This window comes from Amycolatopsis decaplanina DSM 44594, from assembly GCF_000342005.1.
GTDB classification, from domain to species: domain Bacteria; phylum Actinomycetota; class Actinomycetes; order Mycobacteriales; family Pseudonocardiaceae; genus Amycolatopsis; species Amycolatopsis decaplanina.
Map to the genome: position 1 here is coordinate 1 of NZ_AOHO01000065.1, position 57671 is coordinate 57671.

Genomic DNA, 57671 nt, shown 5'->3' on the forward strand with positions numbered 1-57671 from the left:
AGCCGAGCGCCTGCGTAATCTACTGACGACCACATAGGCCATCAGGTGTTGCGAAGACCCCGAGAATCCGCCGGTGCGCTGCCGGGGCCCCTCGACGTCCAGCTGGTCGTGGCGGGGCTGGCTCGATGAAGGCCAATTCCTCTAAGCTTGTCGTTTAACTCCAAGCTGTCGGCGTACTGAGCGAAGCGCTCAAGCGCGTACAACTGAACGTGCTCCTCAGCCATTGGTCCCGTTCGATTGGGTGTTCGGTGGCTTCGAGGTTCGATGCTGCCCAGGGTGTTGTCCGAGTACGACATCCGCCGTCCCCTGACCTCGACGGGAACCAACCTTCTCGGCATGGTCAAGCACCTGACGCTGTCGGAGGCCCGCTACTTCGGTGACCCGTATTCAGGTTGTGCGCCACTGATAGTTGGGGTTTTCTCTCGAGCAGCCAAAAATCTCAACTCCAGCTCCGTTCAGCCTGTTCGCCTCGACAATGGCCAGACACCTGTTGCCACCTGGGTCTATCCGGCTCTTCAGCAGATTGCCATCCCAATACCACTTCTGCCCAAGCCAGTCAGAATGGCAGTCGAACATGTCCACGGACGCGGCGTCACCGGTATTGCCGGCGACGATGTCAAGACACTTGCCAGTCTGGTCGCTGCGAATCCACTCACCGTCCCAGAACCATCGCTCGTTACTCCCACCGTGACAGTCCCACATGGTAACCAACGCCCCGTTGAGGGAGTTTGCGGCCCGGACCTCCAGGCAACGGTTATTCAGGTTCGAGGAGAGCATGAAACCGACCTGCTTGGCCTTGTGAACTACGGCTGTCTTCTCGACTGAGGCAGGTGATGATATTGCGTTCGCCGATGCCGACCCAGTGAAAAACACGCTACTGACCAGGAGTGCGATGACCCCCGTCAGCGTTGCCAATCGATGCGACTTAGTCATAGTTTCCCTCGAAAGTAGTTACCGCAGTTGAATGCGATCTGATTCGATATTGCTCGATCATCTCTGGGCTGCAGTGCGCAAGCTCCTTCCCGTGGGTGAAGTCATGGTCGAATGCCGCCGGGCTTGTGGTCGCCCAGCCATCCGCGCAGGCGGTGACAGCTTCCAGTGGCCCCGCGCACCCACCCAACACGGCTCACTCCTGGCTCTGGTTACGCAGTGGCCGGGCGGCCACGCCGCCGTCGAAGCCGATCGCGCGCAGCACGTCCTGGGTGAACTCGCGCAGGTAGCGATCGGAGGCCGCCGGCATTCCCAGGTCCCCGTGATCGCGGGGAATCGTCTCGGCGCGGGCGGCGCGCAACCTCGCCATCCCGATTCCCTCCCGCGGCAGCGTGCCGACCTGTTCATCGGAGATCGCCGGGTCGCAGGCGATGGTCAGAATCTCTTCCAGCACGTCCACTGCGGACTGCGCGAGCAGGGTGAGCAGGATCGGGTACCGCCGCTCGGGTTCGCGGCGGGTCAGGGCCTGCGCAGTCAGCCGCCGCTCCAGCCCGGCCAGAAACCGGCGCCGTTCGGTGGGCGGCATCGACAGGTCCAGGGTCGTCGGACACGAACCCCAGCCAGGGCAACGTGCACAGCTGCACGGCCACACCGAACACGTTCGCCAGGCCACGGTGGGGTCGGGCGAACAGCTCGTCGGCGTCGGTGAGCGTGAAAAACCGGATCAGCTCGTCCCGGCTGATCTCGGGAAACCGGCGCAGCCGGTCCAGTTCCTCCTCGGAGAACACACGGGTGGCCATCCTGAGCACCTCCGACCGCGCCCATGCTAGGACGGGACTCCCCCGCAGGTCAGCAGCCAAGACAGGCCACCTCAGGCCACCGGCACTTACGCGCCAGCCTCGGCAGCTCAGCCAATCGTTGGTCTTTCCGCCGTTACTACGGGGAGCCCGATTACCGCCTTACCCCTGGCGTCGGCTCCAGCGCTTCGGTCTCATCGGGCTCGTTGCCCTCGGCATGGGCGTTCGGGTTCCGAATGGCGGAGTAAACGCCGCGCGCGAAGTTTCCTGCGCCATCCTGCAGGCTCTTGAAAGAGTCGCTGCCGTCGTCCGCGACGATACGGAGGCGAGGGTGCCCCTGGAATTCATCGACATCGCCCCCCAGGACGAGGAATGACATGCGGATCACCGCAGCTCAACGCACCGCCTTCTACGGCAACCGGCCCTACGCCCACCTGCGCGTCGAGTTCGAACGGCGCCTGCGAACCCTCCAGCAGGCTGGAGAACAGCCCGACCCCCGTGACGCTTGGATCACCCGCCTCAAGAACGAAATCACCGCGCTGAAACACCGACTCACCGAGTCAACCAGCACGATCAACGAACTCGCCGACTTCCAGACCCAAGCTCTCGCTCAACTCGCGGCACAACATGAGGAGATCACGCGACTGCGCGCCACCGTGACCGCTGCCAGCTTCAGTGCAGCACGTGCTCACCGCGAGCGGTCACGATCCCTGCGGCCGCAAGGCGTGGCTCACCGCCAACCATCCGCAGCGGCACATCGACCTCGCCCACCCACTGCCGCAAACAGGACTCGTCGCCGCCGACCTCCAGATACGTCACTCGGCCAGGCGCACAGTCATGTGCTGCCTTGGCATAAGCGCGTTGCCATCCCTCGACACGACCGGCACGAGCAATGTCGTATTCGATGAAGAACGGCCGGCCCCGTTCAACTTCGCCAAGCAAACGCCACCGCCCGGTGTCTCCACCGCCGCACAACGGCTCGATCCCCAAACCTGCCGCGCGAGTGTCGAGATCATCCGGCTCAATCGCCCAGGTGAACAGGCGGTCCCTCTCCGCGGTCACGGCCGCCAAACGCGCCGCAGCCTCACTTGCGCCGGCGTCGGTGGCGGTGACGAGTTCCAGATAAACCGGCGGCTCGAGAGGAATCACCGCGTTGGCCACCCCCGGAACGGGCGATCCGCCAGACACAGTTCCCAGGCCCCACTCGCGACGAAACCGGTCCTTCGCGGCCTCAAGATCGCGCACTCCCAGAAGAACATGATCAAGAAAGTTCATCCTGCAAACAGTAACCAGTCGGCCCTGCACGCCACCACGCGCGCAGTGGGCATCGTCACACCAGGTTGCGCGCAATCCAACACGCCCGAACAAGACAGGCGAAAAACGTCCCTCGCGCAACACACCTGCTCAATGACCACACGAACCGAACCGCACACGGCGATTGCGGAGAGATGGCGGATCTTTGTCATCGATGCCATTCTGAGCGGCCTGCCACCGCATATCGCGCAAGTCATTTTCGATTACAAGTCGATGCGAGCTGCTGGCCAGCACCGAGATGCACGAACCCCGCGAGGAAGAACTTGCCCAGCTCATACGCGACTTCGCCACCCTCTGGACAAGGTGACCAATCAGGAGGACAAGACCGTCCTGACCCGCTACGCGCGCTGGCATCTGATGCCACTGGCCCCACCAAAACGCCGAACGCGACTCCCGGTTCACCATCTACCGGCGTGAACCCTGCGCCGGAAACTGGAGGCCGCCCGCCTATTGCTGGGCTACCTCCGCGGCCGCGACGTCAGCCTGGCCGCCCTCACTCAACCCGTGGTCGACCGATGACTAATCCGCAACCAGCCTCGCCAGGCATACGCCCGCCTGTTGCTGCTGTGGGCGGCCAGCGTCGGCCTTTCCCCGGCCCATGTCGCGATCGGCACCTCGGCCAAGACCGGCGACCGGGAGATCATGAGCGACACTGACCGCGCCCTGCTCGCAGTCAACCTAGAGACCGAGGAGTCGCTCCCGCTCGCCGACCGCGTACCTGGTCCTGCTATACGGGCAAAGCTGCTGGCGCCTGGTGAACCTGAGCACCGATCACGTTCTCGTGCACCCCGACGACCCCGGGATTCTGGGACTGCGCCTGGGCCGTGACCCGCTCTGGTTACGGCCGCGGCGGTCGGCGCTGCTGCAGCGGCTCGCTCGGTTCACTGGAAGATTCTCGCCGACCTCCTCGGCGTCGCCGATACCACCGCCTGCGTCTGGCACCGGGAAACGGCGGCGACCGCGCAAGCTACGTCGCCAGCCGTCTCCGCCGGGCGCATGCCACGAGCATCGAATGAAGCCACCGCTGCGGCCGATCTTCCACCGGCTCGACCGCCGCATTCACACGTACAGATTGATTTGGTCGCTGATCCTGCTGCATCGGGTATTCAGGAGCAGGTGGAATGATAAGGCAGTTCGGGCATGAGCTGCTCCCATTGGACTTTGGTGACAGTCCCAATTAGTTGGCAGTCGCGGGCAGTGACCCGAGCCGGGTCTGGATCCCAGAATCGTATTGTACCGTCGCTGCTGGCGGTGGCCAGGGTCTGGCCGTCGGGACTGAACGCCACCGCAAGGATGTAGCCGGTGTGGCCGGTGAGGATGGCGATCGAATTGTGGCTCGCGACGTCCCACAGTCGTACGGTTTTGTCGTCGCTGCCCGTGGCCAGGGTGCGGCCGTCAGGGCTGAACGTCACCGCGAAGACCCGGCCGGTGTGGCCGGTGAGGGTGGCGATCGGGTTGCGGCTGGCGACGTCCCACAGTCGTACGGTTTTGTCATCACTGGCCGTGGCCAAGGTGCGGCCGTCAGGACTGAACGCCAGCCCAATGATGGGGCCGGTGTGGCCGGTGAGGATGGCGATCGAATTGTGGCTCGCGACATCCCACAGCCGCGCCGTGCTGTCACCACCGGCGGTGGCCAGGGTGCGGCTGTCAGGACTGAACGCCACCCTGGAGACTTCGCTGGTGTGGCCGGTCAGGATGGCGATCAAGTTGTGGCTCGCGACATCCCACAGTCGTACGGTTTTGTCGTCGCTGCCCGTGGCCAGGGTCCGGCCGTCAGGACTGAACGTCACCGCAAAGACGAAACTGGTTTGGCCGGTCAGGATGGCGATCAAGCTGTGGCTCGCGACATCCCACAGCCGTACGGTCTTGTCGTCGCTGCCCGTGGCCAAGGTCCGGCCGTCAGGACTGAACGCCACCCCGGAGACTTCGCTGGTGTGGCCGGTCAGGGTGGCGATCGCGTTGTGGCTCGCGACATCCCACAGCCGCACCATGCCGTTGGCGCTGGTGGTGGCCAGGATCCTGCCATCGGGACTGAACACCACGTCCTGGATAGACGTCACCGGATAGGGGGTAAGTATCGGACCATTCATGTCCCATAGCACCGCGGTGTCGTCGGTGCTACCGGTGGCCAGGGTCCGGCCATCGGGACTGAACGCCACCCCGGAAACCTGGCCAGTGTGGCCGGTGAGGATGGCCGTCGGGTTGCGCCCAGCCACATCCCACATCCGCACCGTGGTATCAGTGCCGGCGGTGGCCAGGATCCGGCCATCCGGACTGAACGCTGCCCCAATAACGGCACCGGTGTGGCCGGTCAGGGTGGCGATCGGGGTGCGGCTGGCGACATCCCACAGCCGTACCGTGCTGTCGTCACCGGCGGTGGCCAGGGTGCGGCCGTCAGGACTGAAGGCCAGCCCGTAGACCTGGCCGGTGTGGCCGGTCAGGGTAGCGATCGGATTGTGGCTGGCGACATCCCACAGCCGCACCGTGCTGTCATCACCGGCGGTGGCCAGAGTCCGGCCATCCGGACTGAACGCCACCCAGAAGACGAAACTGGTGTGGCCGGTCAGGGTGGCGATCAAGCTGTGGCTGGCGACATCCCACAGCCGCACCGTGCTGTCACTACCGGCGGTGGCCAGAGTCCGGCCATCCGGACTGAACGCCAGCCCATAGACCCGACCGGTGTGGCCGGTCAGGATGGCGATCAAGTCGTGGTGGTTGGCGACATCCCACAGCCGTACGGTTTTGTCGTCGCTGCCCGTGGCCAGAGTCCGGCCATCAGGACTGAACACCACCGCAAGGACATCGCTGGTGTGGCCGGTCAGGGTGGCGATCGAATTGTGGCTGGCGACATCCCACAGCCGCACCGTGGAGTCCCTGCTAGCAGTGGCCAGGGTCCGGCTATCAGGACTGAACGCCACCCCAGCGACTTCGCCGGTGTGGCCGGCGAGTCGGGTGGTGAAGTACTGGCTTTGGCTGCTGAGCAGCGCGCTACGGGTCTCGACCTGGGCGGGGGCATAGTGGAAGGCTTCGACGGCCAGCAGCATCGACGCATCCGGTTGGCCTTTGGCAGCCAGCGTGGCGGATTGGGCCACCAGCTTGCCGACCAGGGCGGTCCGGCGTTGGTCCAATGCGCTCTGGCGTTGCTGGATGGCCACCCCGGTAGCGGCCAACGCCAGCACCAACAAGGCGGCCAACGTGGCGACCAGGAGGCGCTGGCGTCGGGTGCGCTGGCGGGCAGCCTGGTCGCTGACGTTCAGGAATTGCTGTTCGAGAGCGTTCAGGTGGGCGCGCTGCTGGGGATCGTTGACCCAATCGCGGGCCAGGTTCAGGCGGGTACCGCGATAGAGGGCACCGGGGTCCCGGTCCAGAGTGTCCCAGGCCTGCGCGGCGTCGGTTAGTTGTCGGTGGATCCGTAAGCCATCGCGGTCTTCGGTCAGCCAGTCCCGTAACCGCGGCCAGGAGCGGATCAGCGCCTCGTGGGCGATCTCCACACTCTCGGCGTCCACGGTGAGCAGCCGGGCCCGGGCCAAGGCCTCCACCACGGCGGTGGTGGTGGGGTTGTCGTGGTCGAGTTCGCCGCGATCGATGCGTCGCTTGGTGTCCTCGGTGCCCTCCCCCAGGGCGACCAACCGACCGAAGACTTGCCGGGCCAGGTGCTGCTGCTGGTCGTCCAGGCTGGCGTAGGCCTGTTCGGCGGTGCGGGCGATGGCGCGGTGCATCCCGCCGGCGGCATCGTATCCGGCCAGGGTGAGAGCGTTGCCGCGGCGGCGTCGCCAGGTCTGCAACAGGGCGTGGGAGAGCAGCGGCAGCACCCCGGGCTGGCCGGTGGCATCGCCGATCAGCCGGGACACCAGCGCGCCTTCGACGCTGTAGCCGAACCGGATCGCCGGTCCCGTGATGACCGCGCGCAACTCGTCGGTGCTCATCGGCCCGACCAGCACCTGCGCCTCCCGCAGCGCCTCCACCAGCTCACGGTGCTGGGCGCAGTGGGCGTAGAAATCCGCCCGCACACCCAGCACCACCCGGGTGCGGCTGCCGGGCTCGCGCACCGTCTCCAGCAGGGTGGTGATGAACCGCTCCCGGATGGCGAGGACGGGGCAGAGGGTGAACAGCTCCTCGAACTGGTCCACCACCAGCAGCACATCAGTCTCCGGAGGGCGGGCATCCAGTGTCCGCTGGAGCCGTGATTCCGGCTCGGCCCCGGGAGTCATCAGCACAGTCGCGTATTCCTCGCGCACCGCTGGAAGCAATCCCGCGCGCAGCAGGGACGATTTACCTGATCCGGACGCCCCGAAGACCGCCAAGAACCGCTGCCGGTTCAGCTTGCTCACCAGTTCGGCGACCAACTGCTCGCGGCCGAAGAACCGATCGGCGTCCTCCGGGGTGAACACTGCCAAGCCCACGTACGGCACCGGAGCATCCGCCAGTTGAACCTCGGTGCTGTCCTCCAGTGCCTTCGGTGCGGCCTCGGCGGCTACCTCCCGCCATCGCGCCTCCCACTCCTGTTCGTCGCCCCCGCAGGCCCGCACGTAGGCCAGGGTGACCGCCAGGCTGGGCAGGTCACGGCCCCCGGCCGCCTTGGCCAGCGTCGCCGGTGAGTAGTGCGCGCGCCGCGCCAACTGCCGATACGTCGGGCTGCCCACCTTCTCCCGCAGTCGGCGCAGCTCCCACGCGAACCGTGGCACTACTCCCGCGTCCGGGTCCAGGGGACCTTCCGGCCGTGGCATCCCTCCTACTCCTCTGGCCCCGGTCGCACGGGGTTGTCTCGCGTTGTTTCCCTAGCTCGCAGTCCGACACGAAACAACCTCCCAGGCGGTACATCTGGTTCCAGGGCAACCTCAGCCCGATACCGCCAGGGAGGGACCGCTGGTGAACAGAACAGACACACCACATGAGGCACAGGCGGCAGCACGACCATCGCCGGCACCCGCCCAGCTAGCCCACACCCAACCCCAAAGACCGCCATAGCCCTCGCTATACACCCGGACGGCCGCACGGTGTCCGGCGGTTACTCGCCGCGGACGAATGTTGGCCAACCCCGCGTTCCGCGTGGACACACCCACTGTACGAAGTGCCTACAGGAACGCGGACACAGCAGCTGGCTCAACCCCGCGGCGACCGGCTCCGGGCCGCAACGGAGAGCACCAACGATGGGGTTGCCGACCGCACCGGCCCGCGGCGCGCCACGTCTTCGGCAAGCGAACCGGCCAGGAGTCAGTCGCCCGGGTCCAGCATCGCCTCGAACCCGTCATCAACCCGAACGAACAGACCAGCGGACACAACCTGCCTTCGCGCGAACGCGAGGAGAAAATCATGAGACAAATGATGTCAAAAATATCCATTATTGCCACCACCGCGGCCATGATGATCAGCGGGGTGAACGCCTCCGCCGCCGGGACCAGGAGCACGGATTCTCCCGGTTTCGCTGCAGGGTCACAACTTTTTCTGACGGTCGGCAAAGGAACGGGCAACACACCCCTGGGTGCGGTGAGAACGCTGACGTGTGACCCCGACGGCGGCAGCCATCCGCACGCCACCAAGGCATGCGACAGGCTAAGAGAGGTGGACGGCGACTTCAGCAAGTTGCAGCCGAAAAACAACCCCGTTTGCCCAACGCTTTGGTCACCAGTCACCGTTACCGCAATCGGGACGTGGAAAGGCCGCTCCATCGGCCCCTGGCAAAAGACTTATGAAAATAAGTTCTGTTTGCACGCAGCCACCAATCCTGTCTTTGAGTTCTGATCGACTTCGCGTGCTGGCGCGTCGAGGGGTCACGCCAGCACGCTTCTTCCATGAAGCATCATGGTCGCCCGGCGCCGTGTTGATGCGCCGGGACACAGAGGGGTGAAATTGAAAGGAGGTGAATTAATATGGTCACCTTCACCAGGGTCGCGTTCCGACGGCTGGTCGGCCGGACGTCGGGACACGTGCTCGGCGTCTACCACCACTACATCTACTGAATCTCGTGAGCCGCCTGACGTGTGCGGCCGGGGCGGCCGGCATGGATATCCGCCGGCCGCTCTCCATCTGAGGAGGATCTCATGCCATCGGGTCCAGCCGTTCTTCCCGGCCCTCGCGGACGGATTCTAGTGGGCAACCACTACGACTACGAGCGCGACCGTCCCGGATTCCTACGGGACTGCCAGCGTCGTTATGGCGACGTATTCCGTTTTGGCCCGAACGCGGTGGTCCTCGCCGATCCGGAACTGATCCACCAGATACTGTCGGACACCGGTACCGCCTTCACGATGGCCACCCGCCCCGGCCAGGATGTCACCGAGCTCATCGAAGATGAACATATCTGGATGCAAGCACGGCGGCGTAGCGCGCAATCACTGGGACGGAGAGTTCTGTCCGCGCATGGGGCCCGGCTGCGGCGGACGTTCGCTGCGGGGTTCGCGGCGGTCGCAGGTCAGACCATCGACGTGCCCAAGGCCGCCCAGGAGCTCTGCGGTCGAGCGGCGGTCGATTTCTGCCTCCACGACGCGGCCGAGAGCGTCGCGCCGGCCGCTGCCATGCTCAACCGGCTGGCCCTGGCCGACATCGAACGCCCCCGGCGTGCCTCCGGGTGGCTACACCTGCCGTGGCAACGACGGCTGCGGGCATCCGATCGGGACACCCTGGAGATGCTCACCCGGACCGTGCTGGCCCGGCAAAGCCACCCACAACCGGCGACGCCACGGGACATGCTGGACGTGCTGCTCGCTCCCGGCAATCGCCGGCCGATGACAACTCGGGAAATCGCTCGCCTCCTGCGGCTCGTGCTGTCTGCCTCACACGGTGTTCCAGGCGCCGCCCTTTCCTGGATCGTCCATGAACTGAGTGCGAGACCCCCGATACTGACCGACGTGCGTGCCGAATCAGGCGCGCTGCCGGAACTGGTCGATACAGCGAACTCTCGCCTGATGCCGTTCACGCGTGCCGTGGTGCTCGAGGTCTTACGGCTGCGCCCACCCACATGGCTACTCGGCCGCACCGCTGCGCAACCGACCATGCTGGGCCGGTGGGCATTGCGGCCCGGTGAACGAGTGCTGTTCAGTCCGTATCTGGTCCACCGCGACCCGCGCTGGTGGAAGCGTCCCGATGAGTTCAACCCCCACCGTTGGCTGGCCGCTGACCCTCCGCACACCGCACGAGCGTACTTCCCCTTCGGCGCCGGCCCCCGGGTATGCCTTGGCGCACAGCTCGGCCTCCTCCAACTCATGATCGCCACCGCGCAGCTTGCCGCTGGATACGACCTCGAACCAGTCGACGCCACCGAGATGGTCCCCCATTTCGGGGCGCTGCTCGTACCGGTAGGACTTCAAGCCCGCCTGCGACCCTCACATGATCCTCAACTGCAGCACGAGATATGAGGTTGGTGCAGATGCCCAGTAAAAGCGCCGCGGCCTTCTTCCGCCCCAGATACCCGATTCTTTCACCGCGGGTCCTGTTGCGCCCGTTCACCGAAGACGACCTCGAGCCGCTCCACGACATGCAATCTCAGCCTGAGGTCGCCCGGTTCGTCGAGATGTACCGGCAGCCACCGTCCCGAGAACAAGTGTGTGCGGCTCTTGCATGGCGGATGCGGAACACAGCGTTGAGTCAGGAAGGAGACGCGCTGATGCTCGCCGTGGAGTCGAAAAGCCGCCACGTTCTGGTCGGCGAGGTCATCCTCTATTGGTTGGACGAACAACACCGGCAGGGCGAGCTGGGGACGATCTTCAATCCGCGCTACCACGGCCAGGGTCTGGCTACCGAAGCGGTCACGGAGATGCTGCGACTCGGCTTCGAGTCGCTCGGCCTGCGGCGCATCATCGCGCGCTGCGATGTCCGCAACACGCCGGCGACCCGGGTCGTGGAACGAATCGGGATGCGCCGAGAAGCCCTGCTCCGGGACTGCTCGTTCGTGGAAGAGGCCTGGCACAGCGAATACCTGTACTCAATACTGTCCGCGGAATGGGCCGGCCGGTGACCGAGGCGGCTCAGTCCGTACCACGAGGTTGCCCAGATGCGCCCGCGCGGCCGGCGCGTACACCTGGTCGAACAGTCGGGGCATCCCGCCGGCACGAGTGGTGTTCAGGTCGTCGATGCTGTCCGCGCGGCCGGCCCCTAGCTTGAGCGTTCGCGGTGATAGTGGCGGGCGGCCTTTGCCCGGTTGCCGCAGGCGGTCATCGAGCACCACCGTCTGGCGCCGTTGCGGGTCGTGTCTTCGAAATACAGCGTGCAGCTCGGATAGGCGGAGCAGCGCTTGATTCGTTCGGGGCGCGCGCGGAGCAACATCAGGTAGTTGTAGGCCGCGAGCCAGGCAGGCCGCCATTCCGGCTGCTCGACCTCGATCACGTCCGCAGGACGGCCTTGCCTCGACTCCGGCCGCAGGCGCCCCCGGTCCAGGACCGCGTTCAGCGCGCGCTCGGGCGCCCCGGTGGGCGTGTCGAGCACCTCGCGCAGAACAGACCGCGTGTGACGTAATGGTTCCTCCGCGCCCGGCGTATCAGGAATGCCGTGTTCCGCCAGCCAGGCACCGACTCCTCCCGATTCGTCGAAGACATCTCGCCGGCCATCGCGTTCCGGCCACGTGGTGTTCAGCAAGTCGAGGGCGAGGGGTTCGCCGTTCAGGGGGCGTTGCAGCACACCGGTCATCCTACCCTCCGTCCACGTGTTGACAGGTTAGGTCGAACCATGCTCTAGTCTAACCGTCATCAAGTAGTTAGACGGTTAGAAATCGACTGCGCCACAACCCGTCAGAGATCCGACTCCGAGGAGCATCATTTCCATGCCTGAAACCATCCAGTCCCCCGTCGAGAAAGCCGGGCCAGCGGGCAGCGCCGTGCATCACCGCACCGCGATCGTCGACGGCAGGCGCGTGTTCTACCGGGAGGCCGGCGATCCGGCAGCGCCGACAGTCGTGCTCCTGCACGGCTTTCCCACCTCCTCGCACATGTTCCGCTCGCTGATCCCGGCGCTGGCCGACCGCTATCACGTCGTCGCGCCCGACCACATCGGCTTCGGTCACTCCGACGCCCCGTCCGTGGATGAGTTCGACTACTCCTTCGAGAGGCTGACCTCGATCACGCTCGGGCTCCTCGACGCGCTCGCGCTGGACCACTTCGCTCTGTACATCCAGGACTACGGCGCACCCATCGGGCTTCGTATAGCCAGTCAGAGCCCGGAGCGGGTCACCGCCCTGCTGGTGCAATCCGGCAACGCCTACGTCGAGGGCTTCACCCCGTTCTGGGACGTGCTGTTCGCTCACGCCAAAGACCGCCGGGCTCACGAGGCGGAGGTGCGTCGCCTTCTGGAGCCCACGGCGACCCGCTGGCAATACACCCACGGCGTGCCCACCGACCGCTCGGATCGGCTCACCCCGGACACCTGGACCCTCGACCAGGCTCTGCTCGACCGGCCAGGCAACAAGGAGGTGCAACTGCAGCTGTTCTGGGACTACCAGTTCAACCTCGACGCCTACCCGGCCTTCCAGCAGTACTTCCGCGAGCACCGTCCGCCGACGCTCATCACCTGGGGCGAGCACGACGAGATCTTCGGCGCGGATGGAGCTCGCGCGTTCCTTCGCGATCTACCCGAGGCCGAACTCCACCTTCTCGACGCCGGGCACTTCGCCCTCGAGACACATGGCCCGGAAATCGCAGCCCTCATCCGTGACTTCCTCGACCGCACCTTGCGCTGACCACCGGTCGATGGTTCGCCGGGACGAACGCCTTCCGGCGAACCACCACGTCCTCGGACGATGAGAAGCGTGCGGCGGTGAACAGCGGCATCGACTCGGCCTGGCTGCGCATCCCTGCACCGGTCACCGCCGCCGACCTGGGGGACGCCGACATCGAAGGACTCACGGGAGTGGCTGTGGACCCCGGCGACCGGGGACTTTCGGCACCCACGCCCTTGTCCGGCCTTTCGGCCTGTTTGCCGCGGACCTAAGCCCCATGGCTCCGCCGCGCCGACCGTAGATGCTCGAAGTGGACCTACGAGCGTCAGATCGGAAGAGTGATGGCAGAGCAGGAACAACCGGATGGAGCCGGATCAGCTGCCCCTGCCCCGACGAGCGGAAAGGAGTTCTCGAACCAGTTCGGCTTGCCGACCGCGACGGCGCTGGTGGTCGGTTCGATCATCGGCACGGGCGTGTTCGCCCTACCCTCGTCACTGGCCCCCTACGGCCTGTCGAGCCTCTTGGCCTTCGCGCTGGTCACGATCGGCGCCCTGGCCTTGGGCCTGGTGTTCGGCTGGCTCAACAAACGGGTTCCGGGCTCGGGCGGGCCGTACCTGTACGCACGGGACGCCTTCGGCGAGTTCGGCGGGTTCGTCACCGCATGGGCCTATTGGCTGACCGTCTGGGTGGGCAACGCCGGTATCGCGGTCGCCTGGGTCGGCTACGTGGAAGTGTTCGTCAACAAGGATCACAACCCGTGGTGGTCGATCGCCATCGCACTGGTCGGGCTGTGGCTGCCCGCCGCCATCAACATCTCCGGAGTGCGGAACCTCGCGTGGTTCCAGATCGTCACCACGATCCTCAAGTTCGTGCCGCTGGTTTTCATGGCGACCATCGGGCTGTTCTTCATCAAGGCCGACAACCTCGGTTCGTTCAATCCCAGTGGGCTGTCCTGGGCAGGTGCCATCTCCGCGGCGGCCGCGATCGCGCTGTTCAGCTACCTCGGCCTGGAGACGGCCTCGGTGGCCGCCGGACGCGTCCGCGACCCGCGGCGCAACGTCTCCCGGGCCACCGTGCTCGGGACCCTGGTCTGCGCCGTCGTCTATGTCCTGGGGACCGTCACGGTGTTCGGCACGGTCGGACAGCAGACGCTGGTCGACTCCACGTCACCGTTCTCCGATTCGGCCACCGCCATCTTCGGGGCGAGCTGGGCCGGGCAGGCCATGGCCGTGGTGGCGATCGTCTCCGGGCTCGGCTGCCTGAACGGCTGGACGTTGATCTGCGCCGAAATGCCGATGGCCGCGGCCCGTGACCGGCTGTTCCCGACCCAGTTCGCGAAGCTGAGCAAAAAGGAGATCCCGGTGTTCGGCATCGTGGTCGCCACCGTGCTGGCGTCGGCGCTCACCGCGTTCGGCTACTGGAGCTTCCAGTCCGTGTTCACCAACGTGGTGTTGCTGAGTGTGTTCACCGCAGTGATCCCTTACCTGTACTCCGCGGCCGCACATCTCTACTGGCTCATCGTCGAGGGCCGCGCGCTGAACTGGCCGCATCTGGTGCGCGACCTGGTAGTGACCGCCTTCGCCCTGGTCTTCGGTTTCTGGGCCCTGGCAGGCAGCGGCTACCAGGCGGTGTACTACGGCGTGTTCGCCTTCTTCCTCGGCATTCCCGTCTACGTCTGGATGAAGTTCCAGCGCAAGGAGTACGGCGAAACCCCGGTTTCCCCCGCTCGATACACCGAGGACGACACGCAGGAGCGATCATGACTTTCGCCGTTCATTCGGAGGTCGGCCGGTTGCGACAGGCCATCGTGCACCGCCCCGGACTCGAACTCACCCGATTGACCCCACGCAACATCGGCGAACTGCTCTTCGACGACGTCCTCTGGGCCAAGCAGGCGAAGCAGGAGCACGACGCGTTCGCCGAAGCCTTGCGCGACAAAGGTGTTCATGTGCACTACTACGGTCGATTACTGGCGGAAACGCTCGCGCTGCCCGAGGGCCGGGCCTTTGTGCTGGACCGGGTGTGCACGCCCGAAATCCTCGGCCCGGCGCTGGCCGCACCGCTGCGTGCCCTGTTCGACGACCTCGACGGGGACGACCTGGCCGAGTACCTGGTGGGCGGAGTCCTCAAGGCCGATCTCCGGCCGCTGCGAGCGCGGAGTCTCCGCTGGGAGACCCTCGCCGCCGACGACTTCATCCTCCCGCCGTTGCCCAATCATTTGTTCCAGCGTGACGATTCCTGCTGGGTGTACGGCGGTGTCTCGATCAACCCGATGGCGAAACCCGCGCGACAACGTGAATCCCTGCACACTCGGGCCATTTACCGTCACCATCCGATGTTCGCCGGTGCCGGGTTCCCCACTTACTACGGTGACGACGACGTCAGCCACCAGCCGGCCACCGTCGAAGGCGGCGACGTGCACGTACTCGGCGAGGGCGCCGTTCTCATCGGCATGGGAGAGCGCACCACGCCCATGGCCGTCGAGATCCTCGCCAAGGCCCTGTTCTCCAGCGGACAGGCACACACCGTCGTCGCCGTGGAGCTCACGCACTCCCACGCCACGATGCACCTGGACACGGTGATGAGCATGGTCGACCGTGCCACCTTCGTCGTTTACCCCTACTTCGACCGGGACGCCCGCAGCTGGACCATCACCGAGGGAGAAGAACCTGCCGCCCTGAGCGTGCATGCCAACCGGAATCTGTGGCACACCCTCGCCGAAGTCCTGAAAGTTCCCGAGGTCACCCTGCTCAGCACCGACGAGGACAGCCGGGCCGCCGAGCGTGAGCAATGGGACGACGGTACGAACTACCTTGCTGTCGCCCCGGGGGTCGTCCTCGGCTACGAACGCAACGTCGCCACCAACACCATGCTGCGCAAGCACGGCATCGAAGTCGTCACCATCGCCGGGAGCGAACTGGGACGCGGCCGTGGCGGGCCCCGTTGCATGACCTGCCCGATCGACCGCGACCCGAGCTGAACGGATCCGAAATGGCCTTCAACCTGCGCAACCGCAGCTACCTCACCGAACTCGACTTCACCAAGGAAGAACTCGTCTTCCTGCTCGACCTGGCCGCCCAGCTCAAGTCCGCCGCCTATGCCGGGATCACGCAAAGCCGGTTGGCCGGCAAGCATTTGGCGCTCGTCTTCGAGAAGCCCTCCACCAGGACCCGATGCGCGTTCGAGGTCGCCGCCGCGGAAGAAGGGGCGACCACGACCTACCTCGGCCCCCAGGACGCCCATCTGGGACACAAGGAATCCGCCCGCGACACCGCTCGCGTGCTCGGCCGCATGTACGACGGGATCGAGTACCGCGGCCACGATCAGGCCACCGTCGAAGAACTGGCCCGGTACTCAGGTGTCCCCGTCTACAATGGACTAACCGCGGCCGGCCACCCCACGCAATCGCTCTGCGACGTGTTCACCATGCGCGAGCACAGCACGAAACCCCTGCAGGAGAGCACTTTCTGCTATCTCGGCGACACCCGCAACAACGTCGCCCGCTCCCTGCTCGCGATGGGCGCCAAGCTCGGCATGGACGTCCGGCTGGCCGGACCGCGCGCACTCTGGCCGGATGAGGAGCACCTGTCGGCCTGCCTGCGAGAAGGCGCGGTCAGTGGCGCCCGGATCACCGTCACCGACGACGTCGACGAGGCCGTGGCGGGCGCGGACTTCGTTTACACCGACGTCTGGGTGTCCATGGGCGAACCCGCCGGCACCTGGCATGAGCGGGTCACGCTGCTGGCGCCGTACCAGGTCACGGCGAAGACACTCAGCGCCACCGGCAACCCCGGTGTCCGGTTCCTGCACTGCCTGCCCGCGTTGCACGATCGCGACACCGAGGTCGGAGCCGAAGCGTTCAAGGAATTCGGGCTGGACGGCGTCGAGGTCACCGACGACGTCTTCGAATCCCCGGCGTCACTGGTGTTCGAGCAGGCGGAGAACCGGATGCACACCATCAAGGCGATCCTGGTCGCCACCCTGGGGAGCTGACCATGCGGATCCTCGTCGCACTGGGCGGCAACGCACTGCTTCGCCGCGGCGAACGACCGGACGCGGACCTCCAGCAGGTCAACGTGCTCGCCGCCGCCGCGGCCATCGCGGAACTCGCCACCGAGCACGAAGTCGTGCTCACCCACGGCAACGGCCCCCAGGTGGGAATGCTGGCGCTGGAAAGCGCCGCGGACCCCGCACTCACCCGGCCCTATCCGCTCGACGTCCTCGGCGCGCAGACCCAGGGAATGATCGGCTACCTGCTCGGCCAGGCACTGCAGAACGTCGTTCCCGGCAAGCAGGTCGCCACGCTGATGACGCAGACGCTCGTCTCCGTCGCCGATCCCGCGTTCACCGATCCCACCAAGTTCGTCGGCCCGGTCTACACCGACGAGCAGGCCGCGACGCTGGCCACCGAACGTGATTGGACCCTGCGCCCGGACGGCTCGTCCTGGCGCAGGGTCGTGCCCTCGCCCCGACCGCAGCGCGTGGTGGAGACGCCGGTGATCCACGCGCTCGTCGGGGCCGGAACGATCGTGGTCTGCGCCGGCGGGGGCGGTGTCCCCGTGGTGCGGGACGAACACACCGGACGGTTGCGGGGTGTCGAAGCCGTCGTCGACAAGGACCGGACCGCGGCTCTGCTCGCCGAAGCGCTGGACGCCGACGCGCTGCTGCTGCTCACCGACGTGCCCGCGGTCATCGACGGCTACGGCACCCCGCACGCCACTCCGATCCACCACACCACACCGGCGCGACTGCGGTCCCGCGATTTCCCCGCCGGTTCGATGGGTCCCAAGGTCGACGCCGCCTGCCGCTTCGTCGAGCTCACCGGGAAAACCGCCGCCATCGGCGCACTCGACTCACCCGTCGCGATGCTGCGCGGCACCGACGGCACCGTCATCACACCCAGCGGTAAGCCGTGCTCCTCCACCGATGAAACTGGAATACGACCCACGAACGATGGACCGAGACGCCGATGAACTCGACGAACCGCGCCAAGATCGGTAAACGGGCAGCGCCCGGACCGCGCTCACGACCACCGGCCGCCGGGAGCCCGGTCGGGACCGGGCGGCGGATGCTGATGCTGTGCCTGGCCACGCTCGGCTTCGCGATCAACTTCTGGGCCTGGGCACTGCTGAGCCCCCTCGGACCATTGTTCAAGGACTCCCTGGACTTGAGCGCGTTCCAGCAGGCTCTGCTGGTGGCGGTGCCCGTGGTGGTCGGGTCCGTGGGACGGATCCCGGTGGGTGCGCTGACCGACCGGTTCGGCGGCCGGGTGATGTTCCCGGCGATCTCCGCGCTGACCATCGTGCCGGTGCTGTTCCTGGGACTGTTCGGACACGGGTCGCTGATGGCGCTGCTGATCGGGGGATTCTTCCTCGGCTTGGGGGGAACCACGTTCGCGGTGGGTGTTCCGTTCGTCAACGCGTGGTTCCCGCCGGAGCGGCGAGGGCTGGCCATCGGGATCTACGGCGCGGGTATGGGTGGAACCGCGATCAGCGCCCTGACGACCGTGCGACTGGTGGACGCCGGCGAAGTCGCGACACCGTTCGTGGTGACCGCGGTGGGCTTGGCGGTCTACGCCGCCGTCTCGGCCGTGCTGCTCCGGGACGCTCCCGGCCGGATCGTGCCGACCGAGCCGGTGACACGCCGCGTGGCCGACACCGCGCGGCTGCCGGTGACCTGGCAGGCGTCTTGGTTGTACGCGGTGGCGTTCGGCGGCTATGTGGCGTTCTCGGTCTACCTGCCCGCCTACCTCAAGACCGCCTACGGGCTCACTCAGGCCGACGCGGCCAACCGGATGGCCGGCTTCGTGCTGCTCGCAGTGGTGATGCGGCCCGTCGGTGGCTGGTTGTCCGACCGGTCCGACCCGATCCGGGTACTCGCCGGGGTTTTCGCCGTGGTCACCGCCGGCGCGGCGGTACAGGCGTTCACCCCGTCCTTGATGCCGGTGGGCACGATCGCGTTCCTGTCCATGGCCGCGGCGCTCGGCGCCGGCAGCGGAGCCGTGTTCGCGCTGGTCGCGTTACTGACGCCAGGGAACAAAGTCGGGTCAGTGACCGGTGTGGTCGGCGCCGCCGGCGGCCTGGGTGGCTTCATTCCCCCACTCGTCATGGGCGCCCTGTACGGCGCGTTCGGCTCCTACGCCCTCGGACTGGCCACGCTGGCCGTGGTCGGCGCCGCCACTCTGGTCTTCACGATGACCACCGTGCGGCGGTCACACGTGGCGTCCAATGGCCACTGAACACGACTGCGACACCGCAACTCGGCCACTACGCTCGAAACGGCCCTGAAGCACGATCCCGTCCCGGATTGACGAGGAGGCCAGAACACGGTGAGCACCGAAACCGGTCCCGACCACGTCGGCTTGGACGGCGAACTGTCCAAGGCCCTGGTGAAGACCCGCCGGTTCTTCACCAGAGGGAAAGTGTCCGATGATCTGAGGACGCTGCACCAGATCGGCGGCAGGCAGGCAGACGAGTTCTACCGGGACCGCTGGAGTCACGACAAAGTCGTCCGTTCCACCCATGGGGTGAACTGCACGGGGTCGTGTTCCTGGAAGGTCTACGTCAAGGACGGGATCATCACCTGGGAGGCCCAGCAGACCGACTACCCCTCCGTGGGCCCGGACAGTCCCGAATACGAGCCTCGCGGCTGTCCACGCGGGGCCGCGTTCTCCTGGTACACCTACTCACCCACCCGCGTGCGCTACCCGTACATCCGCGGTGTGTTACTGGAGATGTACCGGGAAGCCAGGGCCCGCACGGAAGATCCGGTGCTCGCCTGGGCCGAAATCGTCGAAGACCCCGAACGCGCCCAGCGGTACAAGGCCGCACGAGGCAAGGGCGGCCTCGTGCGGGCTTCTTGGGACGAGGCCACCGAAATGGTCGCCGCCGCCCATGTGCACACGATCAAGACCCACGGACCGGACCGCGTCGCCGGATTCTCACCCATCCCCGCGATGTCCATGGTCTCGCACGCCTCGGGGGCGCGGTTCGTGTCGCTGCTGGGCGGGACGATGCTGTCCTTCTACGACTGGTACGCCGACCTGCCCGTCGCGTCTCCGCAGGTGTTCGGTGATCAGACCGATGTTCCCGAGTCCGGCGACTGGTGGGACGCCGGTTACCTGATCATGTGGGGCTCCAACCTTCCGGTCACCCGCACCCCGGACGCGCATTGGATGGCCGAAGCCCGCTACCGCGGCCAAAAGGTCGTCGCGGTGGCTCCGGACTACGCGGACAACGTCAAATTCGCCGACGAATGGCTCGCCGCCCGGCCTGGTACCGACGGCGCGCTCGCGATGGCGATGGGACACGTGATCCTGCGAGAGTTCTTCGTGGACCGGCAGGTGCCGTACTTCACCGGCTACGTCAAGCGCTACACCGACCTGCCGTTCCTGGTCCGGCTCGACGAACACGGCGACGTCCACCGGCCGGGGAAGTTCCTCACCGCGGCCGATCTGGCCGGCCACTCCGGCGACGAGCACGCGGCGTTCAAGACCGTCCTGCTCGACTCCGCTACCGGCGAACCGGTCGTGCCCGGGGGTTCGCTCGGTTTCCGCTACGGCGAGCAAGGAGCGGGCCGCTGGAATCTCGACCTCGGCGACGTCGACCCGATGCTGTCGGTCCAGGGCGGCGAGCACGTACTCGTCGAGCTGCCGCGGTTCGACGGCGGCGACGGCTCGGCGGCCACGCTCCGCCGCGGTGTGCCGGCACGCCGGGTCGGCGGGCACCTCGTCACGACGGTGTTCGACCTCCTGCTCTCGCAGTACGGCGTACACCGCGACGACCTCCCCGGCGACTGGCCCGCCGGGTACGACGACGCCGGACAGCCGTACACACCGGCCTGGCAGGAGGAGATCACCGGCGTCCCCGCGCGAGCCGCGGCGCGAATCGGCCGGGAGTTCGCCGCCAACGCCGAAGAATCCCGCGGCCGGTCGATGATCATCATGGGGGCGGGCACCAACCACTGGTTCCACTCCGACACCATCTACCGCGCGTTCCTCGCGCTGACGACGCTCACCGGCTGCCAGGGCGTCAACGGCGGCGGCTGGGCCCACTATGTCGGGCAGGAGAAGTGCCGCCCGATCACCGGCTGGTCCCAGCTCGCGTTCGGGCTGGACTGGTCGCGCCCGCCACGGCAGATGATCCAGACCGCGTACTGGTACCTGCACACCGACCAGTTCCGCTACGACCTGGGCGGATCCGGGAGCATGACGGGCGGCCGGTTGGCGGGCAAAACCACCGCGGACCTGATCGCCCAGTCCGCTCGAATGGGCTGGATGCCGTCTTATCCGACCTTCGACCGAAATCCCCTCGATCTCGCGGACGAAGCCGAGCGGGCCGGAGTCCCGATCGGCGAGCACGTGGTGGGCGAGCTGAAGTCCGGCAGGCTGCGCTTCGCCTGTGAGGATCCGGACTCCCCGGAGAACTTCCCGCGCGTGCTGAGTGTGTGGCGGGCCAACCTGCTCGGCTCCTCCGCCAAGGGGAACGAATACTTCCTGAAACACCTGCTGGGCACGGACGATTCGCTGCGCGCGCGGGAGACACCGCCGGAGTCACGGCCGAAGGACGTGGCCTGGCACGACGAAGCTCCGGTCGGCAAGTTGGATCTGTTGCTGTCGCTGGACTTCCGGATGACCAGCACCACTATTTTCTCCGATGTCGTACTGCCCGCGGCGACCTGGTATGAAAAGCACGACCTGAACACCACCGACATGCACCCGTTCGTGCACTCCTTCAACCCGGCGATCGCACCGCCCTGGCAGACCCGCACCGACTGGGCGGCGTTCCAGGCCGTCGCGGAGGTCTTCAGCCGCCTCGCCGTGAAGCACCTCGGGACGCGCGAAGACGTTGTGGCCACACCGTTGCTGCACGACACCCCCGATGAACTGGCCACCCCGCATGGAGTGGTGCGTGACTGGAAGGCCGGTGAATGCGCCCCGGTTCCCGGCGTCACCATGCCGAGACTGACTGTGGTGGAGCGCGACTACACCGCGATCGCGGCGAAGATGGGCGCTTTGGGTCCGCTGGCCGACTCACTCGGCGCGACGACCAAGGGCGTCACCTTCCGAGTCGAGCGTGAGGTGGAGTACCTGAGGCACAAGAACGGCACCGTTCGCGGCGGCCCCGCGGACGGCCGCCCGTCGCTGGTCCGGGACGTGCACGCCTGCGAAGCGATTCTCGCGCTTTCCGGCACCACGAATGGACACCTTGCCACGCAGGGATTCCGTACGCTCGAGCAGCGCACCGGCACCGCGCTGGCGGATCTGGCGGCCGAGCACGAGGGAAAGCAGATCACCTTCGCCGACACGCAGTCCGCGCCGGTACCGGTGATCACCTCGCCCGAATGGTCCGGCAGCGAGACCGGCGGTCGACGCTATTCCCCGTTCACCATCAACGTCGAACGCCTCAAACCGTGGCACACCCTGACGGGGCGTCAGCACTTCTACCTCGATCACGACTGGATGGCCGATCTCGGTGAGCAGCTACCGGTGTTCCGGCCGCCGTTGGACATGACGGCGCTCTTCGGCGAGCCTCGCATCGGCGACAAGAACGAGCTGGGCATCACCGTCCGCTACCTCACCCCGCATTCCAAATGGTCGATCCATTCGGAGTATCAGGACAACCTGTTCATGCTCAGCCTGTCCCGCGGCGGGCAGACGATCTGGATGTCCGACAAGGACGCCGTCAAGATCGACGTGCGGGACAACGACTGGATCGAGGCGGTCAACCGCAACGGCGTCGTCGTCGCACGGGCGATCGTGTCGCACCGGATGCCGGAGGGCACCGTCTACATGCACCACGCCCAGGACCGGCTCATCGACGTCCCCCGCAGCGAAACGTCGGGCGAACGCGGCGGTATCCACAATTCGCTGACGCGGCTGATGATCAAACCGTCGCATCTGATCGGCGGCTACGGGCAGCTCTCTTTCGCGTTCAACTACCTGGGGCCGACCGGGAACCAGCGCGACGAGATCACCGTCATCCGCCGCCGCGATCAGGAGGTGACCTACTGATGAAGGTCATGGCGCAGATGGCGATGGTGATGAACCTCGACAAGTGCATCGGCTGCCACACCTGCTCGGTGACCTGCAAACAGGCCTGGACCAATCGCTCCGGCGTCGAATACGTCTGGTTCAACAACGTCGAAACCCGCCCTGGTCAGGGGTACCCGCGCGGTTACGAGGACCAGGAACGGTGGCGTGGCGGCTGGACGCTGAACAAGCGCGGCAGGCTCAAGCTGAAGGGTGGCGGCAGGCTGCGCAAGCTTCTCACCATCTTCTCGAATCCGAAGCTCCCGAGCATCGACGACTACTACGAGCCCTGGACCTACGACTACGACAACTTGACCAGCGCCCCGCTGCAGGAGCACACCCCGGTGGCCCGGCCGCGGTCGCTGATCAGCGGCGAACCCACGAAGATCACGTGGTCGGCCAACTGGGACGACAATCTGGGTGGCGCGCCCGACCACGGGCACAAGGACCCCTTGCTCAAGGACATCGCCGAGAAGGTGAAGTTCGAGTTCGAGCAGACCTTCATGTTCTACTTGCCGCGCATCTGCGAGCACTGCCTCAATCCGTCCTGTGCCGCGTCTTGCCCTTCGGGCGCGATCTACAAACGCAGTGAGGACGGCATCGTCCTGGTCGATCAGGACCGTTGCCGCGGCTGGCGCATGTGTGTCTCGGGCTGCCCCTACAAGAAGGTCTACTTCAACCACCGCACCGGCAAGGCCGAGAAGTGCACCTTCTGCTTCCCTCGTATCGAGGTCGGCATCCCCACCGTCTGCGCCGAGACCTGCGTCGGACGCCTGCGCTACATCGGGCTGGTCCTCTACGACGCCGACAAGGTCCTGGAAGCGGCCTCGACACCGGACGACAAGGATCTTTACGAGGCCCAGCGGCAGGTATTCCTCGACCCGAACGATCCCGAAGTGGTACGCGAGGCGGAACGCGCCGGCATCCCACGTGATTGGGTCGAGGCCGCACAGCGCTCGCCGATCCATTCGCTGATCACCACGTTCAAGGTGGCGTTGCCGCTGCATCCGGAGTACCGCACCATGCCGATGGTCTGGTACATCCCACCGCTGTCCCCGGTCGTCGATGTCGTCCGGGACACCGGCCACGACGCCGAGGACCACGGCAACCTGTTCGCCGCCATCGAGGCGCTGCGCATTCCGGTGGAGTACCTGGCACAGCTGTTCACGGCCGGAGACGCCGAGCCGGTGACCGCGGTGCTGCGGCGGTTGGCGGCGATGCGTTCGTACATGCGTGACATCAACCTCGGCCGCGAACCCCGGGAGGTGATCGCGACGAAGGCGGGCATGACCGGCGAACAGGTCTACGACATGTACCGGCTGCTCGCCCTGGCCAAGTACGACGAGCGCTATGTCATCCCGCCCGCCCACGCCGAACAGGCCCACGGCCTGGAGGAACTCGCCACCGAGTGCAGCCTGGACTACGAGGGCGGCCCTGGAATGGGCGGCTCCGGCCCATTCGGCGAAAGCTCCGGAGGTGTCTCGCCGATCGCGGTGGAGAACTTCCGCATGCTGCGCGACCGGCAGACGAGCGACACCATGGCCGCGCCGGTGGACAAGGGCGCGCGGGTGAACCTGCTCAACTGGGACGGCAAAGGGCGTCCGGAAGGACTGTTCCCGCCGAAGGACCAGCCTGGCGGCGGGGATCCGGCCGGCGAAGTGGACCCGAGGCCATGACGCTCACCGACACCCATCACGCCACCGCCTGGCAGGTCCAGTCCCTGACGCTGAGCTACCCCGACGAGGAGTTCGTGGGACGGCTGCCGTTGCTACGGGCCGCGATCCGGACGCTGCCCGCCCCACTCACCGCACCGCTCACCGCGTTCTTCGACCACGTGGCGGCCACACCACTGACTGACCTCGCCGCGTCCTACGTCGCGACGTTCGACCACCGCAAGAGGTTCAGCCCGTACCTCACCTATTTCGCTTACGGCGACACCCGCAAACGCGGCATGGCCCTGCTCCGGTTCAAACACGCCTACCGCGCCGCAGGCCTGGAACTCGACGACGGCGAGCTGCCCGACCACCTCGCGGTGGTGCTGGAATTCGCCGCCACCGGAGACCCTGTCGTGGGGCGACGGCTGATGCTCGAGCACCGCGCCGGCCTGGAGCTCATCCGTCTCGGCCTGCGCGAGACCGGCTCACCGTGGGCCCACGTCCTGGAGTCGGTGTCCGCCACTCTTCCCCCGCTGGGCAAGCGCGAGCACGAGGCCATCGCCCGGCTGGCCACCGAAGGTCCACCGGAGGAGGAAGTGGGCCTCGCGCCGTTCGCTCCTCCCGAGTACATGCCGCGACCGCAGGGAGGCAGCTGATGAAATTACCCACCGCCCAGCCGGCGGGCTGGAACACTCTCGACGTCATGCTGTGGGTCGTCGTGCCCTACGTGTCCATAGCGGTGTTCGTCGTCGGGCACGTCTGGCGCTACCGCTACGACAAGTTCGGCTGGACCACCCGTTCCTCCCAGCTCTACGAGAACCGGTTGCTGAGACTGGGCAGCCCGCTGTTCCATTTCGGCATCCTCCTCGTCGCCCTCGGCCATGTCGGTGGCCTGCTCGTACCCAAGTCGTGGACCGAGGCCATCGGGGTGAGTGAGACGGCCTACCACGTCGTCGCCGTCGGCCTCGGCGTCCTCGCCGGAATCCGCACCCTGGCCGGCGCGGCGATCCTGGTCTACCGGCGCCGCACGGTCGGTCCGGTGTTCTCCGCCACCACCCGTAACGACAAGATCATGTACGTGCTGCTGGTCGGCACCATTCTGCTCGGGCTGGGCACCACCGTGCTCGGCAATCTCACCGGCCATCCACACGACTACCGCGAGTCGGTGTCACCCTGGTTCCGGTCCATCTTCTATTTCCGGCCCGAACCGGACCTGATGGCCGCCGCTCCCCTGGGTTTCCAGCTGCACGCGTTGTCGGCGTGGGCGTTGTTCGCCTTCTGGCCCTTCAGCCGCCTGGTGCACGTGTTCTCCATGCCACTGGGCTACCTCACCCGCCCCTACATCGTCTATCGCAGTCGCGATACCGAGCTCGGCGCCCGTGCCCCACGACGTGGCTGGGAGCGCGTGTGATGAGCGGCCATCCCGAAGTCGCGGACGTCGACGTCCTGGCCGCCGAACTGCTCCAGCAGGCTCGCGAACACCACTCACGGCGCGCCGCCAGGACCCTGGTGGCCGGCAACTCCCAGCGAGTCACCCTCATCGCGCTGGCCGAGGGCGCCGAACTGGCGGAGCACGACTCGCCGCCCGCCGCCACACTGCACGTCCTCACCGGGCGGGTTCGCTTGAGCACCCACGACCACGACCGGCTCCTCGACCGCGGTCAGCTCACCGTCATCCCACCCGAGCGGCACAGTCTGGCAGCACTCCTCGACAGCGCCGTCCTGCTCACCGTCGCGCTCCATTGAGCGGGGACGCCCGCACTCGGTCAGGTGGTGGTGGCCACCGGCGTGCACAGACGTCGTCCGGTCACCTTCTCCACCTCGATCCGGATGAAATGGTCGCGGCGGCCATCCACCCAGGGCTCCAGCCATGTTCCGGACACGTCCACGAGCTCGGTGACGTCCGTGATCAGGTTCGCGTGGCCGACGACGGTCACGCTCCAGCCGGTCCGCAGATCGGGATCGAGTTCGTCGGTCTGGAAGGCCACCACGGCGTTGCCGGTCGCGGCGGCCAGTTTGGCTCCACCGGCGACCCTGATCACCAGGTGGTCCCGCTTCAGCCGGAAGTTGACCGGCTGCACCGCCGGCAAGGCGTCTTCGGTGAAGACCAGACGCCCCACCCGCACTGTCCGCAGAAGGTCCAGGCACTGCCCGCGGTCCAAGACCTCGAGCTGTTGTCGATCCGCCACCATGGCTCCCCTGTCGACGATGAAGAGCAAGCATTTTCGAGCATGAGCTTCGGGTCGCGCGGCTGTCAGGGCCGGAGGTCCCGGTATGCGAGGTCCATCGGCGCCGGGCCGGCTGAACTCGACCAGGCGATCGACGTTCTACTGGAACACGCCCGCACTGTCCGCGACACCCACGAGGCCCGCCACCAGGTCACGCCACATTTGCCCTACCCCTCAATAGAACGGACCGGTATTCGCCTACCTGCTGCCGACCTGCGCGCGGGCGACGATCCCAGCTGGTAGCGGGTCCGTCGATGAAGGAATCAGGACACTCAACGTCCCGATTCCTTCATAGACGCGAGGTGACCCCGTCCCGGACAATGATCAACGGAGGATCCAGGACACTCACCGTCCCGAATCCTCCGTTGATCAAGGCTCTGTCACCCAAACCCGGCGGCCGACACACCACCAGAACCGTCCTTACCACTCACGAGGCCCGGCTCCGGTCAATCCCGGTCGAGCATCCCGGGACCGAACACCTCGTAGCGGATGCGATCGGCGGGCAGGCCGCGGCCGATCAGCCCGGCACGGATCCCGTGCATGAACGGCAAGGGACCGCACAGGTAGGCGGTGGTGCCCGGGTGCAGCGGCAGCGCGCCGACATCCATGAGACCGGGCCGCGAGTGGTCGTCGTGGTCGTTCTCGTACCAGTACAGTTCATCGACCTCGGCCAGGCCCGTCGCGGCCTGAGCGCATTCGCGGCGGAGCGCGTGATGGGCGGGCGAGCGGTCGGCGTGGGCGAGGATGATCCGCCGGGTCGGCTGAGTACGGGCGAGGTGATCCAGCATGGCGGCCATCGGCGTGATCCCGATGCCGGCGCTGACGAGGAGCGCGGGCCCGTCGCCGATGTCGAGCGTCGTCTCGCCCGCAGGCGGCCCGAGCAACAGAGTGTCGTCTTCGGTCACATGGTCGTGCAGGTGGTTGGACACCACGCCGTCCGGGGCGCCGTCGCGGCCGCGGACCCGGCGGACGGTGATCCGCAAAGAGCCCCTCCCGGGGCCGTGCGACAGTGAGTACTGGCGAGGCTGGCGACGGCCGTCGGGTAGGTCGACCGCGACCGAAACGTACTGGCCAGGCGCGAAGTCCGGCACGGCCGCGCCGTCATCGGGCACCAAGGTGAACGAGACCGCGTCGACGGCCTCGTCGAGCCGCTTCGCCACGCGCCACCGCCGCCAGAGATCGGCGGAATCGAGGTCGCCACGTTCGTAGAGACGGGCTTCGGCGGCGATCAGACGGCAGGCGAGCAGCCAGTAGACCTCATGCCACGCCGCGAAGATCTCGGGGGTGACCGCGGCACCGAGGACGGTGCCGACGGCGGTGAGCAAATGGTGACCGACGATCGGGTACTGCTCGGCCCGGATGCCCAGCGACACGTGCTTGTGGGCGATCCGCTCGGCGATTCGCTCGAACGGTGCGGCTGCTTCGCCGGCCTCGGTGATCAAGTACTCGGCGAAGCCGACCACGGCCGACGCCAGCGCGAGCTGCTGCCGGCCGTCGGCTTGGTTGCCCTGGTTGAACAGGTCGAGCAATTCCGGATGCGCGGAGAACATCGACGAGTAGAACTCACCGGTGATTTCCACGTCGTGCGCGCGCACGACCGGCAAGGTGGCACGAATCACCGCGGCGGATGCTGGGGACAGCAAGGAATTCTCCTCCTTCGGGGCGTAGGACCAGGCCCTCGCAAGGCGCCGATACGGCCACGACCGGTCTCGTTCCCGATCCTGCCGGGAACGGCGTGCGGCACCAAGGGATCTTCGGGGTACTCGGCCGGGACCTTGGTCCCTGCGGGACTCGGCCGATCGGATCAGTCCCGGGCGGGCGAGGAGGACATCACGTCGAGCCGGAGTGGCAACAGGTCGTCCATCGGAGGATCCGGCGAGCGGCGGGGTAGGTCACCGCTCGCCACTGGGCGTCCATTTGCGACAGCTACACCGGGGTGAGCACGGCCGGGGCACCGGGCCTGATTTCGGGCAATACCGTGCGGACCGGCGATCCGGGTCATCGAGCGGCCGTGGTGGCCGACGGCGACGATGCCAGGGGAACCAGCAGGCGCGCCGCCCCTGTTCCGTCAGCGGGCACGGACCAGATGTCGCTTTCCTTCCCGCTCTCGCGCGGCAGGCTGTAGGCGATCGTGTCGTTGTCGAGCCAGACCACCTGGTCGTCCACACTGCGTGTCTCCGCGAGCGGGGTCTCACGCATCGTGGTCAAGTCCAGCAAGTGTTCCCGCCAAGGCCGCACGTCACCGTCGGCCACGCGCTTCTTGAACGCGAGTTTCGTGCCGTCCGGAGACAACGACGGGCATTCCGCGTTCTCCCTCAGCGTGCGCGCGTTCCACGCCTCGTTGTCGCCCTGCACCAGGTACGTCCGCCCCCCGGTGGCGACCGTGGCGAAGAACGTCCGCTCGTCGGCGGCGAAGGTGACACCCCAGTAGTTGACGTCTTCGCCTCGATGGGGCGCGTCCCCGATCCGCAGCGGGATGCCCTCGATGTTGCTCGACAACTCGTTCCGCTCACGATCCATGATGGCCGTACGTGTCGAGAAGGTGCCGGGCTTCGAGTAGGAGTCACCGGTGACGAAGGTGGTCCAGCTTCCCATCCGGCCACCGGGTGAGAGCTTCGCGCGGTTGGGGATGCCGGGAACGTCGACCCGCTTCACCTCGCCGAGCGCGGAGTCGACGAACAGGGCGACAGCGCCCGGCATCGGCGTGGGTTCCTTCGCCAGGCACAGGCCACCGTTCGCCGCCGTGTAGAACCGCTCACACGCGAGCGAACTGATCCGTCGCGGACCCCCGGGTTCGAAAACGGGGACCGAGGCGACGTTTCCGTACCCCGGCCCCGGCGCACCGTTGCGGAACAGCAGCCGCCCGGGCTCCCCCAGTACGACCGGCTGGGAGGAATCCACCGCGACCGCCGCGTCGGCCGTCCGCCGCTCGGGGCTGTTCGCCTTGGCCTGCATCACGTACACCACCGAGGCGGCGGTGAGCGCGGCGACACCCGCCAGCGCCACGACGAACTTCACCGGAACCTTCACCCCGTCTCCTTTCCCCGTCACCGGCAGCTGTACGGGCCCGCTTTGTCGAGCAATTCGCCGTTGGTGCCGATGATCTCCCAGGAATACGTCTTTCCCTTGAGCACCAGCTTCATCACCCCGTGCTTGCCCAGGATCTTCTCGACGCCTTCACGGGCCTTGTAATCGAGGTAAAGGCTGTCGCCGCCGATGCCGGCGATGACCGACCGCACGCCGTTGGCCTCGTCGATGTGCCCGTTGACGTCCAGCGGCTTGGTTCGCTCGTAATGGTGATCGTGCCCGGCGAACACGACGTCCGCCTTCGCCCTGGCCAGCTCGTTCCATAACGGCGCCACGCTCTTCGCGTCTCCGGAATTCCCCGAGTTGAAGCGCGGGTGGTGCCAGTACCCGGCGATACAGGACTTCTTGGTCTTCGCGAGGTCCTTGCGCAGCCACGCGACCTGTTCGGCGCCGGCTCCGTTGTACACCGGGTCCGAATCGAGCGCGACGAAATGGAAGGCGCCGACGTCGAAGCTGTAGTACGGCTTTCCCTTCGGGGTGGCGATCTTCCCGAAGTACTGTTTGTATCCCGCCAGATCGTTGTTCCACTCGTGGTTACCCGGCGTGGGTTTCGTGATCTTCTTGAACTTGCCCCAGGTCTTGTCGTAATAGGACCGGAATTCTTCGATGGTGCCGTCGACGTATTGATTGTCGCCGACCGTCAGCACGTACCGAGGTTTGATCCTGCTCACCAGTTCCGCCGTCCGCTGGTGCTCGGACGGCAGCTCCGGTTTGGCGATGTCGCCGGCGAGCGCGATGACGATGCCGTCGGACGCCGTCGGCTGGGTGGACGCCTTGATCGGCACGGTCGCCCCGGACAGGTTCCCCGCCGCGTCCCGCGCCCGCACCGCGTACCTGAAGTCGAAGCCCGACGCCAGTGACGTGTCGGTGTAGGACGTCGTCGCGGACCGGCCGATGACGTTGCCGTTGCGCAGGACCTCGTACTCGGCGACGCCGACGTTGTCAGTGGACGCGGTCCAGCCGAGTGTGATGCTCTCGGTGGTGGACGACGCCTGCCGGAGTCCGATCGGCACCGAGGGCGGCTGGATGTCGCCGTCGCCGGTCCGGACGCCGTAAACCTCCAGTTCCCACAGTGAATACCCGTAAACGGTCGCCCGTGCCGTGCCGAAGATCCGGACGTGCCTGGCGGAGGTGTTCAGATCGGTGAACTCGTCGAGACCGCCGTCGCCACCCACGACGGTTTTCACGTCCCGCCAGTTCTGACCGTCGTCGGACGCCTGGACCTGATAGTCCTTCGCGTGGGCCGATTCCCAGAAGACCTTGATCCGGCTGATGTCCGCGGGACCGCCGAGGTCGACCGCGATCCACTGTGGATCGCCCTCCAGACTCGCCCAGCGGGTCGTCGAATCGCCGTCCACGGCGAGAGCGCCGCCGAAACCCTCGTTCTCGACGGTGGAGGTCGTGGTCCGTTTGTTGACCGACAGCAGTGATTCCACCTGTCCGGCCGTGGCGCTGGATGCGGTCACGGGCTGAGCGAGCAGGACGATCGCCGCGATCGCGGCGGTGCCCGGCTTCACCATTCGATTCACCTGTACTCCTGGATGGGCCTACGTCGTCGTGAACTACAGACCGTGGTCCGGTGCCGCGTACGGCACCGGACCACGGCCGTCAGCGGCAGGTGTACGGACCGGCCTTGTCGAGCACATTCCCGGCGGTGTCGTGGATCTCCCAGGAATAGGACTTCCCGTTCAACATCAGCTTCATCACTCCGTGCTTGGCGAGGATCTTCTCCACCCCTTCACGTGCCTTGTAGTCCGTGTAGAGGTAGTCGCCGCCGATGCCGGCGATGACCGATCGCACGCCGTTGGCCTCGTCGATGTGCCCGTTGACGTCCAGCGGCTTGGTCCGCTCGTAGTGATGGTCGTGCCCGGTGATCACCATGTCCGCCTTCGCCCTGGCCAGCTCGTTCCACAGCGGCGCGATCTGCTTCTTGTCGCCGGAATTGCCCGAGTTGAAGCGCGGGTGGTGCCAGTACCCGATGACACAGGACTTCGTGTTCTTCGCCAGGTCGTCGCGCAGCCACGTCACCTGCTCGGAACCGCCGCCGGTGTAGACGGGATTCGAGTCCATCGCGACGAAGTGGAAGTCACCGATGTCGTAGCTGTAGTACGGCAAGCCCTGCGGGTACGCGATCGCGCCGAAGTACTCCTTGTACCCCCTGAGCTGGTCGTCCCACTCGTGGTTGCCCGTCGTGGGCTTGGTGATGCTCTTGAACTTGCCCCACGTCTTGTCGTAGTGGGCGCGGTACTCGGAAATGGTGCCCTTGTGGTACTGGTTGTCGCCCACGGTCAGCACGTACTGCGGGTTGATCCTGGCGACCTGGTTCGCGGTCCCCTGATGTGTGGAGAAGAGCTCCGGGTTGGCGATGTCACCCGCGAGCGCGATCGTGACGGGACCGGTGCCGCCGGGCTGGGTCGCGGCCCTGACCACCGGACTCGCCGCGGAAACGTTGCCCGCCGCGTCCTGCGCCCGCACGGAGTAGCCGAACTCGACTCCGGACGCCAGGCCGCTGTCGGTGTAGGTGGTCGTCGCCGTGGTTCCGACGACATTCCCGTCGCGGAGCACCTCGTACTCGGTGACCCCGACGTTGTCGGTGGACGCTGTCCAGCCGAGGGTGACGCTGTCCGCCGTGGTGGCCTTCGCGGCGAGGCCCGTGGGCACCGTCGGCGCCTGCGTATCGCCGCCGCCGACGCGGTCGCCGTAGATTTCCAGCTCCCACAGCGAATAGCCGTAGGTCGTACCGCGAGCCGTACCGTGGACGCGGATGTGGCGCGCGGAGGCGTTGAGGCCGAGGTGCTCGTCGATGCCGCCGTCACCGCCGACGACCGACTTGATGTCGGTCCAGGTCCTGCCATCGGCAGAGCCCTGGATCTTGTAGGTCTTGGCGTAGGCGGCTTCCCAGTTCAGTTTGACCTTGGTGACGGTCGCGGTACCGCCGAGGTCGACGGCGATCCATTGCGGATCGACCCCCTCCTCGCTCGCCCACCGGGTGGTGGTGCTGCCGTCGACGGCGTTGCCGCCCTCGAAGCCGGGGCCCTCGACCGACGAGGTCGTGGTCGGTTTGCCGGCGGACAGCAGGGATTCCGCTTGCGCGGCGGTACCCGAAGAGATCAGTGTCTGCCCCAGCAGGACCAGGGTCGCCACCGCGACACCGGCCAGGGGTGTTCTCCGTTTCATGCGAACTCCTCGACGTTGCGGAGTCGGCGAGTACCGGCGGTGGGGCGGCGACTGTCAGCCGGAGTCGCTTTAGTTAAGTAAGTTTCCTAACGATTGTAGTGTAAAAGGTTCTTAAACTCACAGTCAACGGGTGAACGCGCGGTGCCCGGCACCATTTGATGGCAGGGTCGCGGCCATGGTGACGCTGGATCGGCTCGTGAACGTCCTGGGTGGATACGGGGCGCGGTTGTGGTGCTGCCCGGTGTCGCGCGAGGTGGCCTTGCGCGACGTCGTGATGCGCGACGCCGCCGACCCACGCGACCTGCGCGGGGACGTGTACCTCGCGGTCGGGACGGACTCCGTCACGACGGCTGTCGAGCTGGCCGCGGCGGCACAGGCGTCGGTCGTCCTGGTCCGCGGATCGGCGCCGCCCGATCCGGAGGCGGCCGAACGAGCGGAGCGCGCCGGCGTCGCGGTGCTGCTGGTGGAGCCGGACGTGTCCTGGGGTCACCTCGCCGGCGTGGTCTACGGGCTCGTGCTGGAAGGCCGCGAGACCGAGTCGGGCCGCGGGCCGACCGATCTGTTCGCGCTGGCCGACAGTCTCGCGGACGCGCTCGGCAGCGCGGTGACCATCGAGGACCGGCTCTCCCGGGTCCTCGCCTACTCCAGCCGCCAGCACCTGGCCGACCGGGCGCGGCTGGAGACGATCCTGGGCAGGCGTGTGCCGGAGCCGGTCCGCGAACTGTTCGAACGGCGGGGTGTGTTCGCGCACCTCGCGGAGTCCGACGAGCCGCTGTTCGTCGAGGCCGATCCCGAACACGGGCTCACCGGGCGCATGGTGGTCGCGGTCCGCGCGGGCCGGGAGATGCTGGGCTCGATCTGGGTGGAATGCGACCGGCCGCTGACCGACACCCGGCGCGCGGTCCTGCGGGACAGCTCGCGCACGGTCGGCCTGCACCTGTTGCGCTCCCGGGCGAGCGCGGACCTGGAGCGGCAGGTCGAATCCGATCTGGTGATCCGGCTGGTCGAGGGCACGCCGGACGCGGCGGCCGTGCTCAGCAGGCTCGGCCTGCCGCCCGGCCGGTTCCGGGTGATCGCGCTCCAAGCCCATATCGGCGACGAGCGCCACGCCGCGCTCCTGCTCGCGTTCGAGCGGGCGACCACCGGTTTCGGCTGGTCACGGCCGGGTCGCAGCACGTTGTTCAGCAACACCGTCTACACCGTCCTGCCCGGGGACGACGTCGAAGCGGCCAGGGCGTGGGTGCGTTCGATTCGTGAGGCGCTGCCCCGGCAGGTGACGATGCTGGCCGGGATAGGGTCGGGCGCGGTGCCGGCGGAGCTGCCCGCCAGCAGGCTGGAAGCCGACGAATGTCTCGCGCTGCACAGCGTGCGGCCTGGCACGAAGTCAGCGATCGCCTACGACGAGGCCTGGGACGACATCCTGGTGCAACGACTGCGGGCCGCCGCGGCGTCCGGCCGGGCACCGGCTCGTGGCCCGATCACCGAGTTGCGGCGGCACGACAGCGCGAACGCCACCAGCTACGTCGCGACGCTACGCGCCTGGCTCGAAGCGCAAGGGGATCTCGCGGAGGCCGCCGAGCGGCTGGAGGTGCACCCCAACACGATCCGCTACCGGCTCCGGAAGATGGCCGAGGTGACCGAACTCCGCCTCGACCAGCCCGCGAAACGGCTGGCGATGATCATCGAGCTGGCTGTTTCCGACCCGGCCCCTTGACCGTTCCGGCCAAAACGATCCGCCCGGATTGTCGGATCCGGACAATCACCGGCGTCCTGATCCGAGCCATCCTGACCGCGACAGCACCACTCGCGCAGCGGAGGAATTCATGGGCGATCTCGACCGGATCGACGGCGGCCCGCGTTCGGCGATCGTGATCGGGGCCGGCGTGGTCGGCCTGTCGACCGCGTGGTTCCTGCAGGAACGTGGCGTCGGAGTCACGGTGCTGGACCGCGAAGGCATCGCGGCGGGCGCGTCGTGGGGCAATGCCGGCTGGCTCTCCCCCGGGCTCGCGATCCCGCTCAACGAACCCGGTGTCCTGCGCTACGGACTGCGGACGCTGCTGGACCGGCAGGCCCCGCTGCACGTTCCGCCGTCCCCCGATCCGCGGCTGTGGTCGTTCCTCGCCCGGTTCGCCGCGAGCTGCACCGGGCGATCGTGGATCCGCGCTGTCAAGGCGAACTCGCCGCTGAACGAGGAATGCCTGGAAGCCTTCGACGTCCTCACCTCGAACGGGGTGGACGCGCCGACCATCGAAGCGCCGATCACGGCCGCGTTCGAGACCGCCGACCAGGCCGCGGGGCTGATCGCCGAACTGCGGCGCATCGGGGAAGCCGGACAGGACATCGCCTACACCCGGCTCACCGCGGCCGATCTCGCCGACCGGTTCCCCCAGGCCACGGCCCGGCTCGGCGCCGGTGTCCGGATCGACGGGCAGCGCTACGTGGACCCGGGCCGGTTCGTCGAGTCGCTGGCACGGGCGGTGGTCGGCCGGGGCGGCACGATCCGTCACAAGTTCGAAGTCGCTTCTCTGCGCGCGCACCGCCACGCACTGGGCGTGCGCTCGAAGACGGGACAGACGGTGAACGCCAACGCGGTCGTGCTGGCGACCGGGGCCTGGCTGGGGGACCTGGGCCGGAAGTGGGGTGTCAAGGTCCCCGTGCGTGCCGGACGCGGCTACTCCTTCACCGTGCCGACCGACCGTCCGGTGCCGGGACCGCTCTACCTGCCGGACATCCGGGTGGCGTGCACGCCGTACCGGGAAGGCCTCCGCGTGGCCGGGACGATGGAGTTCCGGAAGCCGGACGCGCCACTGGATCCGGCCCGGATCGCCGCGATCATCGCCTCGGCACGACCGTTCCTCACCGGCCTGGACTGGGACCGGCGCACCGACGAATGGGTCGGCTCCCGCCCGGTCAGCACCGACGGGCGGCACGTGATCGGCGCGACGAGCACCCCCGGGCTCTACGTCGCGGGCGGGCACGGGATGTGGGGACTGACCCACGGCCCGATCACCGGACGCCTGCTGGCCGAGCACATCACCACCGGCAAGCAGCCCGAGGCCCTGCGCCCCTTCGACCCCCTTCGCTGATTTCGGGTGACGATGCTCCCAGACGACGAGACTCCACCGGACGAACAGTCCGAAGTGGACCGGCTCCGCGCCGAGAACGCCCTGCTGCGCACCGAGAAGGACCTCCTGCTGAAGGCCGCGATCGGCTTCGCCACCGACGCGGGCGCCTTCCGGCGGCGGTCCCGTGAACCAGAGACCCGCTGACCGACGCGGGACTCACCGAAGGTCTGTGGGGGCCGGGTCCTTTCCGCGCCCGGCCCTCACAGACGTATCCATCGAAAGGCGATCACCACCATGTCCACCGTCTCGTCAGGCCCTTGGCTGACCCCGGAAGCGCACGAGCGCCTGGTGCGGGAGCTCGCGACGTTGCGGCGCCCCGGCACCGACGACCGCGACGGCGAGATCGCGCACAACACCCACCGGCAGGCACGGATCCGGCAGATCGAGGACATGCTGCGCGGCGCCGTCGTCGGACAGGATCCCCCCGACGACGGGATCGCCGAGCCCGGCATGGTGCTCACCGTCCGATATGACGACGGCGACACCGAGACCTTCCTGCTCGGCACGCGCGACGAGGCGGGCCATGGCGAACTCGAGGTCTACTCCCCCGATTCCCCGCTCGGCCGCGCGCTGCACGGCGCGAAACCGGGTGACCGGCGGGAATATCGCGTGCCGAGCGGCGGTGCCGTGCACGTCACGCTCCTCGACGCCAAGCCCTACGGTCGCCATCGGGAGACCGCTCACTGACGGTTTGGTGCCAAGGGCCTCGTGAGTGGTCAGGACGGTTAGAACCGCCCTAGCCACTCACGAGCACCACCCCTGGCCGACCACCTGGACCGGCGCCGCCGATTGGCGACCGCTGGTCCTCGACAACGCCCGCGTCACGGCATCGGGCCCGCGCTAGATTGTCCTGTGTGGACCAAGACGAGTACCGCAGCCGACTCCGCCGCATCCTCGACGCGCATTCCGACGACGTCGCCGCACGCCTGAGGGCGATCGCCGAGGCGATCGGCGACACCGTCGAGAGCGTGCAGATCGAGGTGTTCCCCGACGACGACGGCGAGGGCACTTTCGACGTCTGGGCCCGGTTCGAGGGCCCGGATTCCTACGTCCTCAACAAACCGATCGATGAGCACCGCCACTTGTTCGGCGTCGTCCATCACGAAACAGGCTGGGAACCCGACGTACCGCCGCTCCCGCGGGGGCTCTCGGCGGACCTCATCGTCGACACGGTCGCCGACTGGCTTGAGACGGTCTGGACCCGGACGTTCGACCGGCCGCTGTCGATTCCGGTGGAGGTGTCCTCCCCGGACGGCTGCGGTTCGGTCGCCCGGATCCCGCGGACATGCCCGATGTGACGACTCATGAGCGCCTCGGCACCGTCGGCGTCACGAGCCTCGGTGAGATCGTGGTCGACGGAAGCCGGCTCGATCCCGGCCGCGAGCTCACGGAGTCGCTTCACCTCGCCCGACTCGGCGCCCAGTTCGGCCAACGTGCGCGTCTTGAACTCGCGGAGGCAACTCCTTCGATACCGGGATCCGATTATCGGCGTTCGGCGAACGGGGTCAGCTTGTTCCAGAGTTCGCAGTGGTGCTGGCGCGGGATCTCGGTGGTGAGCCTGCTGTCCCCCGCGGCGTTGAGCGACATGACCACGGGGTTCCCGTCGGTGTAGCGATCCCAGCGAGGGGTGCCGTCCACGGTCGGATTACCGGTGCGGGCGAATCCGGTCCACTGAGCGACGAGCTGGTCGGACAGGACCTGCTGGGTCGGATCGAGCTGGACGCCGTCCGGGAACAGCAGGAGCCACTCGGCGATGTGATAGGCGCCGTTCGGTTTGGTGGGGTCGAGGAAGAACTGCGGCGGGACGTCGGTGTCGTCCATCTGGTAGGCGAAGACCGGGATGTGCCGAGCCAGCCGTTCGTTGTTGAGCATGGAGGGGCAGACCGAGTTGGAGTCGGCCACGATGGTCCGGAAGGCGAGGAACGGGGCCGGTGCGGGGAACCGGGCCATCGGATACGTGCGGCGGACCGCGGGAGCATGCTCGCCGTACTGCTCGCGCACCAGCTTCTCGTAGTCGGCCGGGGTCGAGGCGGAAGGCAACTGGGTCTCGTCGCGGGCGACGCCGTGCATCAGCGCGACGTCGTTGACGCGCCCGGTGGCGAAGGCTTCCCCCGGCGACATCGGCAAGGTCTTCCCGTCCACGATCGGTGCGATCGTGCCGTTGTCGGGATTCCTCCCGTGGTCCGCCTGCTTGAGCAACGCCGCCGCAGACGTCTTGCGCAGGCAGGCGGCGGCTTCGGCGACGTTGCCGCAGCCGACGGCGGCGGCGAACCGCGCCCCGGCGCGCTGGGCCTGTTCCTCAGTGGGCAGCTTCGCCTTGCAGTCCTGCGCCTGCCACACGGTGTCCACACCGAGCAGCGAGTTGTACTCCCCGCTTTCGCTGATGCCGCGCTGGAACAGCCCCGCTGAGGCGGGCGAGACCGTGTGGGCGCATACGCTCGATCCGCCTGCGGAAGCACCGTAGATCGTGACGTTGCGCGGGTCTCCGCCGAACCTCGAGATGTTGCGCTGCACCCAGCGCAACGCGGCCTGCTGATCCTGCAGCCCGTAGTTGCCGGCATGCGCGCCGAACGCCTCATGGGCCAGGAAACCGAAGATCCCCAGCCGGTAGTTGATCTCCACGCTGATGACGTTGCCCGCCGTCACCAGGCGGCTCGCGTCCTGCGGTTTCCACAGCAGGAATCCGCCGCCGTGGATCTGCACCATCACCGCGAGCGGACCCGGTCCGCGCTTGGCGGGCACTCGGACGGTCAGGTTGAGGCAATCCTCGTCGTCCGAGCCCGGACCCGCACCGGATGGTTGCGCACACTGGTTGCCCTCGGTGGTCGCGACGAACGGCTCGATCCACGGAGCAGGCCGCCGCGGCGGCTTCCACCGCAGTTCCCCGGTCGGCGGTGCGGCATAACGGATCCCCTGCCACGACGTGACCTCGGCGCCCGCGACACCGCACACCGGACCATCGTCGGTCGCCACCGTGGTGCCCGGCGAACAGGCCGGTGCGGATGGCTTTGCTTCGCGCAGCTCACTGGCCATGGACGCCGAGCCGGCCAACGGCGTCACGAGCACGACGGCCGCCACGACGGCGACCATCTTTCGGTCGAGTCTCATCCGTCCTCCTTCACTCCCGCCCGACGCGAGGGAACGAACGGGAGATTCGCGTGACATCCACGTACCGAACGAACGGCCTACCGGCGCGGGCACGACGAAGACGGTGCCCATCTCCCGATCTTTCCAGTCTCGCAACGCTGACGAACGGCACAACCTCCGTTCGGTCGCGCCGGAATTGTCAAATCGAGGGCTGGAATGGTCTTTGTCCAGGCCTATTGGCGGGGCACGCCGTCCGGTTGGCGCGTCTCGTGAGTGGTAAGGACGGTTCTAACCGCCCTTACCACTCACGAGCCACACCACGTTCCGGCTGTGCAATTCAGTCGCGCTGGCGCCCTTCACGTTCACGGCGGACCCGAGCCTCACGACGGCGCAGTTCGGCTCGTTCCGACCAGCCGTCGAGCAGGTCGTAACCCGCGACACTCAGCCCGAGCAGGCCCACGATCCCGGTGATCACCGCGGCGGGGATCAGGTCCAGCATCGAGCACAGCACGGCCGCGCCCAGCAGGACGGCACCGATGCCGAGATTCCACTTGCCGAAGCCGCTCATGCTGTCACCCGCTGGTCCTGATTCCGGAAAGAAAGACGCTGTCAGGTGGGCATGATGCCGTACGGCACGCGCGAGCGTGGAGATTCGGGACGTCACGTGTCCCGAATCTCCACGCTCGCCTATGACTCGTCGAGGATGTCCTCGATCAGGATGGGGATGGCGGTGTATCGGCGAGAGGTGCGCCAGCTCGTCGAGGTCGTGCCGAGCCTGCTCGAGAAGCACTCGCCGGAACAGGCGTTCCGAGTGTGGACAGCCGACCACCTGGCGCACTACATGATGACCAAACGCGGCCTGGCCGACGCTTTGCGAGCCGCGACGGCTTCGCGCGGGGAGCTGCCCGCGGGAGCCTACGAGGACATGGTCGGCGCGGTTTTCACCCTGCTGCAGGCCAACATCGAGGCCGGCACCGTCCGCGCGGACCTGGAACCCGAGACCGTGCTGCGCGGACTGGGCGGACTGTTATACCTCGACCCGAAAGGCGAATGGCGGCGCGACGTCGCGAGCCTCCTCGACCTGCTGTGGCGCGGGATGGGCACCGGCCAGGCCCGACTCACGTCAGGCTGCCGGTCTGCTCGGTGGTGCGCTCCCGGACCGACCGCAGTTCGGCGATGTGCTCCTGGAGCGAGACGACGCTCGCCTGTCCGCGATCCACGGCTTCGATCCCCTGTACCGCCGCGGCGAAACCACGGACGGTCGAAAAGCAGGGGATACCGCAGGCCACCGCGGCGGCGCGGATCCCCCGCGCCCTGGACAGGGTGTCGACGACCAGGACGACCTCACCCGCCATCACCATGTCCACGATGGAGGGTTCACGGGCGATCGTGGCCGGTACGCCGATGCGGCGGAGGACGTCGCCGGTGCTCCCGGTGGCCAGGATTTCGAAGCCGGCGTCCACCATCGCCTTCACCGGGAAGATCATCGTCCGGTTGTCGCGACCGGCGAACGACAGGAACACCTTGCCCTTGGTGGGCAGCGGCCCGTGCGCGGCGGCATGCGCCTTGGCGTAAGCGGCGCCGAAAGCCGAGTCGATCCCCATCACCTCACCATGTTTGACCGCGACGGCGGAGCCTGGCGGGAAGGTGCCGCCGTCCCCGGCGGCGGGCAGCAGACCCTCCGCACGGAGGTCGGCGATGCCGGCGCCGAGCAGCACCCGCGCGGCGGCCTCGGCCAAGGGAACACCGGTGGCCTTCGACACGAACGGGACCGTGTGACCGGTCCGCGGATTCTGCTTCAGTACACACAGGACACCGGATGCGAGCGCATACCGGACGTTGAGCGGTCCGCGCATCCCGGTGCTTTCGGCCAGGGCACGGGTGGACTCGCGGATCCGGGCGAGATCGGACCGGCCGAGAGTGATCGGCGGCAGCACGTACACGCCCTCGATCCGCTCCATGACCCCGCCCAGGTACAACTCGGAGCCGTCATACAGGGCGTCGACGACGATTTCGATCGCATCGCCGGGAAGTCGGTCCGGTACGGGAAACCCAGTGGCGTCCGAGCGCGTCTCCGCGACCACGAAGTGGTCATGGCACGGCTCGACGCCGCCCAGTGCGCGTCCGATGGCCAGTTCCGCGACGAGCGCACTGGACCGGGTCACCCTGGGATCGAACCCGGTCACGACCGTGCGTCCGCTGCCCGGGTCGACCGCGAAGCCGATGGTGCAGCCACCGGGACCGAGGCCGACCGCCCGGGTCACCTCGACCGCCACGTCACGCATCCGCTGGTACGCCCCACCGGTCAGCGTCCCTGCCGGATCGAACTCCTCCCGCACGCAGGCGACCGCCACCTTGCCGGCGTGGTCACGCACGAGTTCGAGCTCGAACTTCTTCCAGCCGCGCACGGACATCGGTGGCGAAACCGCGAGCTCCTCGCGGGCCAGGATCGCGTCGACATCGGTGCCGATCAGCTCGACGCCGTACCGGGTCAGGACGCCGGACTCGTACAGCGCGACAGTGGTATCGAGCGCGGCCTGTCCGCCACAGGTGAGGAACAGGGCATCCGGTTGTTCCCTGGCGATGATCTTCTCGACCGTGACGGGGTCGACCGGCTCCAGGTAGGTGGAATCGGCGAACGCCGGGTCGGCCGCGGCGGTCGTCAGATCGCTGTCGACCACCGTGACCCGCAGACCCGCCGCCTTGAACACCCGGCCGGCCGCGATGGCATGGCCGATCACCAGCACCGATCGCGGCTCAGGACGCCGCGGCATGGGTGTCGTCGGTGACGGGCCAGCGCCTGCCCGCCTCCCAATAGGACTGGACCTCGTCCAGCGAGCGGCCCTTGGTCTCCGGTGCGGCGACGAACACGAAGATCCAGGCCAGCGCGGTGATGGCGAAGAGGACGAGGAAGGTCGACAGGCCGCCGATGGCGTTGAGCACGTCAAGGAAGAACTGGGCCACGAAAAGGTTCGTCGTGAGGTTCGTCAGCAGCATCACCGACGCTCCGGCGCCTCGCAGGTGATCCGGGAACCCCTCCGCCGCGAAGACCCACACCAGCGATCCGAAGCCGGAATTGAAGCCGACGATGAAGGTGACGAGACCGAGAAAGCCGACCACACCAGGAGAACCGGCGGCGAAGCCGATCACCAGGAACGCATGTCCCATGCCCATCAGAGCGGTGCCGGTGAGCAGCACGGGCCGCCGTCCGAATCGGTCGATCGTCAGAGCACAGACGAGCGCCGCGGCGGCTCCGGCGAGCTGGACGAAACCGGGCAGGACGAGCAGCCCGAAGTCATCGGTGTAGCCGATGTGCTGGAAGATCCGCGGACTGAAGAACACCATCGCGTTGATACCCGTCGCCTGAACGAAAAAGCCCAGTGTGACGACGAAAAGCGTGAGTCTCCGGTGCCGGGGACCGAGTATGCCGCGTAAGGCGCCCGCCGGGCGGGTGGCCGCCGAACCGGTCTCACGCTCCCGGCGGAGCTGCCGCCAGCGGTCGGTTTCGGGGAGCCCCAGCAGCCAGAGCGCGGCGGCGAGCGCGAGGACGCCGGGGATGGCGAGCATCGGCCGCCACTGCCCGCTGTCCGCGAGGAAGTATCCGCCGAAGTAGCCCATCGCGATCCCGACGGAGGTCGCGACCTGGTAAAGGACCGCGATGCGCCCGCGAGCGCGCGTCGTGGCCGATTCGGCGATGAAGATCGGGGTCGTCACGATGGCGATGCCGATCGCGGTGCCCTGCCCGAAGCGTCCCACGCCCAGCCACAGCGGATTCGCGGCTGTGACAGTCAGGCCGGTGGCCACCAGGTACAGGACCGTCAAGCCGAGCAGGGTCTTGCGGCGGCCGAGGGAGTTGACGAGCCTGCTGCCCAGGACGGCGCCGAGGATCCAGCCTGCCGCCGTGGCGGCGTAGAGCGAGCCCTGCTGTGTCGTCGTGAGTCCGAAATGGTCGGTGACCAGCAGCAGTGCGCCCGCCATCGCGGTGGCGTCGTAGCCGCAGGTCAGCCCCAGGATGAGGGCGAACAGGCTCACCTTGGTGTCCTGCCCGTGCCGGACGGGGCCGCTCACGCGGGAGCCACCGCTTTCAGCGCGGCCATCACGGCGGGATGCACACTGGCCGAAGCAAGGCAGACTTCGAAGACCTCATCCGCCATCGCCAGCGGGTCGGTGAGATCCAGGGGCCGCCCGTCGAGATCGGTGCAGACACCACCGCATTCCTGAAGGACGCACAGCGCGGCCGCCACGTCCCAGATCCGGCAGCCGCGATGGACGAACGCCCCGTAGGCGCCATCGGCCACCATGCAGATGTCGAAGACGCTGTTGCTCATGCGGACGCCGAGGCACGCCGTCCCGAGAGCCGCGGCGAGCCTGCCTTCACCGGCCATCACCTCCGGCGCACCCTTGTCCATTCCGAAGGCCACCAGCGACCGGTCGGGGCCGGTGGCCGGGAGCGGCGCGAGCCGATGCCCGTTCCGCGTGGCTCCCCGGCCGGACTCGGCGACGTAAACGGTGTCGAACTCCGGCAGCGCGAGCCCGCCCGCGAGGACGCCCTCGGGACCGACCGCCGCCATCATCACGCCGTAGAGCGGGCTGCCCGCGGCGTAATTGCTCGTGCCGTCCAACGGATCCACGATCCAGGTGACCCCGGCGTCACCGGGTGACCCGCCGCTCTCCTCCTCCAGGATCGCGTGCCGCGGATAGCGTTCCCTGATCCGCCCGGTCAGCAGCGCGCCGATCGCCAGGTCGGTGTCGGTCACGACCTGGTTGACGTCCGCCGGCTTGACCTTCACCTGGCCGGCGCCCCGCATCCCGACGGCCACTTTGGACGCTTCGCGTAGGCCGGACTCGATGAACTCCGCGAAGCCGGAATCCGGCGCGGTCATGACGCGACCTTGGCGTACTCCGCGATGATCGGCTGCTCCGGGGTGATCACGGTGTCCGGGATCTCGTCCAGCCCGAAGAAACGCCATGTGCTGTTCTCCGCGGTGTCCAGGACGATGGCGGCGTCCTCCGGCAACCTGGCCACGTAGGCGGCGGTGATGTTGTAGATCTCGTCGCCGTTCGGATAACGGTAGTAGTACTCGGCCCCGGAAAAGAGCCCCAGCAGGTTCAGGTCCCCGAGCTCCAGGCCGGTCTCCTCCCTGACTTCGCGACGCCCGGTCTCCTCGAACGACTCCCCCGGCTCCATGAGGCCACCTGGCAGCCCCCAGCCGCCGGTGTCGACCCGCTCCAGAAGCAGGACCCGGTCGGCCGGGTCGGTGACCACGACCGAGGTTCCGGGAAGGATCAGCGGCCGGGTCCCGACCAGTTTCCGCAGTTCCGCCACGTAGTCGTTCACGATGCTCTACCGCCTGCTTTCTGTGCTGTCGCGTGTATTTCGCGGATGAGGTCGCAGATCTCCTCGACGACCCGCGCGGGCATGTGAGAGTAGAGCGGCAGCGTGATCATGCTCGCGGCCAGTTCCTCCGTCACGGACAGGTCCGCGACCACGGGAATGTCCCGGTAGGCGGTCTGCTGGTGCAGTGCCGGGCTGAAGTACTTGCGGGTGCTGACATTCTCACTTCCCAGCCGCTCGGCGAGCAGGTCGCGGGTCATCCCGAAGCGGGTGGCGTCGACGAGGATCCCGAGGTCCTTGTACGAGCTCGCGGCGCCCTCCGGAATCGCCTGGAACGACAGGCCGGGGAGTCCGTCCAAACGGGAGCGATACCGTTCCGCGAGGGAACGCCTGATACCGAGCCAGTGGGAGAACCGATTGAGCGCGTGGACGCCCATGAACCCGGAGACCTCCGTCATCCGGCCGTTGAGCCCGAAGAACCGGCTGTCGTAGTCCCCTGGATTACCGTAGTCGCGCGCCGTTCTCAGCCTGGCGGCGAGAGCGGCGTCGTTCGTCGTGATCAACCCGCCCTCTCCGGTGCTGAGGGTCTTGGTCGGACTGAGGCTGAACACCTCGGCCACGCCTTTCCCGCCCACCATGGTCCCGTCGGGATAGCGGCTGCCGAAGCCGTGCGCGGCGTCGATGACCAGCGGAATGCCCCGGGAGTCGCACAGCTCCTGCAGTGAGCCGGTGTCGCACGGAACGCCGAACGTGTGCACCGCCAGCACGCCGGCCGCGTCCTGGACGAGCGGGGCCACCGCATGCGGGTCGAGGGTCCACGTGCGGGGATCCGCGTCGGCGAACCGGACCCGGTTCCCCGACCATCCGATCGCATGACCGGAAGCCATGAAAGTGAAGCTCGGCACCACGATGTCGCCGGTCAGCTCCAGGCAGCGGAACACGAGCATCAGGCCGGTCGTGCAGTTGCTGACCGCGACCGCGTGACCGACACCCAGGTACGCGCACGCGGCTTCCTCGAATTCCCTCACGTGGCGCCCGTTGGTGAGCATGCCCGACTGGAGGATCTCCTTGATGGCCAGCTCCATCTCCGCGTCGGCCTCCACGGTCGGGCGGACCATCGGAACGAGTTCGGGAAAACGTCCGGGCCGGGTGCCGGTGCTGATGTCGGTCATGGTCAGGCTCCTGAGGAATGAGGACGGAAACGCGGAACGCGTGCCTACGCCGAGACGGGGTCCACGCGCTGGGCCACCGCGGTCAAGTAGTTGCTGTAGCGGGGCGAGGCGAAGTCCAGGTACTTCCCTTCGCGCATGGCGTCCCGGATTTCCCGCACCGTGTCGATGACCCGGCGGCTCGGGGTGAAGCCCAATTCCCGGCGGATGGGGTCGAAATTCACCCGGTAGTTCCGTGGGTCGGTGTGCTCCTCGAGGATCTCCATGCGAACGCCGGAGATCTCCTCGGCGATCAGTTCGCCGATGGAGTCCATGCGGTAGTTCTCTTCGCCGAACCCGCAGTTGTAAACGCTCGGCGCGGTACGCCTGCCATCCTGAAGGACCAGGTGCACCGCCGTGGCCGCGTCCTCGACGTGCAGGAAGGGCCGCCACTGGGTACCGCCGTACACGGTGACACCACCGCGCTCCACCGCGTTGGCCGTCATGACGTTGACGGCCAGATCGAACCGCATCCGCGGGGAAAGGCCGTGGATGGTGGCGAACCGCAGCAGCCGGGTGGACAGTTCCTCACGCGGCAGGGAGAGCAGGTAGTGCTCGGACAGCACCTTGGATTCGGCGTAGACCGACTGGGGAGCCATGGGCGACCAGACGTCCACTTCCGCGTCCGCCGTGAATCCGTAGTTGCTGCAGGTGGATGCGAAGACCAGCGACCTCACCCCGGCCCGGCGACAGGCCTCGGCGACGCGGATGGTCCCGAGATAGTTGACCTCCCACGCGGTGTCCGTGTCGACGCCGCAGGCGGGATCGCCCACGATCGCCGCCAGGTGCACCACGGCGTCCACGCCGTCGAGGGCCTTCTCCCAAGACGCGGCATCAAGCACATCGCCGTCGACGTAGGTGACCCCGGGCGACTCGAGTTCCGGACCGCCGACCAGACCGTTGTCGAGGACCACGACCTGTGCTCCGGAGCGACTGAGCCTCCGGGTCAGCACCGATCCGATATACCCGCGCCCTCCGGTGATCAGGTACTTCTTCATCGCGCGTTGTCTCCCAGCCTGGCGTCGGCCACCACGATCTGGCCGAGCGAAATGCCGCCGTCGTTGGTCGGCACCTGCTGATGGCAGAACGGGTCGAATCCCGCCCCGCGCAGCTCGACCATGCAGTTGACCAGCAGGAATTCGTTCAGGAAAACGCCACCGGAAAGCACCACCTGGTGGGTGCCGGAATCGCGGAGCGCTTCGCAGCGTTCGACGACCATGTCGACCACGGCCGAGTGAAAACGACGGCTCAACGTGGCGGAGTCCCGCCCGGCGGCAAGGTCCGCGGCGAGTGCCCGGATCACCGGCCTGGGATCGATTTCCTGCCCGTTCAGGCCGAATCGGTACCGGTCTCCCCGCTCGGCCATGGTGAAGTCGCGTTCGAGCAGCCCCTCCAGCTCGATCGGTCCCTGTGCTTCGTATTCGGCGTGCGTGGTGATGGCCAGCAGGGCGGCGACGCCGTCGAACAGCCGGCCCATGCTGGAGGCGGGCGGTGCGTTGATCCCCCGCTGAGCCATGGCGGCGAAGACATGCCGCTGCCGTTCGTCGAAGGTCTCCAGCACCGGAAAGGCGTCGAGCGCGGCGCTGGTCTCGCCGAACGCGTCCAGTGCCAGCGCGAAACCCGTCCTGATCGGTTCGGTGACCGCCTTGTCGCCGCCCAAGAGCGGCACGGTCCGCAGATGCGCGACGCGGCGAGCCTCGCGGTAGCCGCCGACGAGGAATTCGCCGCCCCAGATGGTCCCGTCGGTTCCGTATCCGGTGCCGTCGAAGATGACGCCGATGGCCTGGCCGCTGAGCCGGTTCTCCGCCATGCAGGAGGCCATATGCGCGTGATGGTGCTGGACCGTGACGACCTGTTCGAAGGCCTCGCCCTGCTCCTGCAAGGCGAAGCGGGTCGCTCGGAACTGGGGATGCAGGTCCACGGCGGCGTGCCGCGGGTGAAGGTCGTGCAGGCCGGCGAGATGACCGACGGCGGCTCGATGCGCCCCGAAGGTCTCGTCGTTCTTGATATCGCCGATGTGCTGGCTGACGTAGACACGTGAGCCGCTGCTCAACGCCACCGTCGTCTTCAGCTCGGCGCCGTAGGCGACCAGCGGTGCCAGTTCGGTGCCGACCTCCACCGGATACGGCGCATAGCCGCGGGACCGGCGGATGAACCCGACCAGCCCCTCGCCGAGTTCCGGATGCCCGGAATAGCGGACGATCGAGTCGTCGACCCGGACTTCGATGTCACGGTCGTTGTAGAGGATCAGGTCTGCGACCGCGAACAGCTGCGCCAGCGCGTCCTCGTTGCGGAACACGATCGGGTAGCCGGAGATGTTGCCGCTGGTCATCACCAGCGTGTCCAGTCCGGCGTGGTCGACGAGCAGGTGATGCACCGGCGCGGACGGCAGCATGATGCCGAGATTGGGGTTACGTGGCGCGATCTGCTCCGGCAGTCCCGGGGATCGCTTACGCAGCAACACGATCGGCCGAGCCGGAGAGAGCAGCAGATCGGCCTCGGCCGGACGGACCTCGGCGAAATCTCCGACCGTGTCCAGATCTCGCGCCATCACCGCGAACGGTTTGGAGTCTCGCCGTTTGCGGGCCCGGAGCCGGGCGACCGCCTCGCCGTCGCGGGCGTTGACCGCGAGGTGGAATCCGCCGACGCTCTTCACCGCGACGATCCCGCCCTCGGCGAGCGCGCTCGCGGCCGAGGAGAGCGCTTCCTCCCCCGCCGCCGTCTCGCCGCCGGGGCCGGCCAGCAGCAGCCGCGGACCGCAGTCCGGGCAGGCGTTGGGCTGGGCGTGATACCGACGGTCCAGCGGATCCTCGTACTCGCGGGCACACGGGCGGCACATGGTGAAGCCCGCCATCGTGGTGACCGCCCGGTCGTAGGGCAGCTCGCGGATGATCGAGTACCGCGGGCCGCAATTGGTGCAGTTGATGAAGGGATAGCGGTACCGGCGATCGGCCGGGTCCCGCAACTCGGCACGGCAGTCGGCGCAGACGTGGGAGTCGGCGGGGACGACCGTGGTGCGGAGGCCGTCGTGCCTGCTCTGCCGGATGGTGAACCCCTCCGGCTTCGAGGTGGCCTCGGGCAGGTCGGTCACCTGGACGGCCGTGACCCTGGCCTGGGGCGGAGCCTCCGTGTCGAGGCCTTCGGTGAAGCGGCGTATCTCCGCCGGGCGGCCGGTGACCTCGATCAGCACCCCCTCCGGATCGTTGAGCACCCACCCGGTCAAATCGCAGTTCAACGCGAGCTTGTAGACAAAGGGCCGGTACCCCACTCCTTGGACCACGCCGGTCACGCGGATGCTTCGCCGGACGCTCGAATCGCTACTCGGCATCTCGTCACCTCCCTGCTCAGCACAGACGCGGCAGCTCGGCGCCTTGGAGTTCCTCGACCACGGAGTCCCGTCCGTCCGCGCCGCGCATCAGGACGAGCGGGTCCGCGTCCTCCGTCACCTCGCCGATCGTCGTCGCCTCGGCGCCGTATTTGTGCGAGCGAAGTACGGCCAGCACGTCCTGTTCCGCCGCCGGATCGACGAACAGGCACAGACAACCCTCGTTGGCGGCGTGAATCGCGTTGATTCCCAACATGTCCGTGGCCATCACGGTCTCGAACTGGATGGGCAGCCTGTTCTGTTCGAACCTGACGGCGTGCCCGGACGCCCTCGCGTACTCGTGCAGGACGGCGGCCAGCCCACCGCGGGTGACATCCCGGACCGAGTGCACCACGCCGTCTCCGACCGTGGTCAGCAGGGCGTCCATGAGACCGTTCAGCGGCGCGCAATCGCTCAGCACACGCTGCTCGAAGCCGAGGCCCTCGCGGATCGAGAGCAGGTGCACGGTGTGGTTGCCGATCGGTCCACTGAGGATCACCCGGTCACCTGGTCGCACGTCACGCATCCGGAGTGGTGCGCGCTCGAAGACGCCGATGCCGGCGGTGTTCAGGTAGATCTGGTCGACCTCGCCCTTACGGACCACTTTGGTGTCTCCGCAGACGATCTGGACGCCTGCCTCGAGAGCCGTCTCCCGGATCGAGGTGCACACCTGGTGGACACGGGCCATCGGGAGCCCGGTCTCCAGGATCATCCCGAGCGTCAGGTACAGCGGCCGCGCGCCGACCACGGCGAGGTCGTTCACGGTGCCGCAGACCGAGATCTTGCCGATGTCCCCGTTGCCGAAGAACGGCGGATCGGCCACGAACGAGTCCGTGGTCATCGCGATCCGGCCGGCGGGAACGGAGAGCATCGCGCTGTCCTCCATCTCGCCGACGTACACCTCGCCGAGCGTGTCGACGACGAAGGAGATCAACTCACCACTGAGTTTGGCTCCACTTCCGTGGTCGAGGACGACCTCGCCGAGGCCGGTCACCGAGCTTGCCATCGGACGTCCTTCCTTTCTTCGAGCGAGGGGCCGGAAGCCCTTCGGACAGGGCTCAAGGAAGGGTCTTGACGACCATCCGGGGGAGCTCACCCTTGGTGTCGAGGGTTTCCAGAATCTCCTTCGTACTCGCGACCGTCGCGCAGTACCCGGCGAGCCAGGTGAGCGAGCGATCACGATCCTCGGGTTTGTCGGAGACGACGCATTCGGAGGGAACCCAGACGTTGTAGCCACGGAAGAACGCGTCGGCGGCGGTGGTCTGGACACAGATCTGTGTCTGCAGACCGGTGACGACGACGGTCTCGACGCCGGCTTCCTGAAGCAGTTCGTGCATCTTCGTCTCGTAGAAACCGCTGTCCTTGTTCTTCTCCACGATGACGTCACCCTCGCCGAGGAAGGCGGGGAGAATCGCCGCGCCCTCGGTGTCACGTTGCAGCGGCAATGTCCCGTCCGCCCTGCGGTTCGCGTTCGGGTCGTCGGGAAGGTTGATCAGCTGCAGGTGGTAGACCGTGTGACCTCGACGGCGCATCTCGTCCAGGAAGGCGATGTAGTGGGGCTGCGCGTCGGCCATCACCGCCGTGCGCTCGGGGGTCAGGTAGACCACGTCACCCTGGAGGTCGTTGGTGAGGACGGCGATTTTTCCCATGACAGCTCCTTGCCTAGAGGAATGACCGATTTGAGAAACCATGCACGGAATGATGCGGACGCGACCGAACAGGCCATCACAAAAGTGTCGACCAAGAATGACCTATGCCTCAAAAGCGAGTCCCGTCAGAAAGACCCGCTCCCCCCAGTGCCCCCTTTGATTTTCGAATTCCCACCCTGGCCGTCCGGCACTCAGAAGCCGGCGACACCTTTGTTTACTCAGTGGATGTCGCCCTGTCAAGCCCTCCGCTTCGCTCGTAAAGATCAATTACCCGACAGGCTGTGAATTCCACAGAATTCGGCTCCGTGAAGTACGGATACACACCTCGGCAGCGGTCTATCCGCGACTCCGGATGCTGCGAAATCCGCAGCAGGGCAAGGGATCGAGGCCGCCAGGGCGTCCACGTGGTCATCCGGGATCGCGGACGCTGGACCATCTCGCCGACTGCGAATCCGGGTGCCTCCGCCGCCGTCCGCTGAGCCACATGCGGCGATTCCTTGCCGCAAATGGCCCACTGGTCTTTTCGCCATCCACGCCGCGGCGGAGCTTGATGATCTACTCCTGCGGGATCAGCAGACTTTCGCCACCGGGCATCGGAGAAGGCTCGCTACGACATGCACACCCGCACTGGAATGCGGTTCTGTCGCGGTTCAGAAAGGACGGCGCCCATTCGGCGGCATAGCGTTATGACCCCGGCGATATCCAGCCGTGAACGGGCGCGCCGTCGCGCAAATAGTCCTCGTACAGGTCCAGTGTCAATGCCACGTAGCTTAACTTGAATATGAAAACCAGCTCCATGTCGCCGTTGTCCTGGCCGGAGCAGAACGGCAGGGGCCCAGGTTTCCCTGAGTGCTGCTCGGCGGTGCTGATGTGGCTGGTGGGGCGTCGACACAGGGGTTGTGAGTGATAAAGGTCGTTAGAACGACCTTTATCACTCACACCCCCCTCGGTCAACGCCCCACGTATCCCTGTCGCCACACCAGCCACTGTCCACAATGGAGAAACCTGCCCGAGATCGCACCGACTACCATCGCCGATGAGAAACCGCAGTTCAAAAGGTTGATCAAGTTAAGCTACGTGACATTGGGTCCGGTGCCGCCTCTGGTGTCGCGTGATCCCGCTTGCCTTAAGCGTGGCTGGAGGGACGACACACCCGCGGCCGGCTTCCGCCGCGTGTCGTCCCTCCCCTCACACGAAAGCGCCGTCCGCCGGCGGACAACGAAGCGTCAACTCCGCTCATGGCCGTGGGATGTTGCGGAGGTTGGCACGGGCGAGGTCGATCATCCGGCCGACCCCGCCTTCGAGTACGACCTTGCTCGCGGCCAAGGCGAATCCACCGAGCTGACCGGCGGTGATGTGCGGCGGGACGGACAGCGCGTTCGGGTCGGTCACGACGTCCACCAGCGCGGGGCCATCGTGGCTCAGTGCTTCCTTGAGAGCCGCACGCAGCCTGGTGGGGTCGGTCACCCGCTCGGCGCGCAGTCCCGCACCACTGGCGATGGCGGCGAAGTCGACCGGGCGATGGTCGGTCTGATAGTCGGGCAGGCCGTCGACCAGCATCTCCAGCTTCACCATGCCCAGTGAGGAGTTGTTGAACGTCACGATCTTGACCGGAAGGTCGTGCAAGGCCACGGTGAGCAGTTCGCCGAGCAGCATTCCCAGTCCCCCGTCGCCGGACATCGACACGACCTGACGTCCCGGATAGGCGAACTGCGCGCCGATGGCATGCGGCAAGGCGTTGGCCATGGTGCCGTGCAGGAACGACCCGATGACCCGGCGGCGCCCGTTGGGAGTGAGGTACCGGGCCGCCCACACATTGCACATACCGGTGTCGACGGTGAAGATCGCGTCGTCGGAGGCGAGTTCGTCGAGGAGATCCGCAGCGAACTCGGGGTGGATGGGCACGTGCCGGTCGACGTTGCGGGTGTAGGCATCGACGACCTGTTCCAGCGTTTTGCAGTGATCACGCAGCATGCGGTCAAGGAACGTCCGGTCGGTCTTGCGCCGCAGGAGCGGCTGCACGGCTCGCAGGGTCTCCCGCACGTCGCCGTGCACCGCCAGTTCCAGCGGGGTGCGTCGGCCCAGCCGGGTCGCGTCGTGGTCGATCTGCACGGTCCGCGCCTGGGGAAGGAAGGAGTCGTAAGGGAAATCGGTGCCCAGCAGGACCAGCAGATCCGCATCGTGCATGGCCCGGTAGCAGGCGCCGTAGCCGAGCAGACCGCTCATCCCGACGTCGTAGGGATTGTCGTACTGGATCCATTCCTTGCCGCGCAGGCTGTGGCCGACCGGTGCCTGTACGGTCCCGGCCAGGTCCATCACCTCGGCGTGCGCGCCGCGCACCCCGGCGCCGGCGAACAAGGTCACGGTCTCGGCTTCGTTGATCAACTCGGCGAGCCGTGCCACCTGCGGCTCGGGCGGCACGACCGTTCCGTGCTCGGTGACCGGCACTCCGGTCCCGGTCGGCGCGACTGCGTCGAGGTGCGCGACGTCGCCGGGCAGCACCAGCACCGACACCTCGCCGCGGGACAACGCGTGCTGCATGGCGATCCGCAGCACCCTGGGCATCTGGGCGGGCCTGCTGATCTGCTCGCAATAGCCACTGCAATCGACGAACAGCCGCTCGGGATGGGTCTCCTGGAAGAAGCCTGTACCGATCTGGCCGGACGGGATGTGCGAGGCGAGCGCGAGAACCGGGGCGCCGGTGCGGTGCGCGTCGTAAAGCCCTTGCACCAGATGGGTGTTGCCGGGACCGCAGCTGCCGGCGCACACCGCGAGCCGTCCGGTCAGCTGGGCTTCGGCGGCCGCGGCGAACGCACCGGCCTCCTCGTTGCGCACGTGCACCCAGTCGATGCCCGGTGTGCGGCGGATGGCGTCGACGACGGGGTTGAGGCTGTCTCCGACCACGCCGTAGATCCGTTCCACCCCGGCCTGCACCAGGACTTGGACGAACTGCTCGGCGACGTTGGGCTTGGCCATCACGACCCCTTCGATGCTCCGGCGGCGGGAATACCTTCATGATCCACGTGAGAGCGCGGCCTCGCAGGTCCTGGGTAGTGATGGCCTAGCCGAGCCCGGCCGAGGAGCCGACGACGACGGCGTAGAGATCACCGATCGTGGCGAGCGCCGCACGGTGCTGTTCCGCGGCGGTCACCGGACCGGCGACGGACGGGAGCGCGCGCGTGGCGCAGGCGGCGGCCACCACGGTCGGGGTGTTCCCGCGCAGGAACGCGCCCTCGGCGGTGAACGTGACGCACATATGGGTCATGAACCCGGCCACGACGACGTCCCGGTGCCCTGCGGCGTCGACCAGTTCCCCCAGCCGGGTCCCGACGAACGAGTTCGGCGCGGTCTTCACCACGACCTGCTCACCCGGACCGGGGGCGACACGCTCGTGGATCCGGCCGATGTCCTGCTGGAGGTCGTACGGGCTGCCTTCGCCGCCATCGTGCATGACGTGAATGACCGTCGCACCCTCGGCACGGGCGCGCGTCAGCAACGTGGCCGCCTCGTCGAGCGCCGCTTCCCAGCCGTCGAGTTCCATCACGCCGCGCGTGTAGGTGTTCTGGTAGTCGACGAGGATCACCGTCGCGTCCGAGAGCGATGCGGGGGTCGTCGGCAGGGTGCTTATTTCGCGGAGAGTGGTGCTGGTCATCGCGTGTTTCCTTCGCTTTCCGTCGGTACGGCTACCATGATGTCTGACCCGATCCGATATCGAGATACGGATTCGGGTCAGCCGTGGTCGAGATCGGCCGACATCCGCGAGAAAAGGGATCGATGACCGCTCCGAGTGTGGCCGTCCTGGCGTTCGAGGGGATCAGCCCGTTCCACCTCGCCGTGCCGTCGCTGGTGTGGGGCCCCGAATCTCCGGCGGGCGACATGGAGCCGTGGCCGATCACGGTCGTCGCCGTCGAGCCGGGCACGCTCGCTACGAGCGCGGGCTACGCGATCGACGTCCCCGCGGGCCTCGATGCGCTCGCGGACGCCGACATCGTCGTCGTGCCGTGGTGGTCCGACCCGGAAACCCCGACACCCGCGCCCGTGTCCGCCGCTCTGCGGACAGCGCACGAACGCGGGGCACTCGTCGTCGGACTCTGCCTGGGCGTCTTCGCCCTCGCGGACGCCGGCATCCTCGACGGACGCGCCGCGACCACCCACTGGAAATGGGTCGGAACGTTCCGGAGGCGCTTCCCCTCGGTGGAACTGCGTCCCGAAGAGCTGTATGTGGATGAAGGCGACGTCGTGACCGGTGCGGGTGCGACCGCCGGCATCGACACCTGTCTTCACCTGCTCGCCCGCACGGCCGGTCAGGTCGTCGCCAACCGCGTCGCCCGCCGGATCGTCGCCGCACCACACCGTCCCGGCGGCCAGGCGCAGTTCATCGAGTCTCCCGTACCCGCCGCGGACGAGGATCCGCTCACCCAGGTGATGAGCTGGGTACAGTCCCATCTGGACACGCGGCACAGCATCGACGGTCTCGCCGCCAGGGCGCATATGAGCCGGAGTACGTTCACCCGCTCGTTCCGTGCCCGCACCGGGACCACCGTCCACAACTGGCTTGTCGCGCAACGTCTCGCGCGGGCACGGCATCTTCTCGAGACGACCGCGCTCGGTATCGACGCCATCGCCGCACAGTCCGGCTTCGGCACGCCTGCCCGTCTTCGCGAGCACTTCGCCACCGCGCTGGGCACGACACCGACCCGCTACCGGGTCGAGTTCTCCGCTCCGCACTGACCGCACGCGGCGATGGGAAATCCTTTCCCGCCCGCGCAGGGAAGCGGAATCATTATTTCCGCAAAACCGATGGCACTTACTTTTCAGGTCGGCGAATAGCTCACCCCCGAGGGTGAGCTCTATCGAGTGTATTGCCCGGCGGAACTGGATCGACGAAGTCGTTCCAGGCAAGATGACCGGGCACGAGGACCGGCACGACGGAGGACCATGTGGAGCTGTGCGGAACCCCCATTTTCGACTCTCTGGTCGAGGAGACGAGGAGGGCGACCGCCGGGAATGGCGCGCTCCCCCGCGGCGGCGAGGACAATTCCGAATTGACCGAGCAGCACGCTGACGCCGGCAAGGAAAACAAATGACGATCACCATGAGGTCATGAATATCCGAAATGATCCGATCGACACTTTTCATCCTGCTTCAGGTGAATGCGCGTCGCCGGAGACACCGGCGGAATTCTGCAGATCGTCGAGCAGTTCCAACTGGCCGGTTATGACACCGGTCAGAATGCCCCGCGCGACGGCGAGCAGTTCGGCGACCGACGGACCGCTCAACGAGTAGGAGACGGTCGTGCCGTCCTTGCGTGGCACCACCAGGTTGGCGCGGCGCAGCACGGCGAGCTGCTGAGACAGATTGGCGGGCTCGATGCCGAGGTCGGCGAGCAGCTCCGAGACGTGATGGTCCCGCTTGCCGAGTAGTTAGAGCACGCGGATCCGACCGGGATGCCCCAGGGTTTTGAAGAACTCCGCCGTCGCCTGATGCAGGGAGCTGTTCATCGCCATCCCTTCCCCGCAGGTCCAGCCGTCCGCACAACCCTGATCGTGCCCGACATCAAGGACCGCCGAACCTCACCTCGCGCAGAACAGCCGCGACCACACCCGATCAGGGCACAACTCGCGTTTCTTGACACCACCGCACGTCCCTTAATTGCATATTTATGCAATTTTGCATATCCAGAGAAGGTGAGAACACCTGTGAGTCACGGCATGCGGGATTCCGCGAGCCTCCTGCCGATCCCCCGGTCCGCCACGAGGAGTGGACGGTGACCACACGCCACTCCATCCCCACCGCTGCCACCCGGGCTCATCTGATCCTCGCCGCGCACGCGGCGGAACTGGCCGATCTCGCCGCGAACGCCGCCCGAGTGGACGCCATGGCGGATCAGGACGCGTGCTCCACGCGGGATCACCCCCGGCCTGATCGGAATGGCGCAGCAGATCGTCGAGGCGGCGGTGGTCGCCGCACTACTCGACGGAAAGACCTGGCAGGAGATCGCGTACGCGCTCGACGGGGCGACACCGCAGTCCGCGCGGACCCGGTACCGGCCCTCGGTCGCACGGTTCCGGGCGGATCCCTTCCCCTCGCAGGACTCCCGCCGCGAGGATGTGCCAGGACACACCGAGCAGACGGCTTTCCGCCTTCGACGGCTGCCACCCTCGGAACGGCGCCCCGATGTCTCCGCCGAGTCCACGACGGAAGCGACTCGTTCGCCGACCGGGCACCTCGCCCTGGTCACGATCCCGTCAGAACAGGGCGACGCCGAAGCAGGGCGCGAACCGGCGGCCGCGGCCGCCCGGCTCAAGATCGCGGAAAGGCTGGTCGCCGCCTACGAGCGGATCGCGACCAACGACCGGCAGCCTCCCCAATGGATCCTCGACGGTCTGGCGCATGCCCGTCGCACGGCCGCGGAACTCCGCGCCCACGCGGGCACACCGCCCGAATGACCTGGTGCGGCGGAGTGCCGCACCAGGAAGCTACACCGAGGTCGCGAGACCGGCTTCGCGGTCGAAGTCGTACTCGTCTTCGGTCTGCGTCCGCGACACCATCTTCGCGACCAGGTCGAAGATCGGCGTGGCTTCCTGCGGGAAGGTCACGCTCTGCTGGTTCGCGCTCTCGGCGATCATGAACTGCTACTCCTCAGGGGTGATGACTACTGCGCTCGTTCACTCTAACGGTCGCGCCGTGGTGACGGGCAGTATTCGGAGTTTTCGGTCGAACTTCCCCGAGGCGATCGATCGGCGACCATCACGGAGGGCCGGGCGGTGCCACATCACCCGGCCCTCCGTCGTGCCGCGGATTCAGGCGGCGGTCACCAGATGCGCACCTCGTAAACCCGGACGGTTCCCGCGAAACCGACACCCTGCCAGTACCCGAGGGTGGACGATTCGTACCGGCCGTCACGTTCGTAGTTGACCGTCACCTTGTTGTTGCCCGAGAAGACGTTGTAGACGCCGCCGATGTTCGTGCCGGTGACGCCGGCGTTCGCGAAGCACCGGTTGGTGCCCATCCCGTTGCCGAACGAGATGTCCAGCTT

General features: G+C 67.2%; 47 protein-coding genes and 4 pseudogenes (1 of these 51 running past the window's edge). 23 read left to right on the plus strand and 28 right to left on the minus strand.

From position 1 onward, the window contains the following. Positions 1 to 264 precede the first annotated feature (264 nt). A pseudogene (locus H074_RS42370) lies at positions 265 to 387 on the plus strand (mycothiol transferase); the annotation flags it as partial. Here H074_RS42370 and H074_RS42375 read toward each other — a convergent pair. The 6 genes and pseudogenes from H074_RS42375 to H074_RS23975 form a co-directional block, all read right to left on the minus strand. Next, positions 388 to 933 (minus strand): RICIN domain-containing protein, encoded by a 546-nt coding sequence (locus H074_RS42375; RefSeq protein ID WP_083920483.1) that lies wholly within the window; start codon positions 931 to 933, stop codon positions 388 to 390. A 193-nt stretch (positions 934 to 1126) separates the two neighbouring features. After that, positions 1127 to 1516, minus strand: coding sequence for a hypothetical protein (locus H074_RS23960; RefSeq protein ID WP_039923259.1), 390 nt, complete (start codon positions 1514 to 1516; stop codon positions 1127 to 1129). A 70-nt stretch (positions 1517 to 1586) separates the two neighbouring features. Beyond that, a pseudogene (locus H074_RS41655) lies at positions 1587 to 1730 on the minus strand (DUF4158 domain-containing protein); the annotation flags it as partial. A 151-nt stretch (positions 1731 to 1881) separates the two neighbouring features. Continuing rightward, on the minus strand, positions 1882 to 2106 hold the full coding sequence (locus tag H074_RS23965) for a TIGR02391 family protein (RefSeq protein ID WP_152521478.1): 225 nt from the start codon (positions 2104 to 2106) through the stop codon (positions 1882 to 1884). Positions 2107 to 2399: 293 nt separating this feature from the next. Next, a complete protein-coding gene (locus tag H074_RS23970; protein ID WP_152521479.1) occupies positions 2400 to 3002 on the minus strand; it encodes a VOC family protein in 603 nt (200 codons plus the stop codon). A gap of 1145 nt (positions 3003 to 4147) precedes the next feature. After that, entirely contained in the window at positions 4148 to 7768 is a 3621-nt protein-coding gene (locus H074_RS23975; RefSeq protein ID WP_007032653.1) for an nSTAND1 domain-containing NTPase, read from the minus strand. Between the two features lie 586 nt (positions 7769 to 8354). Here H074_RS23975 and H074_RS40770 point away from each other — a divergent pair. The 3 genes from H074_RS40770 to H074_RS23985 all read left to right on the plus strand — a co-directional run bounded on the left by H074_RS40770 (position 8355) and on the right by H074_RS23985 (position 10995). After that, positions 8355 to 8783: an SSI family serine proteinase inhibitor gene (locus H074_RS40770; RefSeq protein WP_161630694.1), complete on the plus strand. Its 429-nt coding sequence runs from the start codon at positions 8355 to 8357 to the stop codon at positions 8781 to 8783. Between the two features lie 347 nt (positions 8784 to 9130). Next, positions 9131 to 10396, plus strand: coding sequence for a cytochrome P450 (locus H074_RS23980; RefSeq protein WP_007032655.1), 1266 nt, complete (start codon positions 9131 to 9133; stop codon positions 10394 to 10396). A gap of 11 nt (positions 10397 to 10407) precedes the next feature. Continuing rightward, positions 10408 to 10995 carry a GNAT family N-acetyltransferase gene (locus H074_RS23985; protein ID WP_039923279.1) on the plus strand — a complete coding sequence of 196 codons (588 nt, stop codon included), beginning with the start codon at positions 10408 to 10410 and terminating at the stop codon, positions 10993 to 10995. A 137-nt stretch (positions 10996 to 11132) separates the two neighbouring features. Here H074_RS23985 and H074_RS23990 read toward each other — a convergent pair whose 3' ends face one another. Next, complete coding sequence (locus tag H074_RS23990; RefSeq protein WP_007032657.1) at positions 11133 to 11663, minus strand: CGNR zinc finger domain-containing protein; 531 nt, start codon at positions 11661 to 11663, stop codon at positions 11133 to 11135. Positions 11664 to 11796: 133 nt separating this feature from the next. On the opposite strand from H074_RS23990, the gene H074_RS23995 reads away from it, so the two are divergent. The 11 genes from H074_RS23995 (at position 11797) to H074_RS24045 (ending at position 26118) form a co-directional block, all read left to right on the plus strand. Then, positions 11797 to 12708 (plus strand): alpha/beta fold hydrolase, encoded by a 912-nt coding sequence (locus H074_RS23995; protein WP_007032658.1) that lies wholly within the window; start codon positions 11797 to 11799, stop codon positions 12706 to 12708. A 320-nt stretch (positions 12709 to 13028) separates the two neighbouring features. Beyond that, entirely contained in the window at positions 13029 to 14450 is a 1422-nt protein-coding gene (locus H074_RS24000; RefSeq protein WP_063705442.1) for an APC family permease, read from the plus strand. Beyond that, complete coding sequence (locus tag H074_RS24005) at positions 14447 to 15667, plus strand: arginine deiminase (RefSeq protein ID WP_007032660.1); 1221 nt, start codon at positions 14447 to 14449, stop codon at positions 15665 to 15667. Before H074_RS24000 ends, H074_RS24005 begins: the two co-directional genes overlap by 4 nt. 11 nt (positions 15668 to 15678) lie before the next feature. Then, positions 15679 to 16680 carry an ornithine carbamoyltransferase gene (argF, locus tag H074_RS24010; protein ID WP_007032661.1) on the plus strand — a complete coding sequence of 334 codons (1002 nt, stop codon included), beginning with the start codon at positions 15679 to 15681 and terminating at the stop codon, positions 16678 to 16680. A 2-nt stretch (positions 16681 to 16682) separates the two neighbouring features. Next, on the plus strand, positions 16683 to 17660 hold the full coding sequence (locus H074_RS24015) for a carbamate kinase (protein ID WP_007032662.1): 978 nt from the start codon (positions 16683 to 16685) through the stop codon (positions 17658 to 17660). Further along, complete coding sequence (locus tag H074_RS24020; protein ID WP_007032663.1) at positions 17657 to 18925, plus strand: MFS transporter; 1269 nt, start codon at positions 17657 to 17659, stop codon at positions 18923 to 18925. Before H074_RS24015 ends, H074_RS24020 begins: the two co-directional genes overlap by 4 nt. A 90-nt stretch (positions 18926 to 19015) precedes the next feature. Then, positions 19016 to 22699: a nitrate reductase subunit alpha gene (locus H074_RS24025; protein ID WP_007032664.1), complete on the plus strand. Its 3684-nt coding sequence runs from the start codon at positions 19016 to 19018 to the stop codon at positions 22697 to 22699. Next, positions 22699 to 24393, plus strand: coding sequence for a nitrate reductase subunit beta (gene narH, locus H074_RS24030; RefSeq protein ID WP_007032665.1), 1695 nt, complete (start codon positions 22699 to 22701; stop codon positions 24391 to 24393). The genes H074_RS24025 and narH overlap by 1 nt, the downstream gene beginning before the upstream one ends. Then, complete coding sequence (gene narJ, locus H074_RS24035; protein ID WP_007032666.1) at positions 24390 to 25028, plus strand: nitrate reductase molybdenum cofactor assembly chaperone; 639 nt, start codon at positions 24390 to 24392, stop codon at positions 25026 to 25028. Before narH ends, narJ begins: the two co-directional genes overlap by 4 nt. Next, positions 25028 to 25783 (plus strand): respiratory nitrate reductase subunit gamma, encoded by a 756-nt coding sequence (narI, locus tag H074_RS24040; protein WP_007032667.1) that lies wholly within the window; start codon positions 25028 to 25030, stop codon positions 25781 to 25783. The genes narJ and narI overlap by 1 nt, the downstream gene beginning before the upstream one ends. Beyond that, on the plus strand, positions 25783 to 26118 hold the full coding sequence (locus H074_RS24045) for a cupin domain-containing protein (protein ID WP_007032668.1): 336 nt from the start codon (positions 25783 to 25785) through the stop codon (positions 26116 to 26118). The genes narI and H074_RS24045 overlap by 1 nt, the downstream gene beginning before the upstream one ends. A 20-nt stretch (positions 26119 to 26138) precedes the next feature. On the opposite strand, the gene H074_RS24050 is transcribed toward H074_RS24045, so the two are convergent. The 5 genes from H074_RS24050 to H074_RS24075 form a co-directional block, all read right to left on the minus strand. After that, positions 26139 to 26564: a pyridoxamine 5'-phosphate oxidase family protein gene (locus H074_RS24050; RefSeq protein ID WP_039923287.1), complete on the minus strand. Its 426-nt coding sequence runs from the start codon at positions 26562 to 26564 to the stop codon at positions 26139 to 26141. 482 nt (positions 26565 to 27046) lie between these two features. After that, entirely contained in the window at positions 27047 to 28243 is a 1197-nt protein-coding gene (locus H074_RS24060) for a globin domain-containing protein (protein WP_007032670.1), read from the minus strand. 355 nt (positions 28244 to 28598) lie between these two features. Further along, entirely contained in the window at positions 28599 to 29630 is a 1032-nt protein-coding gene (locus H074_RS24065; protein WP_007032671.1) for a TolB-like translocation protein, read from the minus strand. Positions 29631 to 29647: 17 nt separating this feature from the next. Beyond that, complete coding sequence (locus H074_RS24070; protein ID WP_007032672.1) at positions 29648 to 31207, minus strand: discoidin domain-containing protein; 1560 nt, start codon at positions 31205 to 31207, stop codon at positions 29648 to 29650. Between the two features lie 88 nt (positions 31208 to 31295). Beyond that, the gene (locus tag H074_RS24075; RefSeq protein ID WP_007032673.1) at positions 31296 to 32864 is read right to left on the minus strand and encodes a discoidin domain-containing protein; all 1569 of its coding nucleotides are present in this window, start codon (positions 32862 to 32864) and stop codon (positions 31296 to 31298) included. Positions 32865 to 33039: 175 nt separating this feature from the next. Between H074_RS24075 and H074_RS24080 the strand changes: the two genes are divergently transcribed. From H074_RS24080 to H074_RS24100, 5 genes are all read left to right on the plus strand, one after another. Then, entirely contained in the window at positions 33040 to 34578 is a 1539-nt protein-coding gene (locus tag H074_RS24080) for a PucR family transcriptional regulator (protein ID WP_007032674.1), read from the plus strand. 109 nt (positions 34579 to 34687) lie between these two features. Further along, the gene (locus H074_RS24085) at positions 34688 to 35950 is read left to right on the plus strand and encodes an NAD(P)/FAD-dependent oxidoreductase (protein WP_007032675.1); all 1263 of its coding nucleotides are present in this window, start codon (positions 34688 to 34690) and stop codon (positions 35948 to 35950) included. A gap of 12 nt (positions 35951 to 35962) precedes the next feature. After that, complete coding sequence (locus tag H074_RS41090) at positions 35963 to 36133, plus strand: hypothetical protein (protein WP_039923289.1); 171 nt, start codon at positions 35963 to 35965, stop codon at positions 36131 to 36133. Between the two features lie 90 nt (positions 36134 to 36223). Further along, entirely contained in the window at positions 36224 to 36676 is a 453-nt protein-coding gene (locus tag H074_RS24095) for a GreA/GreB family elongation factor (RefSeq protein ID WP_007032677.1), read from the plus strand. 167 nt (positions 36677 to 36843) lie between these two features. Then, positions 36844 to 37287: a DUF6389 family protein gene (locus H074_RS24100; protein ID WP_007032678.1), complete on the plus strand. Its 444-nt coding sequence runs from the start codon at positions 36844 to 36846 to the stop codon at positions 37285 to 37287. Positions 37288 to 37471: 184 nt separating this feature from the next. Here H074_RS24100 and H074_RS24105 read toward each other — a convergent pair whose 3' ends face one another. Both H074_RS24105 and H074_RS24110 read right to left on the minus strand, forming a co-directional pair. Next, complete coding sequence (locus H074_RS24105) at positions 37472 to 39097, minus strand: carboxylesterase/lipase family protein (RefSeq protein ID WP_039923290.1); 1626 nt, start codon at positions 39095 to 39097, stop codon at positions 37472 to 37474. Between the two features lie 316 nt (positions 39098 to 39413). Beyond that, the gene (locus H074_RS24110) at positions 39414 to 39644 is read right to left on the minus strand and encodes a hypothetical protein (protein ID WP_007032680.1); all 231 of its coding nucleotides are present in this window, start codon (positions 39642 to 39644) and stop codon (positions 39414 to 39416) included. 156 nt (positions 39645 to 39800) lie between these two features. On the opposite strand from H074_RS24110, the pseudogene H074_RS41660 reads away from it, so the two are divergent. Beyond that, positions 39801 to 40181, plus strand: a pseudogene (locus H074_RS41660) (SbtR family transcriptional regulator); the annotation flags it as partial. A gap of 13 nt (positions 40182 to 40194) precedes the next feature. On the opposite strand, the gene H074_RS24115 reads toward H074_RS41660, so the two are convergent. The 11 genes from H074_RS24115 to H074_RS24165 form a co-directional block, all read right to left on the minus strand. Beyond that, complete coding sequence (locus H074_RS24115) at positions 40195 to 41850, minus strand: ATP-binding protein (protein ID WP_007032681.1); 1656 nt, start codon at positions 41848 to 41850, stop codon at positions 40195 to 40197. Then, positions 41834 to 43144, minus strand: a complete 1311-nt coding sequence (locus tag H074_RS24120; protein WP_007032682.1) for an MFS transporter — start codon at positions 43142 to 43144, stop codon at positions 41834 to 41836. The genes H074_RS24115 and H074_RS24120 overlap by 17 nt, the downstream gene beginning before the upstream one ends. Beyond that, on the minus strand, positions 43141 to 43959 hold the full coding sequence (locus tag H074_RS38815) for an inositol monophosphatase family protein (RefSeq protein ID WP_007032683.1): 819 nt from the start codon (positions 43957 to 43959) through the stop codon (positions 43141 to 43143). The genes H074_RS24120 and H074_RS38815 overlap by 4 nt, the downstream gene beginning before the upstream one ends. Further along, the gene (locus H074_RS24130; protein ID WP_007032684.1) at positions 43956 to 44414 is read right to left on the minus strand and encodes an NUDIX hydrolase; all 459 of its coding nucleotides are present in this window, start codon (positions 44412 to 44414) and stop codon (positions 43956 to 43958) included. Before H074_RS24130 ends, H074_RS38815 begins: the two co-directional genes overlap by 4 nt. Beyond that, positions 44411 to 45583, minus strand: a complete 1173-nt coding sequence (locus H074_RS24135) for a DegT/DnrJ/EryC1/StrS family aminotransferase (RefSeq protein ID WP_007032685.1) — start codon at positions 45581 to 45583, stop codon at positions 44411 to 44413. The genes H074_RS24130 and H074_RS24135 overlap by 4 nt, the downstream gene beginning before the upstream one ends. Positions 45584 to 45627: 44 nt before the next feature. Next, complete coding sequence (locus H074_RS24140) at positions 45628 to 46617, minus strand: NAD-dependent epimerase/dehydratase family protein (RefSeq protein WP_007032686.1); 990 nt, start codon at positions 46615 to 46617, stop codon at positions 45628 to 45630. Beyond that, positions 46614 to 48947, minus strand: a complete 2334-nt coding sequence (gene hypF, locus H074_RS24145; protein WP_007032687.1) for a carbamoyltransferase HypF — start codon at positions 48945 to 48947, stop codon at positions 46614 to 46616. Before hypF ends, H074_RS24140 begins: the two co-directional genes overlap by 4 nt. 16 nt (positions 48948 to 48963) lie before the next feature. Next, positions 48964 to 49989: a hydrogenase expression/formation protein HypE gene (hypE, locus tag H074_RS24150; RefSeq protein ID WP_039923264.1), complete on the minus strand. Its 1026-nt coding sequence runs from the start codon at positions 49987 to 49989 to the stop codon at positions 48964 to 48966. Between the two features lie 52 nt (positions 49990 to 50041). After that, a complete protein-coding gene (locus tag H074_RS24155; protein WP_007032689.1) occupies positions 50042 to 50632 on the minus strand; it encodes a cysteine hydrolase family protein in 591 nt (196 codons plus the stop codon). Positions 50633 to 51868: 1236 nt separating this feature from the next. Continuing rightward, on the minus strand, positions 51869 to 53608 hold the full coding sequence (locus H074_RS24160) for a pyruvate dehydrogenase (protein ID WP_007032690.1): 1740 nt from the start codon (positions 53606 to 53608) through the stop codon (positions 51869 to 51871). A gap of 85 nt (positions 53609 to 53693) precedes the next feature. Beyond that, complete coding sequence (locus tag H074_RS24165) at positions 53694 to 54284, minus strand: cysteine hydrolase family protein (RefSeq protein ID WP_007032691.1); 591 nt, start codon at positions 54282 to 54284, stop codon at positions 53694 to 53696. A 122-nt stretch (positions 54285 to 54406) separates the two neighbouring features. On the opposite strand from H074_RS24165, the gene H074_RS24170 reads away from it, so the two are divergent. Further along, on the plus strand, positions 54407 to 55363 hold the full coding sequence (locus tag H074_RS24170) for a helix-turn-helix domain-containing protein (protein WP_039923298.1): 957 nt from the start codon (positions 54407 to 54409) through the stop codon (positions 55361 to 55363). Positions 55364 to 55767: 404 nt separating this feature from the next. Here H074_RS24170 and H074_RS24175 read toward each other — a convergent pair. Beyond that, positions 55768 to 56040 (minus strand): annotated as a pseudogene (locus H074_RS24175) (ArsR/SmtB family transcription factor); the annotation flags it as partial. A 522-nt stretch (positions 56041 to 56562) separates the two neighbouring features. On the opposite strand from H074_RS24175, the gene H074_RS24180 reads away from it, so the two are divergent. Next, positions 56563 to 57081 carry a hypothetical protein gene (locus H074_RS24180; RefSeq protein ID WP_007032694.1) on the plus strand — a complete coding sequence of 173 codons (519 nt, stop codon included), beginning with the start codon at positions 56563 to 56565 and terminating at the stop codon, positions 57079 to 57081. A 30-nt stretch (positions 57082 to 57111) separates the two neighbouring features. On the opposite strand, the gene H074_RS41100 is transcribed toward H074_RS24180, so the two are convergent. Further along, entirely contained in the window at positions 57112 to 57261 is a 150-nt protein-coding gene (locus H074_RS41100; RefSeq protein WP_167333181.1) for a hypothetical protein, read from the minus strand. A gap of 185 nt (positions 57262 to 57446) precedes the next feature. After that, positions 57447 to 57671: the 3' portion of a beta/gamma crystallin domain-containing protein gene (locus tag H074_RS24185; protein WP_007032695.1), read on the minus strand. 126 nt of this gene lie beyond the right edge of the window; only the last 225 of its 351 coding nucleotides appear in the window; its start codon lies beyond the right edge, outside the window — the gene reads right to left on this strand; the stop codon is at positions 57447 to 57449.

What these genes read in the sequence shown, in the direction of transcription:
- hypF (WP_007032687.1), bottom strand. Translation starts at nt 48,947, where the DNA reads ATGCCGAGTAGCGATTCGAGCGTCCGGCGAAGCATCCGCGTGACCGGC.
- H074_RS23995 (WP_007032658.1), top strand. Translation starts at nt 11,797, where the DNA reads ATGCCTGAAACCATCCAGTCCCCCGTCGAGAAAGCCGGGCCAGCGGGC.
- H074_RS24110 (WP_007032680.1), bottom strand. Translation starts at nt 39,644, where the DNA reads ATGAGCGGCTTCGGCAAGTGGAATCTCGGCATCGGTGCCGTCCTGCTG.
- narH (WP_007032665.1), top strand. Translation starts at nt 22,699, where the DNA reads ATGAAGGTCATGGCGCAGATGGCGATGGTGATGAACCTCGACAAGTGC.
- H074_RS24045 (WP_007032668.1), top strand. Translation starts at nt 25,783, where the DNA reads ATGAGCGGCCATCCCGAAGTCGCGGACGTCGACGTCCTGGCCGCCGAA.
- H074_RS24085 (WP_007032675.1), top strand. Translation starts at nt 34,688, where the DNA reads ATGGGCGATCTCGACCGGATCGACGGCGGCCCGCGTTCGGCGATCGTG.
- H074_RS23990 (WP_007032657.1), bottom strand. Translation starts at nt 11,663, where the DNA reads ATGACCGGTGTGCTGCAACGCCCCCTGAACGGCGAACCCCTCGCCCTC.
- H074_RS23965 (WP_152521478.1), bottom strand. Translation starts at nt 2,106, where the DNA reads ATGTCATTCCTCGTCCTGGGGGGCGATGTCGATGAATTCCAGGGGCAC.
- H074_RS40770 (WP_161630694.1), top strand. Translation starts at nt 8,355, where the DNA reads ATGAGACAAATGATGTCAAAAATATCCATTATTGCCACCACCGCGGCC.
- narJ (WP_007032666.1), top strand. Translation starts at nt 24,390, where the DNA reads ATGACGCTCACCGACACCCATCACGCCACCGCCTGGCAGGTCCAGTCC.
- H074_RS24070 (WP_007032672.1), bottom strand. Translation starts at nt 31,207, where the DNA reads ATGGTGAAGCCGGGCACCGCCGCGATCGCGGCGATCGTCCTGCTCGCT.
- H074_RS38815 (WP_007032683.1), bottom strand. Translation starts at nt 43,959, where the DNA reads ATGACCGCGCCGGATTCCGGCTTCGCGGAGTTCATCGAGTCCGGCCTA.
- H074_RS24165 (WP_007032691.1), bottom strand. Translation starts at nt 54,284, where the DNA reads ATGACCAGCACCACTCTCCGCGAAATAAGCACCCTGCCGACGACCCCC.
- H074_RS42375 (WP_083920483.1), bottom strand. Translation starts at nt 933, where the DNA reads ATGACTAAGTCGCATCGATTGGCAACGCTGACGGGGGTCATCGCACTC.
- H074_RS24080 (WP_007032674.1), top strand. Translation starts at nt 33,040, where the DNA reads ATGGTGACGCTGGATCGGCTCGTGAACGTCCTGGGTGGATACGGGGCG.
- H074_RS24050 (WP_039923287.1), bottom strand. Translation starts at nt 26,564, where the DNA reads ATGGTGGCGGATCGACAACAGCTCGAGGTCTTGGACCGCGGGCAGTGC.
- H074_RS23975 (WP_007032653.1), bottom strand. Translation starts at nt 7,768, where the DNA reads ATGCCACGGCCGGAAGGTCCCCTGGACCCGGACGCGGGAGTAGTGCCA.
- H074_RS24005 (WP_007032660.1), top strand. Translation starts at nt 14,447, where the DNA reads ATGACTTTCGCCGTTCATTCGGAGGTCGGCCGGTTGCGACAGGCCATC.
- H074_RS24155 (WP_007032689.1), bottom strand. Translation starts at nt 50,632, where the DNA reads ATGGGAAAAATCGCCGTCCTCACCAACGACCTCCAGGGTGACGTGGTC.
- H074_RS41090 (WP_039923289.1), top strand. Translation starts at nt 35,963, where the DNA reads ATGCTCCCAGACGACGAGACTCCACCGGACGAACAGTCCGAAGTGGAC.
- H074_RS24075 (WP_007032673.1), bottom strand. Translation starts at nt 32,864, where the DNA reads ATGAAACGGAGAACACCCCTGGCCGGTGTCGCGGTGGCGACCCTGGTC.
- H074_RS24140 (WP_007032686.1), bottom strand. Translation starts at nt 46,617, where the DNA reads ATGAAGAAGTACCTGATCACCGGAGGGCGCGGGTATATCGGATCGGTG.
- H074_RS24170 (WP_039923298.1), top strand. Translation starts at nt 54,407, where the DNA reads ATGACCGCTCCGAGTGTGGCCGTCCTGGCGTTCGAGGGGATCAGCCCG.
- H074_RS24180 (WP_007032694.1), top strand. Translation starts at nt 56,563, where the DNA reads ATGGCGCAGCAGATCGTCGAGGCGGCGGTGGTCGCCGCACTACTCGAC.
- H074_RS23985 (WP_039923279.1), top strand. Translation starts at nt 10,408, where the DNA reads ATGCCCAGTAAAAGCGCCGCGGCCTTCTTCCGCCCCAGATACCCGATT.
- H074_RS24095 (WP_007032677.1), top strand. Translation starts at nt 36,224, where the DNA reads ATGTCCACCGTCTCGTCAGGCCCTTGGCTGACCCCGGAAGCGCACGAG.
- H074_RS24105 (WP_039923290.1), bottom strand. Translation starts at nt 39,097, where the DNA reads ATGAGACTCGACCGAAAGATGGTCGCCGTCGTGGCGGCCGTCGTGCTC.
- H074_RS23960 (WP_039923259.1), bottom strand. Translation starts at nt 1,516, where the DNA reads ATGCCGCCCACCGAACGGCGCCGGTTTCTGGCCGGGCTGGAGCGGCGG.
- H074_RS24160 (WP_007032690.1), bottom strand. Translation starts at nt 53,608, where the DNA reads ATGGCCAAGCCCAACGTCGCCGAGCAGTTCGTCCAAGTCCTGGTGCAG.
- H074_RS24135 (WP_007032685.1), bottom strand. Translation starts at nt 45,583, where the DNA reads ATGACCGACATCAGCACCGGCACCCGGCCCGGACGTTTTCCCGAACTC.
- H074_RS24115 (WP_007032681.1), bottom strand. Translation starts at nt 41,850, where the DNA reads ATGCCGCGGCGTCCTGAGCCGCGATCGGTGCTGGTGATCGGCCATGCC.
- H074_RS24020 (WP_007032663.1), top strand. Translation starts at nt 17,657, where the DNA reads ATGAACTCGACGAACCGCGCCAAGATCGGTAAACGGGCAGCGCCCGGA.
- H074_RS23970 (WP_152521479.1), bottom strand. Translation starts at nt 3,002, where the DNA reads ATGAACTTTCTTGATCATGTTCTTCTGGGAGTGCGCGATCTTGAGGCC.
- argF (WP_007032661.1), top strand. Translation starts at nt 15,679, where the DNA reads ATGGCCTTCAACCTGCGCAACCGCAGCTACCTCACCGAACTCGACTTC.
- H074_RS41100 (WP_167333181.1), bottom strand. Translation starts at nt 57,261, where the DNA reads ATGATCGCCGAGAGCGCGAACCAGCAGAGCGTGACCTTCCCGCAGGAA.
- H074_RS24015 (WP_007032662.1), top strand. Translation starts at nt 16,683, where the DNA reads ATGCGGATCCTCGTCGCACTGGGCGGCAACGCACTGCTTCGCCGCGGC.
- narI (WP_007032667.1), top strand. Translation starts at nt 25,028, where the DNA reads ATGAAATTACCCACCGCCCAGCCGGCGGGCTGGAACACTCTCGACGTC.
- hypE (WP_039923264.1), bottom strand. Translation starts at nt 49,989, where the DNA reads ATGGCAAGCTCGGTGACCGGCCTCGGCGAGGTCGTCCTCGACCACGGA.
- H074_RS24000 (WP_063705442.1), top strand. Translation starts at nt 13,029, where the DNA reads ATGGCAGAGCAGGAACAACCGGATGGAGCCGGATCAGCTGCCCCTGCC.